We start from the raw sequence: 52,002 nt of genomic DNA, 5'->3' as shown, positions 1-52,002 counted from the left end.
CCCCTGTAGGAGCCAGCTTGCTGGCGATCTTTTCGGCACCGCAAAGGCGTGGATCGCCAGCAAGCTAGCTCCTACAACAGCGTGATCCGTGGCTTGTCCATGTTGAAAGGATTCGGGCAGTTCGCTACAGGTATGGTGAAGGTCTGCCATCGATCGCCAGATGTCTTCTCGGCCCGACAGCGATCGACCGCAGGATTCCGCACCTCGCAGCGCCTTCAATGCCCTCGCTGGCGTTGTCCCCTGTAGGAGCCAGCTTGCTGGCGATCTTTTCGGCACCGTAGAGGCGTGGATCGCCGGCAAGCTGGCTCCTACAACAGCGTGATCGGCGGCTTGCCCATGTCCTACGGGTTCGGGCAATTCGCTTATAGGGACGATGCAGGTCTGCCATCGATCGCCAGATGCCTGCTCGGCCTAACAGCGACCGACCGCAGGATTCCGCACCTCGCAGCGCCTTCAATGCCCTCGCTGGCGTTATCCCCTGTAGGAGCCAGCTTGCTGGCGATCTTTTCGGCACCGCGCAGGCGTGGATCGCCAGCAAGCTGGCTCCTACAACAGCGTGATCCGCGGCTTGTCCATGTCGCGCGGGTTCGCGCAATTCGCTACAGCGACGATGCAGGTCTTCCACCGGTCGCCAGATGCTTTTCAAGCCTGACAGCGACCTACAGCAGGCGTAGAATCCGCGCCGCTCCAGCTGTCCCGCTTCGCACCTCCAACGCTTACGCTGCCACCCGCGTGCATTACCTGCGCCGCGGGCGATCTGCGTTGTGGTGGGTGTGGGAACAGCCATTCCTTACACCTTCTTCGTCACACTGCACTGTGCCGTCCTGGCGCGTTGCGGTTGCCGAGTGAACAGCAGTTTTCAGATCGCCTACATGACCGAATCGCAAAGCTCCCACGGCGGGAGTTGGCTCAGCGTTATCGCGCTGGCCCTGGCCGCTTTCATTTTCAACACTACCGAGTTCGTCCCGGTCGCCTTACTAAGCGACATCGGCCGTTCGTTCGACATGCCGCCGTCTCAGGTCGGCTTGATGCTGACCATCTACGCCTGGGTGGTGGCCCTCATGTCGCTGCCGATGATGCTGATGACGCGCAACATCGAGCGTCGCACCTTGCTGATGTTCGTCTTCGTCGTGTTCGTCGGCAGCCATCTGGTGTCCAGCGTGGCGTCAAGCTTTGGCATGCTGATGATCAGCCGCATCGGCATCGCGCTGTCCCATGCGGTGTTCTGGTCGATTACCGCCTCGCTGGCTGTGCGCGTGGCACCGGCTGGCAAGCAGGCGCAGGCGCTGGGACTGCTGGCTACCGGCAGCGCACTGGCCATGGTGCTGGGTATTCCGCTGGGTCGCGTAGTGGGAGAGGCGCTGGGCTGGCGCACGACCTTCCTGTCGATTGCCGGGATCGCGGCGCTGGTGGTGCTGGTGCTCGCCCGGACACTGCCACTGCTGCCAAGCCAGAATTCCGGCTCGCTGCGCAGCCTGCCGGTGCTGTTCAAGCGACCGGCGTTGGTCGCGACCTATGTGCTCACTGCGCTGGTGATCACCGCGCAGTTCACGGCGTACACCTACATCGAGCCTTTCGCGCAGACCATTGCGCACCTGAGCGGGGACATGACGACCGTGTTGCTGCTGCTGTTCGGCGGGGCGGGCATCCTCGGCTCCTTCCTGTTCAGCCGCTACAGCGGGCGTTATCCGAAGGGCTTCATGATCGCGGCGATCTCGGCCATGGCGACCTGCCTGCTGCTGTTGCTTCCGGCAGCACGCGACAGTTCGCTGCTGGGCGCGCTGGTGGTGGTCTGGGGTATTGCCGGGATGTGCTTCGGCCTGGCGCTGCAAACCAAGGTGCTGAATCTGGCCTCCGACGCGACCGACGTCGCCATGGCAATGTTCTCGGGCATCTACAACATCGGCATCGGTGGCGGAGCGCTACTGGGTAGCCTGGTAACTCAGCAGTTAGGCCTGAGCAATGTGGGCATTGTCGGGGGATTGCTGGCTGTCGGTGGCGTGCTGTTGTGCTGTTTCGCCACGTACCGGTTTGCCCGGCCGATGGACAGCGCGGCAGCGTGATAGCGGCGGAGCGAATCGCTCCGCCGTGGTGAACCACCCGCGTTACTTGAGTTCGTTGGCGAAGCGGCCGACGGCGCTGACGACCTGCTTGGCGCCGTCCTGAATCTCGACGATCACCTCACCTGCCTGATTGGCCAGTGCCAGGCCCTGCGAGGCTTGCTCACGGCTGTTGGCCATCTCCCTTACTGCTTCGTCAACCAGTGTCTGATTTTTCTGCACGACCGCGACGATTTCTTCAGTGGCGGCGCTGGTGCGACCGGCCAGTTGCCGGACCTCATCGGCCACGACGGCAAAACCTCGACCCTGCTCACCCGCGCGCGCTGCTTCGATAGCTGCGTTCAGCGCAAGCAGATTGGTCTGCGCAGCGATGCCGCCGATGGTCTGCACGATGGAGCTGATCAGGTGCGATTGCTGGCCGAGCGCTTCGATACCCTGGGTGGCCGATTCAACTTCAGCGGCGATGCGCTGCATGGTCGCAACGGTGTCCTTGACGACACTGGCGCCGCGCATGGCTGCGGTGTCGGTATGTCGCGAAATGTCATAGGCAATGCTGGCGGCCTCGCGGACTTCCTCCTCTCGTGCGACCTGATCGGTGACGACGCTGGCGAACTTGACCACCTTGCAAAGCTTGCCTTCAGGATCGTAAACCGGGTTGTAGGTCGCCTCCAGCCACAGGTCGCGGCCGTGGCTGTCCACGCGTTTGAAGCGGTCCGCAACGAACTCGCCACGGTTGAGGGTTTGCCAGAATTGCTGGTATTGCGAGGAAGCGGCGTCAGCTGGTGTGCAGAAGATGCTGTGGTGTTTACCCACGATCTGATTCAGCGAATACCCCGTCGCCTGCAGGAATTGCTCGTTGGCGGTCACGATCTTGCCATCGAGGTTGAACTGGATCACCGCCGTAGAGCGGAGCAGGGCGGTGATGAAGGCTTCGTTCTCCTTCGACAACTGCAGGTCTTTGGTAATCTCGCGGCCGAACCCTCGGATCTCGGCCAGCTCGCCACGGTCATTGATGACCGGATACCAGTCCACGTGAACCCACTTCAGGCTGCCGTCGACATGCAGAAAACGGTAGTCATCATTAACCGGCTTGCGCTGAGAAACCGCCGCGCGGAAATTGTGGAAGCACGGGAGGTTCTTGACGTAGGCCGGAACGATCTCTGCCATCGGGCGGTTCTGCAACTGTTCGACCCGGTAGCCAAGCGTCTGGGCGAACTTCTCGTTTAGCGAGACCATTCGGAATTCCGGGTCCAGCGTGAGAGCCAGCATGGTGGCCGCCATGTGATCGTGCAGTTGGCGTAGCGGAGACAGTTCCGCGCTTTGCTCTTGGAGTTGTTCTTTGAGACGGCCGTTGAACATGATTGCACCGAAGCGAGTTGGATGACGTCCCTTGCTATCGGCGCCAGTCCCCCAGGCTTGAGCGATCAGGGTCTGAAAACAAACAATCGCGGCGATAGCTTTCGTCTATACGCGTTGGGCAACAGGCCGCTCATTCAGTCATGAAAAAGTGGTCAGCAGGGCAAGGCCCCCAATGCACTTACCGATCGCTCTCGGCTTTACCTATCAAGAAACCGCTACCGGCTTTGCGGCACGATCAGGTCGGATAGCAAAAAAGCTATTCGACCCGCTCCAGTCGAACGCGGATGACGCCCGAACGGGTGCTGCCAATGCTCTGAAATGCGGCTTTCGACAGATCGATGATCCGTCCGCGGACGAACGGGCCGCGGTCGTTGATACGCACCACCACGCTTTTACCGGTACGGGTGTTGGTCACCCGGACTTTGCTACCGAACGGTAGGGTGCGGTGCGCCGCTGTCAGTGAGTTCTGGTCGAAGCGCTCGCCGTTAGCGGTCAGCTTGTTGTGATGCTGGCTGCCGTAGTACGAGGCCTTTCCCGAGCCCAGCAGTTCGCTGGTTGGGGCGGGCGTCTTCTCCGGCTGCGATGAAGTGGGCGTTCTGGGTGGCTGGCTCGTACACCCGGCGAGGACAGCCATCAACAGCAAGGCGGCTGACCAACTGGCAGGCTTCTGGAGCATGTTCGATCCTTGTCTCATGGCGGAACTCGTAGTCCTGTACTCAATGCGGTGGGCACGGTGCCAGTAAGAGTGTCGTATCGCCATTAAGTTTTCTCAACAAGCGAAACGGATAGGAGTCAGCGATCCTGGCTTGCGTGTACTGCGGGCACCCACTCTCGCTGACGACTCATTGCGCCTCGCGCGCCAAAGCAGAGATCGATTCTGCGAGCGGCTGGGCAGCCGCTCGCAGGACGAGATGTCTACCTGCCTGAACCGATGCCGTCAGGAGCCAGGCTTGGCCAGCCAGGTGTCGGCGATACGCTGATATTCTCCGGTTGCCTTGGTGAGATGCAGCCACTGATCCACATACGCCTTAAACGCGACATCGTCCCGGGGGAGGAGAAAGGCCTTCTCGCTGTACTGCAGAGGCTTGTCGGGGTTGACCGCGCACAGGGTCGGGTAGTTGCGCTGCTGATACATCGCCTCGGATGCATCCGTGATCATCACATCGGCCTTGTTCTCGGCAACGGATTTGAAGATCACGGTGTTGTCGTGGAAGAGCTCCAGCTGCGCCTTCGGCAACTCACGGTGTACGAAGGCTTCGTTGGTGCCTCCCGGTGGCTCGATCAGGCGAACCGAGGGCTGGTTGAGCTGCTCGATGGTTTCGTATTTCTCGACTTCGTCGCAGCGGACAAAGGGAATCTTGCCGTCAACGGTGATCGGGTCGCTGAAGAAGGCCTTTTTTTGCCGCTCGAGGGAAATCGAGATCCCGCCTACGCCCATGTCGCAGTTGCCCGCCAAGAAGTCCGGCATCAGCGTCTTCCAGGTCGTCGGCACCCATTCGACCTTTACGCCAAGCGTCTTGGCCAGCGATTCAGCCAGCGCGATGTCGATGCCTTCGTAGGCCTTGTCGTCGCGCAGGAAGGTGTAGGGCTTGTAGTCGCCGGTGGTGCAGACCTTCAGCGTCCCCCGCTGCTGGACGTCATCGAGCAGCGAAGAGGAGGGCGCGGCGAACGTCGCGCCGCTGGCCAGCAGGATGCCAGCCGCAATCAGAGATCTCATGGGTATTTCCTTGCAAGGGCGCGGCTGAGAAGGCCGCGGTTATTGTTCTGGCCCGGCAGATGCGGGTACCGAGAAGCTACCGGATGGGAGCATGGGCTCACAAGAAATTTGCGTACTCACCGCGCCGTCCCGCCACGCGACCTTGGCCGAACAAGTTCGGCCCTACAAGACATCGTTAGGCCCACTCATTCGGCCGGTTCAAACGCGGTCACTAATGAAATCCGTAGGGTCGAATTTATTCGACCGCTCTATCCGCATCACCCAGTAAGAGGCTACCAAGGAATCAGGCGTGCGGCTTGCTGCGGATGGTCTTCATCAGATCGGCCGGGGTGATGTGTCCGACCACGCTGCTGGCGCTACCCGGCTGGGGCAGGTTGAGGATGTTGCCCTTGCAGAGTCGCGCCGCTGCGCAACCGCTGCCGAACAAGTTCAGCCCTACAAGACATCGTAAGGCCCACTCATTCGGCCGGTTCTAACGCGGTGGCTAATGAAAGCGTAGGGTCGAATTTATTCGACCGCTCTATCCACCATCACCCAGTAAGAGGCTGCCAAGGAATCAGGCGTGCGGCTTGCTGCGGATGGTCTTCATCAGATCGGCCGGGGTGATGTGGCCGACCACGCTGCTGGCGCTACCCGGCTGCGGCAAGTTGAGGATGTTGCCCTTGATCTTGCCGATCACATGCATCTCGCAGGGTTTGCAGTCGAACTTCAGGGTCAGCACCTCGTCACCGTGCACCAGCTGCATCGGCGCGACGTTGGTGCGGACGCCGGTGACGCCCTTGGCCTGTTTTGGGCACAAATTGAACGAGAAGCGCAGGCAGTGCTTGGTGATCATTACCGGTACTTCGCCGGTTTCCTCGTGAGCCTCGTAGGCCGCATCGATCAGTTGCACGCCGTAACGGTGGTAGAAGGCGCGTGCTTTCTCGTTGTAGACGTTGGCGAGGAAGGAGAGGTGCGATTCGGGATAGACCGGCGGCGGTACGCTGACCGCTTTACGGCTGCCCAGCGGCCGAATCGCTTCGCGGGCTTCGGTCAGCGCCTCGATAGCTTCACGGCGCAAGGCTTTGAGTTGCGAGTTGGGGATGAAGAAGGCCTGCGGCGCATCCACGTCCACTTCTTCGGCGTGGTAGATCGTGGTGCCCAGCTGGCTCAGCAGATTGGCGATCTGACCGGGCACCTGCTCCGGCTTTTTCGCTTCGCCAAAAGGACCGGCCAGCGAGACGGTAGCGTAGGCGCCTTCTTCGCTGGTGACGTGCAGTTCCAGCTCGTCGGCGCGCAGTTTGGCCAGCCAGCGCACACCGATGCGGCGCTCGGCGGATGTCTTGAGCAGCGCGTTCTGCCAGTTGTGGTCCAGGTTGCGATTGAGCGGATGGTTTGGCCGCACCTGATGCATCGCCGCGGGCATTTCGTTGGGTTCGACGCGGTATTGCCAGAACGATTGACCGTCCTCTTCGAACTGCCTCAGCGGCTCGACCACGCTGGCGCGGAAACCCACCACCTCGCGCTTGATCAGCACGTTCAAGCCATCGCCGTTGGACAGCGGCTCGCGGGTCTGCACAGTGAGGTCGTGCTTGCTGACCTTTAGTACTTCGCCGACGGCCAGGCCGGTGAAGGTCGGTGAGTCGAAGGCGCCGATGTCGATCTTGCGGTCAGTGACGAAGTAGTCGGTGCTACCGCGGTGAAAGGTCTTGTCCGGGTCCGGCACGAAGAAGTGATCAATGCGGCCACTGGACGCGCGCGCCAGGTCAGGGCGGTCTTCGAGGATTTCATCGAGTCGCTGACGGTAGTAAGCGGTGATGTTCTTCACGTAGCTCACATCCTTGTAGCGCCCCTCGATCTTGAACGAGCGCACGCCGGCATCGACCAGCGCGCGCAGGTTGGCGCTCTGGTTGTTGTCCTTCATCGACAGCAGATGCTTGTCAAAAGCGACCACGCGTCCCTGGTCGTCCTTGAGCGTGTAGGGCAGGCGGCACGCCTGCGAGCAGTCGCCACGGTTGGCGCTGCGCCCGTTTTGCGCATGGGAAATATTGCACTGGCCAGAAAACGCCACGCACAGAGCGCCGTGGATGAAGAACTCGATGGCCGCATCGGTCGCATCACTGATCGCGCGGATTTCCTGCAGGTTCAGCTCGCGAGCCAGTACCAGCTGAGAGAAACCGGCCTTGTCGAGGAACTTGGCGCGCTCCAGCGTGCGGATGTCGGTCTGGGTGCTGGCGTGCAGTTCGATCGGCGGGATGTCCATTTCCATCACGCCCATGTCCTGCACGATCAGCGCATCGACACCGATCTCGTACAGCTGCCAGATCAGCGCCCGCGCGGCTTCCAGCTCGTCGTCATGCAGGATGGTGTTGATGGTGACGAACACGCGCGCATGGAACAGGTGGGCGAATTTCACCAGCTCCGCTATGTCCGCCACGCTGTTTTCGGCGTTGTGCCGCGCCCCGAAACTCGGCCCGCCGATGTACACCGCATCGGCGCCATGCAGGATGGCCTCACGTGCGATGGACGTGTCCCGAGCAGGGGAAAGCAGTTCGAGGTGGTGCTGAGGCAGGGACATGGGCGCGGACCGGGTGTAGATCGAAGCCGGGCATTGTAAAGGCTTGCGGGCGTTTTGGGATTGGCCGCCGGGCGAGTTATGCAACTGATGCTGACAGCCTTGGGCAGAACTGGGGTGGTACCCAGGTGGAGCGCCGGGTGTGGATCCCGGGCTTGAGCTCCTCGAGGGGAAAGCCAGCTGAGAATATTTTCTATTCAGTTGCAGAAATGATTACTTATCTCATTAGCGTTTGATTATCATCCGGTGCCCGCGAATCTATGTGACCTGTTGTAACAAGAAATCATGAGGCGCGCGGTTGCCACCACCCAAACACAGAGGACCTCGAGTATGACTGGTAGTAAAGCCCGGCTTGATAAGGCCCAGACACCTTGGCGCCGCACCACAACCGCCTTTCTGTGCTGTGCCCCATTGGTAGCTGCTCCCTTGAGCGCAAGCGCGCAGGAATCGAGCAATGCTGATGGCAAGGAGCCGTTCCGCCTCGCTCCCATCATCGTTAACGCCAACGCATCTGCCGGCGACGACGCCAGCACGGTTGTTGCTCAGGAGCTTTGGGTGGGCGGCAAGGTCCCTACCAGCATCCTCAACACGCCCGCTTCGGTTTCCGTTGTCACCCAGAAGGAAATCGAGCAGCGCAGTGCCAGTACCACTGAAGAGGTTCTGCAGTACACGCCGGGCGTCATCGCGGACTATTACGGCTCCGATGACCGCAACGACTATTTCAAGATTCGTGGATTTCAGGCCACGACCTACCGTGATGGCTTGACCCTCAGTTCGATGCGTGGCGTTCGTGAGGACCCGTTCGCGTATGAGCGCGTCGAGATTCTGCGTGGTGCCAACTCGACCCTGTTTGGTCCCGCTGATCCTGGTGGTTCGGTTAACTTCGTGAGCAAACAGCCGCGCTTCGACTCGTTTGGCCAAGGCTATGTCACCTACGGTTCGTTCGATCACAAGGAAGTCGGCATCGATGTGGGTGATGCGCTCAATGAAAGCAAAACGCTGGCTGGCCGTTTCACTGCCAAAAAGCAAGACAGCGAACGTGAGTACGATCATTCGCAGGACGACAACCAGCTAGTGATGGGCGGCTTGACCTGGGCACCGACCGATTTCACGTCGGCTACAATTGTTCTGGATCACCTGAAGACTGAAAGTTCACCCAACAGCGGCGGCTATCCGCTGGACAGGGAATACGACCGCGACGAATTTTTTGGCGAGCCCGGTTACAACTTTCACGATGTAGAACGCACTAGTATCAGCGGCAATATCACACATGACTTCGATAACGGTTTTGTAGTGCGCGCCAATTTGCGTTACAGCGAACTGACCGACGACTTTGGCTATGTGTACCTGAGCGATTCCGCCGGTCGGTTGGGCACAACTGTCCCTCGTGTTCAGTTTGCTACGGACAGTGAAGCCGACCAGCTGAACGGAAACGTGATGCTGCAATATGATCACCGTTTCGAGAATGTCGACAGCAGCACTATGGTGGGCATTGAGTATCTAGACTCATCTACCAAAGATAGCTCCATATATACAGCCGCATCCTCGATTGATATCGCTAATCCTGTTTTCACCGGTGTCGCTCGCGGAGCTGCGCCCTATACTGTTCGTGATGAAGACGCCGAGACTACTGCCGTTTTCCTTCAGCAAAACCTGTCTTTATATGAGCGCTTCATTATCACGGCTGGTGCGCGCAGGGACTTCATGGATCTGTCCAGCAAGGGCTTTAATACCTTCTCAAGCCCCGTGGTATTTGATGATAACGACAGCTTTGCCGAGACCTCTTACCGCGGTGCGCTGACCTATATCGTCTCCGACGAAGTTTCCACCTATGTCAGCATGGTCGAGTCGGTGGCTCCACCCGAAATCGGCGTCACACCTAAGCGTGGTAAGCAATATGAGCTTGGCGTGAAATACGCGCCCCTGGGTATGAATGCATTGTTCTCGGCTGCTATCTATGACCTCACCCAAGACAACGTTACGTTTGCCGTTGTGCTGGATGATGGCCGTATCGAGCAACAAACAATTGGTGAAACCCGAACGCGTGGTCTGGATTTGGAAGCCAAAGCTGAAATCACCGAAAACCTAAGCTTGGTCGGTGGTTATTCCTATATGGAGTCGGAAGTCGTTCGTGACATCAATCCCGCTCGAGAAGGGAATGAGTTCGATGTTGCGCCGAAGCATTCTGGCTCGCTGTGGAGCTATTACAACTTCCCTGGCACGAAGATGAGCGCTGGTCTGGGCGCGCGTTATGTAGGCGCCTATTACTTCAACCTTGCTAATACCAGCAAGAGCGACGCAACTACGCTTTTCGACGCTGCCTTCAACTACAACATCGCCAAAGACACCGACCTGGCCATCAACGTCAGCAATCTGCTCGACGAGCAGCACGTAGTCGGCTCTGGCACTGCGGACTACTACAACCCAGGCCGCGAGATCACGGCGAAGGTCAGCTATAACTGGTAAGCGAAAAAATCCTGTCTGGCGTCGTCTACGTCGGCCGGCCAGGATTTACGTAGACCTTGCTGCCTACGTCTCTGACGTGAGCAGCAGGGCGTTACAAAGTGCAAATCGTTTGCCGGATCGCTAGATTCGAGCCGATCCCTTCCAAGCCTGATTGAAACCTTCCTGGTTGAGCCAGCTTGCAGGTAACGAGAAGCTGCACGTTGCCAATGAAGCGCAACCTGACCAGCCGTCCCGCTCCGCCACGCCCCCACCCAATGCTCCATGCTCGGCCCCAAATCCCTTGGGCCTGGTCGAACCTGCCCTATGGTCCTCACGCTTGTGAGGTGAGAACCACTGGGAGCGGTTGAGTCAGAGGCATTCTTCCGTTCTAGAGCGTCAACACCACCTGATGCTGCCCCCCATCCAGCGCTAGACGCACCGAACCATTAGCGCACTCAAGCGTGCTTTCATCCAGCTGCGCGTGCCTGATGCCTCGATTGCCCTTCGCAGGGTTTTCCACGCGGATGGCGTAGCGGGTTTCGCCCAGGGTGATCGTGGCTTCAAATCCGGGCCACTCACTGCTAATGCAAGGGTCGACTATCAGCCATTCGCCCTCACGGCGGATACCGAGGATGCCCTCGACGCCGGCGCGATGCATCCAGCCTGCAGCGCCGGTGTACCAAGTCCAGCCGCCGCGGCCGTTGTGCGGAGCGACGCCGTAGACGTCCGCCGCGACCACATAGGGTTCGACCTTGTAGCGTCGGCTCTCTTCAGGTGTCAGCGCGTGATTGATCGGGTTGAGTAGCCTGAACATGCGGCACGCTGCATCACCGTCGCCGAGTTTGGCAAAGGCGAGCATGGCCCACATCGCGGCATGGCTGTATTGCCCGCCGTTCTCACGCAGCCCTGCTGGATAGCCCTTGATGTAACCCGGCTCCTTCTCGGTCTTGTCGAATGGCGGCGTGAAGAGCAGCGCTAGCCCGTCATGTTCGCGGATCAGGTGATGCTGAACCGAAGCCATGGCCTGCTTCGCGCGGGCGGGGTCGGCCGCGCCTGACAACACCGCCCAGGACTGGGCAATGGAGTCGATGCGGCACTCGTCGCTGTCTTTGGAACCCAGCCAGGTGCCGTCATCGAAGGTCGCGCGGCGATACCACTCGCCATCCCAGGCCTTTTCTTCCAGCGAATCGGTGAGCGCCACGGCGTGTTCACGCCAGCGCTCGGCACGTTGGGCGTCAGCCACGGTGCCGCGCCCCTCAGCCAGCGGCGCAAAGAGCTCGATGGTGCGCAGCAGCAACCAGCCAAGCCAGACGCTTTCGCCTTTGCCGTGTTCGCCGACGCGGTTCATACCGTCGTTCCAGTCGCCACCGCCAATCAGCGGAAGGCCGAGTTCGCCGTGCAGCTCCAGGCACTGATCCAGGCCGCGCGCGCAATGCTCGAACAGCGGCGCGGCATCGCCGGCCATCATCGGCTGGAAGAAGGCATCGTGCTCGCCGGGCTTGAGCAGCGGCCCTTCGAGAAAGGTCACTGGCTCATCAAGGATCGCCGCGTCGCCGGAAACTTGAATATAGGTTGCCGTGGCAAACGACAACCAGACACGGTCATCGGAGATGCGCGTACGCACGCCCTGACCGGAGTGCGGCAGCCACCAGTGCTGTACGTCGCCCTCGGGGAACTGGCGACTGGCAGCGCGCAGGATGTGGCTGCGGGTAGCCTCGGGCCGCGAGAAGGTCAGCGCCATGCCGTCCTGCAGCTGGTCGCGGAAGCCGTAGGCGCCGCTGGCCTGATAGAACGCCGAGCGCGCCCAGATGCGGCAGGCGAGGGTCTGATACAGCAGCCAGCCGTTGAGCATGATATCCATCGTGCGGTCCGGCGTTTTCACCTGTATCGCACCCAGTGCGGTGCGCCAGTGCTCGGTGACTTCCAGAAGCACCGCGTCCAGATCTGCCTGGCGATAACGCTCGACCAGTGCTCGGGCCGCCTCTGCTGAGGGGCATTGGCCGATAAAGGCGACGATTTCGATGCTTTCGCCGGCAGCCAGTTCGATGCTTGTCTGCAAGGCCGAGCAAGGGTCCATGCCTGCGCCAGTGATTCCCGACAGGGGGGCTCCCGCGAGAAGTGCCGCAGGCGTAGCGGGGCCGCTGTTGCGACCGAGGAATTCGCGGCGATTGGCGGTCCAGCCGGTTTGCCTACCGCCAAGGTCGGCAAAAGCCACGCGGCCGGGGAAGGCGCTGCTCCAGGGGTTGCGCGCCAGCAGCATGCCGAGGCTTTCATAGCGTTCGGTGATGATGTAAGGCGCGTTGGCACCACGCGCGGTGCCGAGCACCCATTCGCTGTAGCGGGTAACCGACAGCCTGCGCGGCACGGCCGATAGGTTGCGCAGGGTCAGGCGGGAGATCTTGATGGGATCGGCCAGCGGCACGTATTCAAGCAGGTCCATGGCGATGCCGTCGGCCTGGTGTTCGAAGCGGCTGTAGCCGTGTCCGTGCCGCGCAATGTAGAGCCCGCCATCTCGGATCGGCTGAGCGGTGGGGCTGAATAGCGCGCCGCTGTCCTCGTCGTGGATGTAGAAGGCTTCGCCGCAGGGGTCGGTAACCGGGTCGTTGGACCAGGGCGTCAGTTGGTTCTCCCGGCTGTTTTCAGCCCAGGTGTAACCACTGCCTTGCGCCGAGACCTGGAAGCCGAACTGCGGATTGGCGATCACGTTGATCCAGGGCGCGGGTGTGTTGGCGTCCGCTTCCAGTAGGGTCACGTACTCACGGCCATCCTTGTCGAAACCGCCCAGCCCGTTGAAGCACTCAAGGTGCTGGGAAATCTCGGCGGCCGAGGGACGTGCGGCAGCTGACGTCGCCATTCCATTGGATCGGCGATCGGCAAGACGTGGCGGCATGGCCGGTGCCTGAGATGCGACCAATTGGTTGGCCAGCTGATTGGCGATCGGACCGCGGCGAGCGATCAGCGATAGACGAGCCACGCTGCGCAGCAGCGCACGCGCCTCGGTGCTCAGCAGGTCGGCGCGCAGCATGTACACCGTGCCTTGAGCAAGTTCGGCACCAAAACGCGGGCGCGACTGGCTGCTGCGCACGGCGGTTTCGATAGCGATCTGCAAGTCCTGCAGGTAGGAGCTGGCGTGCTCGTTGAGAATCACCAGATCCACCGCCAGGCGCTTCATGCGCCAGTATTCGTGGGCGCGCAGTAGCTGGCGCACCTGGGCGATGTCCTGAACGTCGTCGATGCGCAGCAGTACGATGGGCAGGTCGCCGGAGATCGAATGCGGCCAGAGACCCGACTGTGCGCCAGCGCCCTCGATGATCGCCGCCGACGGTGCGCGGAACTGCGGGTCGGCATAAAGGATGGGCGCGGCGAGGCGCTGAAAGTCAGCGGCTTCGGCCGGTTTGATGTCCAGGTGACGCAGCTGCACTTGCGCCTGGGTCCAGGCCAGGGTCTTGGCGCGGTCGTAGGCGCTGCGGTCGTGGTGTTTCTCGATCAGGTTGAGCAGCTCGTCCCTCGAGCCGGCGATCATGGTCCAGAACGCCACACGGGCGACCTTGCCCGGTGCGACCTTGACCCGGTACTTGAGCGCGAAGATCGGGTCGAGCACCGTCCCCACCGTGTTCGATAGCGCCAATCCTTCAGCGATGACGGCCGCAGCAGCAACGCTCGGTCGCTGGCCAATGAAACGGGCGCGATCGGTTTCGTACTGCGGATCGGCCACGACTTCGCCTTCGGCCACCGCGAAATGCGCCGCCCAGATCGGTCGCTCGCCCTCGCTGCGCAGGCGTCGAGTGGCGAGCAAAGCGCCGAACTCGGGCAAGTATTCCGTGACCACGAACAGCTTGGCAAAGGCCGGGTGCGCGTTGTCGGTAGACGGTGTGGTGAGCACCACTTCGCTGTAGGACGTGAGCTCGATTTCTCGGGCATCGGGACCGCTGTTGACGAGCGAGACGCGGCGTACTTCGCCGTCATCTTCGCCAGATACCAGCACATCAAGCGTGGTGGTGAGATCCTGATCATGGCGAATGAACTCGGCGCGGTCCTCGCCAAAGATCACTTCATGGCTCAGGGCATCGCTGTCGCTGGGCTGGCCGCCAGCCGGCCAGACGCGACCATCGGCCGTGTCGCGCAGGAAGATGAACGAGCCGTAATCATCACGGCTGGCATCTTCGCGCCAGCGGGTCACCGCTATGTCGCGCCAGCGGCTGTAGCCGGCACCGGCAGCGGTGAGCATCACGGCGTAACGCCCGTTGCTGAGCAAATGGGTGATCGGCGCAGCACCTGCGGCGCTGGCGCTGAGTCGACGCAGCGCTTGTGGATCGCCACTGCCCTCGACGGCGCGAATCTTCACTTCTTCAGCGCGTGGATGGGCGATGGCTACATCGCGTGGCATGCGCTCCTGCAGCAGCAGTTCACAGGCCTGGATCATCGGCTCGCGATGAAAACGAGCGCGCATTTGCCCGTCCTGCAGGGTATTGGCGATGGCGACGATGGTCATGCCCTGGTGGTGCGCCATGTAATTGCGCACGATGACGAAGGACTTGCCGTCCGGCAGTCGCGCCGGTGTGAAGTCCAGTGCCTCGTAGAAGCCGTAACGGCCAACCGCCCCCATCTCCGCCATGCGACGGAAATTCGCTTGCGCGCCAGGAGCGTCGACCATGGTGGCAAGGCCGGTGGCGTAGGGTGCAATGACCAGATTCTCCGCCAGCCCGCGCTTAAGGCCGAGGCCCGGCACGCCGAAGTTGGAATACTGGTAGGTGAATTCCATATCACGTGCATGGTAAGCCGACTCGGACACGCCCCATGGGACGTTGCGGTCGTTTCCATAGTCCTGTTGGCGCTGCACCACCAGGCTGTTGGTCTGCTCCAGCAGACTGCCTGCCGGCGCACGCATGACCAGCGAAGGCATCAGGTATTCGAACATCGAGCCCGACCAAGAGATCAGGGCCGAGCCGTTGCCCAGCGGGGTCGCGGTGCGGCCCAGGCGGAACCAGTGGCGCGTGGTCACGTCGCCCTTGGCGATGGCGAACAGGCTGGCCAGACGCGCTTCGGAAGCCAGCAGGTCGTAGCAACTCGGGTCGAGGCTGTTCTCGGCCAGCCCATAGCCAATCGACAGCAGCTTGCGCTCGGGGTCGAGCAGGAAGGCGAAGTCCATTTCCAGCGCCATCTGCCTGGTGGTGCGGGCCAGCTCACGCAGGCGCGCTTGTATGTCTATCAACGTCTCGCCTTGCAGCTGACGGTCACGGGCGTGCTCGGCCAGCGTCTGGCCCAGTGCGTCGATCCAGAAGCGTAGGTCAGCCGGCTCGTCGTCTTCGTTCGGCGGGCAGATTTCCAGGCTCAGGCGGGCGGCTTTTTCAGCCAGTTGGCGCAGCGTCGCGGAAAGAGTATCGAGCGCTTGCTCATCGCCCAATTGCGCGGCGATTTCATCGAGCAGTTCGGTAAGCGGGCGGCCCCGTTCGCCATGGGCGGTCGGTAGTGCGGCGATGGCCTGACGGATCAGCAGCAGGGTGTCGTGCAGGCCCGCACGAGCATCCGGCGCGGTCGGTGCGTCGAACCATTCCTCGCAGGCATTGGCGATGGCGATCAGGTGGCCGGCAAGGTTGCCGCTGTCCACCGCCGACACGTAGGCCGGCTCCAGCGCACGCATGTCTTCGGTGGCATACCAGTTGAAGAAGTGCCCGCGATGACGTTGCAGGCGCGCCATGCTGTCCAGCGTCGCCTCCAGGCGGTCGAGGGTCTGCAGGGTGCCGGCCCAACCGAAATCACGGGCCGCCACTGACGAGAGGAGGTAAAGGCCCATGTTCGTTGGCGAGGTGCGGCGTGCGACGACCGGCTTGGGGTCTTCCTGAAAATTGTCCGGCGGCAGCATGTTGTCAGCCGGCGTGACGAATGTTTCGAAGAAGCGCCAGGTGCGCCGGGCAATCAACCGCAGTTCTTCGGCGTCCGGCTCGGCAAGTTTCTGGCTACGGGCAATCCGCGGTGAACGGCTGGCCCACAAGGCAATTGCGGGTGCGCCCAGCCAAAGCAGGGCGAAGGGCAGCACGACAGGCCAGGAGCCGGGTGCGATCAGCAGTGCAACGATGACCGCTCCAGCACCCAAGGCCGCGCCGCCGGCCATGCCGCGATAGAAACCGCTCAGCTTCAAGCGTGGGCTGATGGCTGATTGAGCAGCGGTGGTCCATTCCAGCAAGTTCCGCTTGGCAGAGAGGCGCGAAATTGTCCGCACGATGGCATCGACCATGCGCCAGGCCTGATCCGGCAGAAACGCCAGATTGAGCCCGGTTTGCGAAGCGGCCAGGCGCAGGTCATTCAGTAGCCTTCGAAAGTGGCTTTGCGCACAGATGCCACTGCGAGCCGGCAGCAGCGCGAAGCAGATCGGCAGCAATGCCGGAATCGCCATTGTCGCGATAACGAGCGCGGTGCCAACCAAGGCGGCCCCGAGCGGTAGCATCCAGCACAGTGTCAGCGCGAGCAGTGTCAGCGGCGCGACCAGTGAGCGGCGCAGGTTGTCGAGCATCTTGAAACGGCCGATGTCGGGCAAGGCCTGCGGGCCATTACGGGCACCGAATATCCAGGGCAGCAGCTGCCAGTCGCCGCGGGTCCAGCGATGCTGGCGTTTGCCTGACACGTCGTAGCGCGATGGAAATTCCTCCACCACCTCGACATCCGTCGCCAGACCTGCGCGGGCGAAGACGCCCTCGAACAGGTCATGGCTGAGCATTGTGTTTTCCGGTACGCGGCCGGCGAGCGCCGCCTCGAACGCATCGATTTCATAGATGCCTTTGCCGGTGTAGGAGCCTTCGCCGAACAGGTCCTGATAGACGTCTGAGACGGCCGCTGCATAAGGGTCCATGCCGCCCGGACTGGAGAACACCCTTTGATAGAACGAGCCTTCACGGCCCACTGGCAGTGAAGGGGTCACGCGTGGCTGGAGAATTGCGTAGCCGTTGACCACGCGCTGCTCGGAGGCGCTGAACCGCGGGCGGTTGAGTGGGTGCGCCATCTTGCCGATCAGGCGCATGGCGGCATCGCGCGGCAGGCGGGTGTCGGCGTCCAGGGTTATCACGTAACGCACATCGGTGGGCAGCTGCTGCGAGCAGCCGGCCAGCGGCATGTAGCTGGTGTCCGTGGCGCCGCGCAGCAGTCGGTTCAGTTCATGCAGCTTGCCGCGCTTGCGCTCCCAACCCATCCAGCGACCTTCGCTCGGGTTGAACTGCCGGCGCCGGTGCAGGATCAGGAATCGACTGCCTCCGGGCGCCGGGCCATAGCGTTGGTTCAGGCTGGCAATGGCGTCAACCGCGACCGCGAGCAGATGCGCATCGCCAGGCAGGGTCTCAGCGTCCGCATCCAGCCCATCGGTCAACAACGCAAAGGTGAGGTCACCGCCCGCGCCAGCCAGATGATGCACCTCGATGCGTTCGATCTGTTCTAGCAGGTCCGCTTCATTGGTAAGCAGTGTCGGCACTGCGACCAGGGTGCGAAGCGATTGCGGCACGCCGGTGGTCAGGTCCAGACCGGGCAAGGTCATGGCGCCAAAGCGCCAGGTCACTAAGCGGTTAACCAGCGTGGTGGCAACATCGGTGATTGGCAGGAATGCGACGACTGCCAGCAGCGCTAGCCATGCTGCGCCAACGCCCGCGCTGGTCAGGGCCTGCAGCCCGATCGACAGCAGCAGGGCGGTGACCAGCAGAATCGAGCCGACATAGCCGACGATGCCGAGCTGCACATGGAATCGACTCAAGCGCAGCCCCAGCGACGGGCTGAAATCGATGCTGCGTTCGAGGGCGAGGCGGCCTTCGCCGATCAGGTGATAGCCCGGATCGCTGACGCGTTCATCCTGAACGGGATCATCCGTTGTCGCGGCAGCCGCTGCGCTGAGTGCAGCGCCGGCCACGTCCAGCTCGGTCGCGGTCGAGCCTCGCGCGAGCTGTTCGATGGCGCTGCGGTAGAGGTTGCGTGTGGGGAAATCCATGAGGGCGAAGGCGCTGCCGGCGCGCAGTCGCTCGTCCACCAGGCTGACGCTCTCGAACAACTCGGTCCAGTCGATATCCGAGATCAGCCGCATGCTGGTGATGACATTGCGCACGCTGACGTTGGACGCGCCCTGGCGTTGCTGCGAGTGCTGCACCACCTGGTCGATCGAAGTGTCCTGCTGCCCCAGTAGCTCTTCCAGCCAGCCCAGCGCGGGCGTTGTGTTCGGGTCCTGGTCGCGAAGGCGCTTGGCCAGTTCTGCCGCAAACACTTCGGACATCGGCGCGCTGCCACGCGTGGTGATTTCCTCCTCGAGGGCTCTTTTTGGCGAGACGGCAGACAACAGTCGACTGGCCATGGCATCGGCCGACGACCGGGTCGCGCGGCCATCGGTAATCTGGTCGCTCAGACGCCGCAGGTTCTCGATCAGCACGATGCGCAGGGTGATCGCCACGGCCCAGAGTTCGCCAATGCTCAGCGGCTGAACGTGCTGATAGGCGCTGATGAAGCGGCGCAGCGTTTCGGGATCGAAGTGGCTGTCGGTGTGCGCCACGAAGGCCCAGGCGATGCCGAACACGCGCGGATAGCCGGCTAAAGGGCCTTCGGCCAGTTTGGGCAGCTGACGGTAGAAGCCCGGTGGCAGGTCATCACGAATCTCGCGGATCTGCGCCTCGACCAGGTGGTAGTTATCCAGCAGCCATTCCGCCGCCGGGACCACGCTGCGGCCACTTTCCAGCTCTGTAGCGCTGGCACGGTAGGCAGCCAGCAGAACCGCTGCGTTGTCGTTCAGCCGCGCATGCAGCGACATCACCGCGGGTGGGTGGTCGGTAACCGGCTGCGCGGCGGCCAGGCTGCGGGCGTGGTGTTCCAGCCGTTCGGTGCCGAACAGCTCGTCGCGCACGGGCGCGAGATCGTTCCAGAGGGGCGAGCGCCGATGGCGTCCGAGAATGTGACGAAAAACTGAGGTCATGAGCGCCTGTCCGGCCAGCGGATGTGGGGGAGCAGGCGTAGAGGCGCCGGATCCTGTCGAGAGGAACCACGGCGGCAAGCTTTCGGAACAACGGGAAACCGATTGCCGGTTTCTGCCAAATCGCCGTACAGCCTCGTGCATGCGCCAAACCGCAAGGCGGTACGGCAGAGGCGTCAAGAATCGGCGAGCCATGAAAGCGGTGGGGCGTCTAGGCCGTACCGCTTGCAGGAAGGATGCTGTCGCAGCATTTGAATCACGATACAGCAACGAGGGTTTTATTGTCGGTGCTTGGTCGCCCGCGATTTCGCCGGGTCATCAGATCAGGGTGGCGACCGCCCAGATCAGCCCTCCAACCAGCGGCAGGTTCACCGCCAGTCGTGGTGCATAGGGCAGCAACATCAGTAACGCAAACCCAGCCAGTGAAATAAGGCCGAACCACCCGACCACTGCCATCCCTCCCGGCCAGACCTGAAAAGCCGCGTAGACGGCGAACCCGAGCAGTACACAGCCGGCTGGGGCACACAGTTGACGAAGCCCGGCCGGCACGCGTGGGCTGATCAGGTGCTTCCAGTGACGCTCCTTGCCCAGGCAAAAGCCGAGCATGCCGGCATAAGCCAGCAGGAGCGTGGCGAATAGCGCCGAACCGCTCATGACGAAGCTCCGGCAACGGGGCGATCAAGGCGAGCCGAGCGGGCCTTTCGCGCGGCAATCACAGTTGGAATTTTCCATACCGTCCAGCCCAGCAGTAGCCCCATAAAAGCGACGGTCGCCAGCAGTGACAAGCGCATGACGTCCAGCGAACCTTCAGAAGTCCATAGATCCAGCACCGGCAGCGTGAAAGCCAATAGCGCGGCAGTGGAAAGCTGTTCGCGCCAGGCATGTAGCGGGCTACGCAGCCAGCCGTGCATCCAGCTGAGCGCCCATACGCCGAAGAACAGCCGCAGCTCCCAGTCCTGACGCGCGGCCAGCTCCATTGGCAGCAAACGGTTGCCCCACAGAAGCGCGACGCAAGCCAGGGAAAGCCCGGCGACGACGGCCACGTTCAGGCTCTCCACCATCCGCAGGAAATGCGCATTGGCCTTGGCTTGCTTGCGCTGCTTGACTGCATAGAGCACCAGCCCCGTGCCGATCATGGCGCAGCTGACAAGACCGCAGATGAAGTACAGCCAGCGCATTGGATAACTGCCGAACTGGGCGAAGTGCAGGCCGGCCATTACGCGTTGCGTCAGTTGGCTGGTGCGCGACGGTTCCGGTGCGTGGATCAGCTCGCCGGTGACACCGTCGAACAGAATGCCTTCGCCCTTGGTCAGCTCCATGCGATTGCCCAGTACCGGCCGTGCCGTGACCTTGGCATTGGCGCGACCGGGGTTGATGACGGCCAGGCCGCCGATCATGCCTGCACCATAGTGGGCCTCGGCGCGGCTGACGATCTCGCTCAGCGGGAGCAGCGGTGCGGCAGCTGCCAATTCAGGCTTGCCACCACGGCCTTCGCCACGCAGCGCCTGCTGTTCCGCCCAGATCGGCTGTGCCTTGTTGAAATAGGCTTGGGTATCGCCGTCGTACAGGGCGTCCACCGCTGCAGGCATGTAGAGCAGATAGAAGATGGCAAGGCCTGTGTAGGTGATCATCAGATGGAATGGCAGCAGCAGAACGGCGCTGGCGTTGTGGCCATCAAGCCAGGAGCGCTGCCCTTTGGCCGGACGGAAGGTGAAGAATTCCTTGAAGATCTTTTTGTGAATGATGATGCCGCTGATCAACGCCACCAGCATCGCCATGGCTGCGAAGCCGACCACCCAAACCCCGAGCGTCCGGGGAAGGTGCAGGGTGTAATGGAAGTGGAAGAAGAAGTTGCCGCCGATGGTCTCCCGCGGCGCGATTGTCTCGCCGGTCAAAGAGTCGAGATGAGTGGCGCTGCCGCCACCACGGCGGCGCTCACCGACAGAGACGGCCAGATCAGGCGCACGCTCGGTGGGCAGGCTGATGTTCCAGTTCGTTTCGTCCGCATGGCGCTCTGTTAGCCAACGCTGCGCCGTGTCCGCAGCGGACGCAGCCGATTGCTGTTGATCGGTCAGTTCGGGCTGCATCCACCAGTTGATTTCCTTATCGAACACCGCGAGGGTTCCGGTGAGAAAGATGGCGAACAGCATCCAGCCGACCAACAGCCCGCACCAGGTGTGCAGCCAGGACATGGATTGCGTCAGGCTGCCTTTCATCGCACCACCTCCAGCAGCTGCGGCCAGAAACCGACGACGGCCAGCGGCAAGGCGAGGCTCAGCCCGATCAGCACCCGTCGCAGCGAGGCCGCAGCAAATGCCCACAGCACGAACACCAGATAGACGACGAATGACAGCAGCGACGCCGTGGCAATGGCGTCCACCGGCTCGAGCGGCAGCAACCGCGCAAGCGCGGCGGTGAAGGCATAGGTGAAGGCGTAGCCTCCCAGCAAGGCGAGCCCGATGCGGGCGGTAATTGCGGGCCAGGTACTTCGTGATTGAGTGGCGGAACAAGTCACGACGGGCTCTCGATGAGATGCGGCTGAGGTCATACCAAAAAGCCCGACGGTTGCTTTGCAGCCGGTCGGGCAGTTCATTCGAGGCGGAGATAGCGCGCCGGAAAAGGCTGCGCGACCTACCGCTTCGTGGTCGCTTAGAAGTCGACCGTCATGCCAACCACCACCCGCCGGCCATCAAGCACGACCTCGTAGTCCTCATTGGTGATTTCCTTGTTGGCGATGTTGTAGAGACCGGCCTTCACATCGACGTTGTTGGTTAGCTGATACACGACGCCGGCGTCGAAGAAGCCATAGCCAGGCGTGCCGTCAGACATGCTGGTGCGGCTCAGGTAGGTGCTGGTCTCGCTGCGATAGTTGCCCTGCAGCCAAGCGTTCAGGCGAGGCGTCGCTTGCCAGTCGAGCAGGGCGTTGGCCATGTGCTTGGGCTGCTTGTTCAGCGGGTCACCTTTGAACTCACCGGTCTTTTGCTCAGAGTCGGTGAAGGTGTAGCTGGTGCTCAGGTGCAGGTTTGGCAAGAAGTTATAGTCCAGAGTCCATTCGACGCCCTGCATGATGGCTTCGTCGACATTCATCCGCGTGCTGAGAAAGTAGAAGTTGTTGCCGCCGAAATTGCAGGACCAGGCGGCAACGTTGTTGCGGTTGGCGTTGGAGCCACCTGTATCGGTTTCGCAGATTCGATCCTCGGTGATCTTGTCCTTGTACTGGGTGTAGAACGCCATGACGCTGGTGCCGAAGCCCAACTCACGGTTGTCGTAATTGAAGCCCAGCTCGTAATTGGTACTGGTTTCCGGCTCCAGTTCTGTGTTGCCGATGATCAGTCCGCGGGGGTAGGGCGCAGGGGAACCACCGCCGCCGGTGCCGCGTCCGAAGCCCTCGGTGGCATCCGCAAGGCCAGGCTGCTTGTAGCCGGTAGACACGCCGCCTTTGAGCGTCAGGTTCGGGGTGGATTGGTACACCCCATAGAGGCGCGGCGATAGGTGGCCGCCGAATAGCTCGTCGTCGTTGTAGCGCAGGCCCGTTGTGATCGCCAGGTCGTCGGTCACGCCCCATTCCGCCTCGGCAAACACCGCTGCCAGCCAGCGGTCAACGCTCGCCACGGCCCCCGGTACGTTCGAAACCAGCAGCCCGTTAGACTTATCGGTGAAGTCTTCGTACTTGTACTGCCCACCCACGGTGAACACGTGCGAGCCCCAGAAGTAGCTCGCCTGCGTATTCAACGTGGTCACCTCTTCACGCTTGGTCAGGTCTTGAACGCGCTCTGATGTGTCGTGTTGCAGGTAGCTTGAGATCTGCCAGTCGGCATAGTGGCCGTCATGGGCGAGGGTGTAGATGTCCTTTTCGTAGTCCGTCGTGTTCTTCGTCGCGGTGATGTCGATGCTGCTGCCCGGATGATGGGTGTCGTTCAGGCGCGCGGCCTGGTAGCCGAGCGACAAGCGGTTGCGCTCGTCAGGCGTCAGGTAGAGTTCAATACCGCCTTGCTTGCGCTGGCTGTCCGGTGTGCTGGCAGCGCCATCGCCGCCACCGACATAGTCACTTTCGTCCGCCCGGGTGTAGCTGCCGTTCAGCCTCGCCCCAAGCAGGCCGGGTATCAACGCGCCGCCGAGGTAGAAGTTGGCGGTCGCCTCGTCTTCGTTGACGTCGTTCAGCGAGTGGCTGTATTCGGTGGAAACGGTGCCCGCCCAGGCGTCACCGCCCTTGCGGGTGATGATGTTGATGACGCCACCCATGGCTTCGGAGCCGTACAGCGAGGACATCGGGCCGCGGATCACTTCGATGCGCTCGATCATTGCTAGGGGTGGAAGGCCGATCTGCTTGCCGCCATCGCTGCCGTTGGTATTCACCGAGCGACCTGCGGAGATGGGACGTCCGTCGACGAGATAAAGGGTGTAGGCCGAGCTCATGCCGCGGACACTGATGTCCTGCATGTTGCCCCCACCGGTGACATAAACGCCGGGGATGTTTTTCATCGCATCGACGATATTGGTGTAGGACTGTTTCTCAAGCTGCTCACGGGTGATTACAGAAATGCTTGCGGGTGCCTTGGCGATGTTCTGCTCATAGCCTGCAGCGGTCACGACTGTAGTCGGCTGGAGTTCGAGCGGTTCTTCGGCAAACGCCGGTGCACTCATCCAGGTTGCCATGGCGACAGCGCCCGCCAGGCGGTTCCGATTGAAAATGACCATCCCGCTTTACTCCCTGAGCCTTTGCTTTTTTGATGCGGCTTTGCAGGCCGCAAAAATCGGCACGTCATTCGCGCCGACCGCAATGCTAGTTATTCTCATTTGAGAGTAAAGCGCATTTACAATCTATACACTTCGCAGCCGGATCGTCATACGCAGGCCTGCGTCGCCTTGTTCTGCCCAGATGCTGCCGCCTTGCATCAGCACCATGCCCCGGGCGATTGCCAGACCCAGCCCGAACCCATCGCCTCCAGGGCGCGCGGCGCTGAGTCGGGCGAAGGGTCGAAAAATCACCGGGAGCTGATCCTGCGGTACGCCTGGCCCCTGGTCCTCGATTCGCAACTGCCAGAAGTCGCCGTCACGTTCGGCCGACAAGCAGACCACTCCGTCCATCGGGGAATAGCGGATCGCATTGCGCAGGATGTTTTCCATCCCCTGAGCCAGCGCGTTGAGGTTGCCGAGCACCTGGCAGTCTTCGGGCAGCCTTGCCTTGATTCGCTCGCGCGGCCACCCGGCTTCGAAACAGGCGTTTTCGCAGAGCAGATCCCAGAGGGCCGCCACTTCAACCGGCTCGCACTCGAAGCGAGGCTGTTCCGAATCCAGCCAGGCGAATTCAAGAGTGCTGTCGACCAGCTGCTGCATGCTGGTGATTTCGCGGTCGGTGCGGCTGCGCATTTCATCCGCGCTCAGATCGCTTTCGCAGGCGACGCGCAATCGGCTCAGCGGGGTGCGCAGCTCGTGTGAAAGGTCGCGAAGCAATTGCTGCTGCTGGGCGATTGAATCGCGCAGGCGTTGGGTGAGGTACTCCAGTGAACGGCCCAGTTCACCGAGTTCGTCGCTGCGCCTTGCGATAGAGGGCGGCAGCAGCGAGTCGAGGCGGTTGCCGCGAAGCGCGTTGGCCTGTTGGCGCAGCCGGTCCAGCGGGGAAACCAGCAAGCGGTAGAGCAACCAGCAGAACAGCATCGACAACAGGACCAGCGGCAGGTAAACCCCGCCAGCGGTCAGCAGGGCATGGTTGCGCCAGGGGCGAAAGCGCTCCGGAAGCCGCATCATCAGCTTCGCGCCTGTGCCTTCCAGCGGCACGGAGACCAGCGGCAGCCCCTCGTAGCGTCGGCTCATGGGCCAATCGTAGTGCCGCACGAACGTGAGCATTTGCCGCTCTTCGTCGCTCAGGGATTGGCCGCCAAGGGGCTGCAGCTGGTCATCGACGACGACCAGCCAGCTCGATTCTCTTGTCTGCATGCCCGCAAGCCACTGCGTCAGCGCGGCCGGGCCGTTCTGTAGGGCGGAGCGTGCTTCGTTCGCGTACCCGGAAAGCGTAGTGCGCGCCTCTTCGGTAAGGTAGGAGCTGGACCGGTCGATCTGACGGCTCACATAGCCGCTAGCCCAGATCATCGAGAGGCAGAAACCGGCCACCAGCACCAAAAGACGCCAGAACAGCGAATGACGGTTGGGCATCAGCTGGCCTGCACATCCAGTACGTAGCCCTTGCCCCAGACCGACTCCAGACGCAACGCCACCGCCTGCTCGCGGGCGAGCTTGCGGCGGATGTTGCTGATATGCATGTCGAGGCTGCGATCATGCTGCGAATAACCGCGTCGCAGGGCCTGCTGATACAGGAACGGCTTGCTCAGCACTTCGCCTGCGGCATCGTGCAGGACCTTCATCAACCGGAACTCAGTGGCCGTCAAGCCGATCCAGCGGCCCTCGTAGCGAAGGTCGTTGCGTTGATCGTCGAAGCGCATCGACTCGTCGTTCGCGGCTGCCGGGACGTTCCGCTCGTAGGTCACGCGTCGCAGGATGGCGGCGATGCGCACCTGCAACTCCTCAATGCTGAATGGTTTGGGCAGGTAGTCATCCGCGCCGCTGTCGAACCCCTGGATGCGATGGGCTTCGTTGCCCAGCGCCGACATCATCAGCACTGGCGTACGGCGTCGTGCGCGCAGGCGGGTCAGCAGTTCCATGCCGCTGAGTTCCGGCAGCATCACGTCAAGCAGGATCAGGTCATAGGCCGAGTCGCTCGCCAGTGCCAGGCCGGTCGCGCCGTCACTGGCGAGCGTGACCTCGAAGCCACGGCTCTCCAGTGAGGTTTTCAGATGGGTGCCGAGAATGGGATCGTCCTCGATTGCGAGGATCTGTTGGGTGGCCGAAGCAGACATACGCAAGTCCGGTGCAAATAAGAACGATTATAGATTGCGTGGCGGGCGGCACGGCAAGCGAGACAACAATCGGCAGGCGCGTTGCGCTGCTCAGGCTCGACGTGAAGGGCGATGAAGGTGCATCTTCAGCGGCTCGCCGATCCTGCTCACCGGAGACATCCATGCGCCTGCTCTTTTCTTTATCGCTCGTACTGGCATTGCTTTGCGGGAGTCATGTCGTTAGCGCCGCGGAAGAGGAGGCGCAGTTGATCGAGTCGATCAATGCCTACCGCAGCGAAGTGCAGCGCTGCGACGACCGCGCGAGCGAGGAACTGACGCCCCTGCAGGCGGACACGCGGCTGGTGCTACCCGCCACGAGCGCTGGTGACTTACAAGGCGCGCTGGCCCGTGCGGGCTACCCGATGGTCAACGTGCAGGCGGTCAGCCTGTCCGGCCCGCGCGATGCCCAAGCGGCCATGCAGGCTCTGCGCGCGAGCTTCTGCCGTGTGGTTCTCGACCCGCAATATGTCGATATCGGTGTCAGTCGCGAAGGGCGTGATTGGCGCATCGTCGTTGCAAGGCCGCTGCTGGGCGGCCATCTGAAAGATAGCCAGACCGAAGGCCAAAGCCTGCTTGGGGAAATCAACCGTGTTCGCGGGACGGCTCGTCAGTGCGGCGGCAAGCCCTTTGCTGCAACCGAGCCGTTGAGCTGGAATACAACGCTTGCCGAACTTGCCGAGAGCCACACTCGCAGCATGGCCAACGGCAACTACTTCAGCCATCTCGATCCCGATGGCCGCACGCCGGGTGATCGGGCCGAGCTGGCCGGCTATCCCGGCTCACCGGTCGGGCAAAACATCGCCGCTGCGCTGGACCGGCCGCGGCAGGTTGTCGAAGGTTGGCTGTCGAGCCCAGGCCATTGCGCCAACTTGATGAATCCGCAATTCACTGACATGGGCGCTGCCTACGCCGTGGACCCGCGCAGTGACGCAGGCATCTATTGGGTCGGGATGTTTGGCGGGCAGTGATCGACTGTTGATCGAAGGTCAAGAAGTCTGCCATCCACCGAACGACCAGCCCTTCGGCGTGTTCAAAACGTGAGCGCTAGGCAGCGCTTCGATTGCCTTGAGAGGCTGACGCGTTCAATCGACGGAGAATCGCTGACATGACCAACTCGAAAGACCCGCTCAACGATGAGCTGACCCCATCCGATCACGATGAGCACGGCAACGCACGCGAGCCAGACGATGATACCGACGCGCAGGACAGGGGCGAACCGAAGAACGAGCCTAACCCGGGTGAGAGTCCGCTCGGCTAGTGGCGCGAACGTCCGCCTCGCTCCAATCGTGCGGCCTGCTGGACAATCTATGGCTCAAGCCCTAAAAAGACGCGCGTTGTGCCGGGCCGAGAGGCGCGTTCCGGCACCTAGCTCATCGAGAGGCAGTGAACCGTGAGAAAGAAGAAACCTGTGGACCCTGTGCGGCAGGCTGAAAAGAACCGGGCGCACCGCATAGGCTGGGTGATCGCTCTGGCCGGAATCGTGGTTGGCTTCGCGCTGGTGATGATGAAACAGGGCTGAGCGACCATCCGTGTTCAGCGCATGATCGATCGTTGATAGAGGCCGAGTGCAGTGTGGGTGATTCTGCAATCACTCTCAGACTTTCTGGTCGGGGTCGTCCAAGCAGGCTGTACCGGCGTCGCAGGCATCAGCTGTGTCTTTCGCGTCTGCCGGCGTCGCGCCGAGAATGGGCCGGACTACTCAGCGAGCCCTTTATGCACGTTGCCATTCTGACCTTCGAAGGTTTCAACGAGCTGGATTCGCTCATCGCTCTGGGCATCCTCAATCGGATCAAGCAGCCGGGATGGCAGGTGTCGCTTGCGTCACCCAGTGAAACCGTCACTTCCATGAACGGCGTTCTGCTGCATCGTCAGGTTCCGCTGGATGTGATCGAAACATGCGAGGCCGTGCTTGTCGGCAGTGGCATCAACACCCGCGAGATCGCAATGGATGCCGATGTGATGCAGATGCTGGCGCGGCTCGATCCCGCACGTCAGCTAGTCGGCGCGCAATGCTCAGGCACATTGCTGCTGGCCAAGCTGGGACTGCTCGATGGCGTGCCCAGCTGTACCGATCTCACCACCAAGCCCTGGGTGGAGGAAGCGGGAATAGAGGTGCTCGAACAGCCATTCTTCGCCAAAGTCAACATTGCAACCTCTGGCGGGTGCCTGGCTTCAATCTATCTCGCCGCCTGGACCATTGCCCGCCTGGCTGGGCGTGAAGCCGCCGCCGAGGCGCTGCACTATGTCGCGCCTGTCGGAGAGAAGGGCGCGTACGTCGAGCGAGCAATGGGCAATATCGAGCGCTATCTGTCGTAGCCTTCGCTCCGCCGCGTGTCCTTCGCATCGGTTGCGTTGTATGGTGCGAGCCGAGCCCGCCACTGATCGAAACGCCCGTCATGAGAACCGATAGCCGCCTGTCCCGCATGCTTCACGTCCTGCTCCACATGGCGCGTGACGAGCGCCCGGTCACTTCCGAACAGATTGCGCAGATGCTCGGGACCAATGCTGCAGTGGTGCGCCGGACCATGGCCGGTCTGCGCAAGGCTGGCTATGTTCGCACGGACAAAGGCTATAACGGCGGCTGGAGCCTCTCGGTCGATCTGAATCAGGTCACCTTGCTGGATATTCACAACGCGGTCGGCGGGCCGCGCATCTTCGCCATCGGTGCTGATCGCGACAACCCGGATTGCCTGGTCGAGCGCGTGGTCAACGCCGCGCTGGAAGATGCCATGCAGCAAGCCGAAGCCCTGCTCTTGCACCGCCTTGGCTCCCTGACCCTGGCTGATCTGTCCGGGCAATTCAATGCGCTGTGCAATACCTGCCAGCCTATGTCGGCCGTCCAAGAGCCACTCGACTCCTGACTGAAGAAACGCGCTCAACCGCTTTCCAGTCTTTCGGTTATTAGTGTAACTTCAAAAGATACCTAAATTAACGTAAGAGGAATCGAGCATGTTTCATGACGTGATCATCATCGGTGGAAGTTATGCGGGCCTCTCGGCCGGTTTGCCTCTGGCGCGCGCTCGCCGGCGGGTACTGGTGATCGATGCAGGCCAGCGACGCAACCGTTTCGCTGCGACGTCCCATGGGTTTCTGACGCAGGATGGCATTTCACCGGACGAGATCGCCGCAGATGGCCGTGCCCAGTTGATGAACTACGACACCGTCGACTGGCACCATGCAAATGTTGTCTCGGCCGAGCGTGACGGTGAGGGATTCTGCGTCACTGACGGATACGATAAGCAGCACCGCGCCAGCGTGCTGATTCTCGCCAGTGGCGTTGTAGACGAATTGCCAGCCATTCCAGGCCTGGCCGAGCGCTGGGGCACCCAGGTATTCCATTGTCCGTACTGTCACGGCTACGAGCTGCAACAGGGACGCATCGGCGTACTCGCCACGTCGCAACTCTCAATGCACCACGCGCTCATGCTGCCCGACTGGGGCACTACGACGCTGCTACTCAACGACGCCTTCACCCCATCGAGTGATGAGCTGGCTCAGCTGGTTAAACGCGGCACTTCGCTGGAGCGCACCGCTGTCGTGCGATTGGACGGCGGCGAGCCGCTTGACGTGCAACTGCAGGATGGCCGCAGCCTGGCGTTCGATGGGATATTCGTCGCCCCGCGGATGCACCTCTCGCCGCTGGTGACGCAGTTGGGATGCGAAGTGGAGGAGGGACCGCTTGGCTCATTCATCAAGACCGATCCAACCAAAGCCACGTCGGTCCCGGGCGTATTCGCCTGCGGTGATACGGCCCGTGCGGCTGGCTCTGTGCCGCTGGCGGTTGGCGATGGCGCCATGGCCGGCGTCGGCGCGCATCGGGCACTGATGTTCGGAGTCTGAAAGGATAGAGCAGCTGACTGCCTGAATATCCTGGCGTCGGCGATTGGCAGTTGCCGGCAAGGAGTGCTGTGTTCCAAAGCCCAACACCGCAGCGCCAGCTGCGGCGTACCCACCTCACGCATGGGACGCCGCAAGCGTTAGCGATCAGGCGAACACGAAGTACTTGCGCACGGTTTCGACGACTTCCCAAGTGCCGGTCATGCCCGGCTCTACCACGAAGATATCGCCGGCCTTGAGATGGATAGGCTCCATGCCGTCTGGCGTGATGATGCAGTAGCCTTCCTGGAAGTGGCAGTATTCCCATTTGACGTATTCCACTCGCCATTTACCGGGCGTGCAGATCCAAGTACCCATGATTTTGCTGCCGTCATCGGAGGTGTAGGCGTTGAGGTTGACGGTATGCGGCTCGCCTTCGATCCGCTCCCATTTGCACGCGTCGACAACGGGCATGGGCTGGGTATCGCGCAGTACGGTGATTGGTGCGTTGGCCATGGGTGCTCCTGGTCAGTGGGTGTAGGCCGCCCACCATAGAGCGGTGCCCAATTGGCCAGTTATCTGGGGTCGACCCCCTGATGCTCATCTGCGCTATGTGGGAGTGCTGTCGGCGGATCAGTGGCGAACCGGGTCGACCAGCTCCACGGCTCGAATGCTCGCGCGTAGCGCGTAGGAAAGGGCGAGCATTCAAAGCGCGTGCGCTCCGGTTGCTGAGGCTCAGACCTGATCAGGGGATCAATTTGCTCGCACGCAACCTGGCAAATACGTTGAAGAACGCGTCGTCACTTGCCTGATAATCCAGAAAGCCGAGCTTTCGGCTCTTCGACATGTCTGTCACCACCTCGATCGGGCGCCCCAGGTCGGCGTCGGTGTGCCATGGCGAGATGAGCTTGCCGAGGTCCGCTTCAGCCAAACCGAACTGCTTGGCCATCTTTGCCCAGACCTCGGCATCGTTTGCCATCTGTTGTTCCAGCGGAGCGGGCTGGCCATCGAAGGCTGCCGCCTCGATGCCGAACCACTCGGCAATTCGTGTCCACATCCACTTCCAGCGGAACACATCGCCGTTAACGATGTTGAAGGCCTGGTTGGCCGCGGCCGGTGTGGTCGAAGCCCAGTGCAGGTGCTTGGCGAGCTGCCCCGCGTCGGTCATGTCGGTCAGGCTGTTCCACTGGACGTCCGAGCCAGGGAAGCGGAATGGCCGACCGGTGAAGCGGCAGATCGCGGCGTAGACGGCCAGTGTCGTCGCCATGTTCATCGCATTACCCACTGCGATTCCGGTGACGGTGTGAGGCCGGTGAACGCTCCAGCTGAAACCGTCGCGTTCGGCCGCGGCAAACACTTCGTCTTCCTGTGCGTAATAAAAGTTCTCTACGTCTAGCCGGCCCTGTTCTTCACGAAACGGCGTCTGCGGCAGCGTACCCTTGCCATAGGCTTCGAACGGTCCGAGGTAATGCTTGAGGCCGGTGACCAACGCCACATGGCGGACTGAGTTGGAGGCCCTCACGGCTTCGAGCACATTGCGAATCATCAGCGCATTGACGCGGATATTCTCCGCCTCGTTGGCCTGACGCGCCCAAGTGGTGAGGAACACATGGGTCGGTGCGACGCTGCCAAGCTTGGACGCCAGCGAGGCGGGGTCCAGCAGATCCGCGCTGATCGGGGTGACACCCGATTCCTGACTCGGGCGACGGGCCAGGCCGGCGACTGCCCAGCCTTCCTCGGCCAACAGGCGAGACACCGCACTGCCAACGATTCCACTCGACCCGACCACCAGTGCTTGATTTGTCATCTTCAGAACCCCACAAAGCGAAACAGACCTGCACCTTACCCACTCGAAAATGCCGAACCAAGTCGGCACCAAATGGTAACCATCCCCCATGCAACCCGGCTCTGATGAAGAAAAATGGCGCGAAGACTGCGCGCCAAGACGCGTGCTCGAGATCTTCTCGACCAAGTGGACCAGCATGATTCTGCACACACTGCATGCGCGGCACGAAGGCGTCGCGCGCAGCGGTGCGTTGCATCGCAGCCTTCCGGGCATCTCCAAAAAGATGCTGGTGCAGACGCTGCGCGAGCTTGAAGCCAGCGGCCTGATCGAACGCCACACGCTCGACTCGGTACCGCCAGCGGTGAGCTACGCACTTTCGCCGCTCGGCAAACTCATGGTCCAGCCGATTGAAATGATCTATGACTGGGCGCGGCAGAACTCCAGCGCGCTGGATCAACTGCAGCCGCGAAGTACGTCGCGCAGGCGGGGTGCGTAAAACGGCTATCGGAAGGGCGGATGCGATGCGCCGCTCAACAGGTGCTCGCCCAACGGTGATGTGGATACGGCTGATCTTCGCGCCTCCAGGCGCTACTCCAGCACCTGGCTTTATGGTGCATCGCTTCACACTTCCAGCACGCAGCGTCGTCGCTTTCGGCCTCTGCAAGGTTCGAGAAAGGTTGGGCGAATCCAATGGCGGGCTGAGCGGCGCATCAACGCGATTGTTTGCGGCGGGCTCAGACGCTGGTCGCAGATGCGGCCTGCGCTCTTCTCAAGCCAGAAAGGATTTACCGTGTTGATCAAGAAATCTCTGCGCGCACTGCTGTTGGGTTGCAGTCTGCTGAGTGCGACGTGCTGGGCCGAAATGGCACCGTTGGAAGTCATGAACATGGCCGGCCTGCAGCGCAGCCTGGGCCAGATCGTGGCCAAGGATTACCTTATGATCGGTGCCGGCGTGAAGGTGGACGAGGCTACCGAGCAACGGGCCGCGAGCCTGGCGTTGTTCGAAGATCACCATGCCCAGCTCAAGGCGGCTGCCCCGAACGACGCCATCCGCGTTGCGTTGACGAAAGTCGAGAGCACCTGGGTCGACTACCGTGCCCTGGCAGCCAGTGAACCGGACAAGGCCCAGGCACCCGCCGTGCTGGCCAAGGCCGAAGAGCTGGTCCGCCAGACGCAGCAGGTCACCGACCTGTTCGAACAACACATTGGCGATGCCGCGTCGCATTCGATCAACCGCAGTGGCTGGAATCGTGTGCTGACCCAGCGTACTGCAATGTTCTACATGGCCCGTGCCTGGGGTGTGCAGGACCCGGAGCTAGAAAAGGAGTTTGCAGCCTCGGTGGAAGAGTTCGGCGTCATCATGGCCGAACTGCAGGCGGCTGAAGCGCCTAACGCGGAAATCGCCGAAGCCCTGCGCAAGACCGACGCCCGCTGGAAGTTCGCGAGCAAGGCCTTCACCTCCGAGCAATTCGTACCCACCATCGTTGCGGTGAATGCCGAGTCGATGTTCCGCCAGCTCAACGAAATGACCCGCCTCTACGCTGGCCTGCACGACAACCGTCTGTAAGCCCCTTCTCTCGGCGCGCTTGACGATCAGGCGCGCCGCGCTCCCAGTACCCCCCAAATCTGCCAGTCGCAACGAGCACTCTGACGGCCCGCCTGATCAGAGCTGATCGCCAACCGCGGCCTTGTCGATCACAGACCGGACATTCCTGATCTTTCTCTTGCCGAACTCGTAGAACACGTTTTCGGTAAATGTCACCCGCTTTCCGTTCACCGCAAAGCCGAACAGTTCGCCTATGGGTGTGCAATCGAAGAGCAGCTGCGCCGCCACATGAGGCGGTTCGGCGATCAACAGCCCGATAGTGAATTGCAGATCGGGAATCGCTCGAAAGTCCGCTTCGAGCATCTGGCGATAGCCCTCCAGTCCGACAAACCTGCCGTTGTAATGCACCTCGTCATGGACGAAGCGGCCCAGCTCGGGCCAATTCTGGCTGTTCAAGCAGGCAATGTAGCCTCGGTAGCAATCTGTGATCTCTTCACCAGTCATCTTCGTTCCCCAACCCAAGTCCGATAGTCAGGCTAGCGACTTGCCCGAGATACGCCAGCCGCGCAGGCCCGACTAAGGTCGGCCGGCTCGGCTAGCGCGGCTGTGAGACGTGGTCAGGCGAGGATCACGGCGTGGCCTTCCAGTGGATTGATGTTTCCCTTGATCAGGGATTCGGCCAGCGTTTGTGCCGCTTCAAGGCCGGCGTGCTCGTTCACCTGCATCCAGGGCTGCTGTGAGTCGCTCACGCGGGCGATGAAGGCCAGCTGCGCTTCGTTGAAGCGGCGGGTCACCTCGGCTGGCCCCCAGTCCGCGTTGCGTTTCTTGATCTGATAAGGCGCGAAATAGGGCTGTGGCTGCGGGCCGGCCAACGTCTGGTCGGGCTCAGCATAATCCTGACTCTGGGCTGAACCGGCGTAGCAGTCGTACACCAGAGCGTCCTTGAAATGGCCGTGAATCTGTTGGCGGAGGCTGGTGTTCCCTGAGAAATCGACATAGAGGGTGGGCACGCTCGGATCCAGCGAGGTGAGCTGATCGTATGCCAGCGTCTGGCGATAGCAGCCGAGGCGCTGGACGAAGTCGGTATTGCCGGCCGAAGTCAGGCCGATCATCTGCACGGCCGGATTGTCCTGCAGGCAGAACGCGGTGCCGTACGCCGTCTTGCTCGACGCGCTGGACACCAGAATCTGCCGCGCGCCGAAGAAGGCGTTATCGTCGAGAAAGTCGGCCAGCATGAACGAGGTGATGAACAGCGGACGCAGCAACATCTGGTAGTTCTCGCTCTCAGCGCGATACGCATCGTCGCTGCTGATGCGCTGATACTGGTTGTAGGCCGATGTCAGCGCGAGCCGATGCTCAGCGCCATCATAGAAACCGCGGTCGCTCACCCGCACCGGCTGCATGACCAAATGGCTGGCTATCGGCCAGAAACCATAGAAGCGTTCGCCCTTCGCCAGGCCGTCTACAGTGCTTTCCACGACCTCGGCGAATCCCCACGCCGGCATGTGGAACCAATCGGCCGCGCCAGTCGGGAAGAAATCCCAATAGCGCAGATGAGGGGTCTCGCCGAATGCGGCATAGGTGACATTATTGGTGGTCAGTGCCAGTCGGCTGATCCGAAGCAGGGCTTCGCCGGGCTTGAGTTCCGGCATCGGGCGGCTCTGAATGCGGGTCTGCTCCATGTCTTTCTTGTTGTTCTGCAACTGGCGAATGACGCTCATCGGTGGCACCTTGGCTGGGTAAATGGACGGCATTGACTGTAGCCCTTTCGATTCACCGCCGGGTTCGGATTTCATGAGCACACGATTGCCGAGCGCCAAGCCGCTCAAACGGCCCACTCAGCAGCGCGCCAAGGCCACTGTTCAGGCGATTTTCGACAGCTATGTTCGGATATGGCAGCGCGACGGCTGGCCGCGATTGACCACCCGTGCGGTCGCCCTGGAAGCCGGCGTGGCCATCGGCACCCTGTACGACTATTTCCCCAGTAAACATGCGCTGCACTCGGGCTACGTGCGCTATTGCGTCGAGCAGCTGCTGGATGCCATCGACGCTCAGGCCGTAACGCCCGCAACACTCGCCTGGCCAGAGCGCATTCGGCGGCTGGTGCGCACGCTGGCCGGGGTCGAGCCCCAACTACCGTGGTTTCATCCGGACATGCTTGAGCTGGAAACTCTGGTGGCCGAGCCCAAGCATCAGCGCCGCGTATACGAGGACCTGCTGGGCGCCTGGCAGCGGGTCATCGACGCGGCTACTGATCTGCCGGTTCGCCCGGAGGCTGCGACTCTGGAAGCCCTTCATCTTTCGGTCTGGGGCGGACGCCGCTACGCCATGCTGGTGCAGCTTGAAGCGGATCGGATGGGCGCATGGGCAAGCTGCATGGAGCAGCTGTGTCTGGACAGACTGGCAGGGCCGGGCGTGCCGGCGTGATCGTAGCGGGTCAGCAAAGGCGTTCGATTGGCTATGTCGTTTGCTGAGGCTCGCGTCCGAAGCCAGGGCCGGAACGGGTGTTGTTGCCTTTCGCCATGCGGTCATACAGGACCACATTCACCGTCGCTGCGAGGTTCATGCAGCCATTGGTAGGGATGTAGACCACGTCCTCGCACCAGTCCCGGATCTCCTTGCTCAACGAACCATCTTCGGCGCCGAAGATGTACATGGCGCGGTCCGGATGGGTGTACTGGGGAAGGGGGCGGGCTCCGTCGACCAGCTCCACCGCTACCGGTACGCACCCGAGCGGCAGGATCTTGCGCAGATCATCGATGTTGATCAGCGGGATGTCTTGATGGACCTTCTTGGTGTCGGTGATGAAGTCCCGGGCGCGGTCGTAGCGCGTGCCGGTGTAGAACACCGAAGCAACGCCATAACACCCCGCCGCACGCATGACTGCGCCCACGTTGGAAGGCGACTTCGGATTGCTCAAGCCGATGCAGGCATATCGTTTGTTGCTCAAGGGAAGGGCTCGCGGCAAAACCGGCAGTATAAGGGGCGCGTCATGCATTTGAAGGCTGAAAAGCCGCAAAGCAAGATCAGCGCAATTTCCAGGCGATTTCCATGTGGTCGGGATAATATGCGCGCCCACTGATTCCTCGCGTACATCAGGCCACCATGCCCGGCACCGCCATCTATACCGACCTGTCCGGTTACTACGACCTCATGTGCGCTGATATCGACTACAGCGCGCAAAGCGGCTGCGTCCATCGTCTGCAACAACTGCTCGGCAATGGAGGCAATAGGCATCTGGACCTGGCCTGTGGGACCGGCCCGCATGTGCGGCATTTTCTCGATGCGGGCTATCAAAGCAGAGGGCTCGACATCAATCAGCCCATGTTGGACCGGGCGGCCATGCGCTGCCCTGAAGCCCGGTTTTCTCTACAGGACATGTGCGCCTTCACGGTCGATCAACCGGTCGACCTGATCACCTGCTTTCTGTATTCCATCCATTACAGCGCGAGCCTTGAGCGGTTGCAGGCGTGCATCGCGCGGGCGCATGAGGCGTTGGCACCGGGTGGGCTGTTCTGCTTCAACGCCGTGGACAAGCACACCATCGACAATCGCTCCTTCGTCTCACACACCGCCAAGCACGCCGATGGCCTGTTCAGCTTCAGCTCGGGTTGGCACTACCCCGGCACCGGAGAGCAGCAACTTTTAAGGCTTCGCATCGAAAGAGTCGGTGGGGAAAGTCGGATATGGCAGGACGAACACGCCATGGTGGCGGTGAGTTTCAGTGAACTGTCCGAGCTGTTGCAGCCCTGCTTCGACGTCCAGGTGCTAGAGCATGATTACCAGAAGATCATTCCCTGGAACGGCGCGTCCGGGAACGCGATATTTGCCTGTGTGAAGCGCTGAACGGGCATTGAATGAAAACTCTGTGATGACAGATGAAAAAAGCCCCGCGATTGCGGGGCTATCTTTTTGCATTAGCGACATACCGTCCGTATTGGGTCAGCGCCCAACTACCGGGCGTAGCCGCCTGGAATGTCGCAGACGTTAACGAGCGAGTTCTGTGCCCGCCACTGCCTTCTGGCCTTCGCTTTCCGAGACTTCGGTCAGCCTGGCGCCACCGACGAACAGGCCCATCTTTATCGACTGACGTACATAGTGGTTCTTGCCAGGCTGCGCATTCAGCTCAATCAAGTTGTCGCTGAACTCCGACTCGGTGGCCAGTGTGTGCAGGCCTGGCGTGATCAGCCGGTAGAAATAGGTGTTGGCAGCGGTTTCGCCGATGACTTCACCATCGACCTTAACCGATTTCTTCAGGGCGGCCCCGAGCATCGAGTCGCGGAAGATGTACAGGCCGGCCTGATCCTGCGATGGAGCCGGGAAGGCTTTGAGCGCCTGGTCCTTTTCGGGGGATTCCATGGGTACCGACGCGCAGCCGGTTAGTACGGCGAAGCTCAGCGCCGCGGCGCTCATCATGAAGTGCTTGAACATGAGTACTCGTTCCTGAGTGTTGGGCAGACAGCTGGCTGCCATCAAAGTGCCAGCGCGCGCAGATTAACCTCAGAACATTTGTGGGCAAGGGCTGGTGCGTGGTTTGGTGGTATGGATCACGCTTTTCGCGCGACTCAGGACGGGCGGCGCTGCTGGTGATTGCTAGATCTACGGACTAGATGAGCGCACCTAAGGCAGCGGTCCATCCCATCGCCCCATCGCCCCATCGCCGCTGCGTGACACACTCAATGCAAGCGCTTCGCTGCCGAGTACGTCCCTGCCACGTGAAGCGCTTGCCGGGCCATGTCATCGAGCAGTTCATCTCGCGCTTTCTCCGCCTCGCTCATTGCCTCCGCTCCGTGCTGCTTCACCAGATAGCTGTGGATCTGCCGGACTTCCTGGGAATGAAAGATGGGCTCCAGATCCTGCACCGCCACCACGCCGTTCGAAGCCTGGCTGCGGGTATTCATCACCACCTGCGGGCCGCGCGCGGCCAAGGGGTGAAAGCCCAGCGCCTGGAAGTACGGCACCTTGCTTGCCACGCAAGCCACCTCTGCATGGGGATAGCGCGCGACCATCTGTTCGATCATGGCGCGGCCGATGCCCTGACGGCGATGGATGGCCTGCACTGCCAGATAGACCAGCGAGCACGCATCAGGGTCGTCCACAAAAGGCAGGTACAGCGCGAAGCCGAGCAGGCGGGCCGGGTCGTCGGCATCCAGCGCTATCGTCAGCCTTGGTTTGCCGGCCTGCGCGCCATCCATGCTGTCCAGATAGCGATGCACCTCGAACCCGACCACGTACTGATACAGCTGATACAGCGGATTGCTAGGCGTGAGCGAGACCGGGCTGATATCGCTCAGATAGTCCACCACCATCTGCAGCACCTGGCTTTTCATGGATTCTGGCGGCGGGGTGTCCAGGTGGGAGAGGGTGAACATGGCTGGGCTCCGGCATGACAGATAAGGCGGGCATTGTACCGGCCAAGGGCATCGCGACGTGGGCCGCGCTGCAGGTGCAATAAGAGCAGCGCCTTTTTCAATGACGATGGGCCTGCGGGCGGCCCAAGAGGATCGCTTCTGCGCTATCGATCCTATAGCGAAATTCCATACTGGCGCCGTCCGCCATTCCCCACTAAGCGCCAGCCCCCGTGGCATCAGTGTTTGAAGCGAAAACAGGGTCTGCCGGGAGTGAGAAATGCCGGATTTATGGGTTTTGTTCAGTTCAGGAGTCGATGCTAACTTCACTGAAGCGACGCCTGAGCGCGTCATAGATAACCGTGAGGAGCAGAACATGAACGAAGAGACTGGCGAAAAAGCGGGCGGTGTATGCCCATTCGGCCATGGCGCCGGTGCGCCCCGCAAACGCCCGGGCAACCGGGACTGGTGGCCTGAAGCACTGAGCCTCACATCGCTCAACCAGCATTCGCCACGTTCCAATCCTTACGGTGGCGATTTCGACTATGCTGCTGCATTCAATTCACTCGATCTAGACGCGGTGATCGCCGACCTCCACCAGGTGATGACCGACTCTCAGGACTGGTGGCCGGCGGATTTCGGCCACTACGGAGGCCTTTTCATTCGTCTGGCCTGGCACAGCGCCGGGACCTATCGGATCACCGATGGCCGCGGCGGCGCCGGTGGCGGACAGCAGCGTTTCGCACCGCTCAACAGCTGGCCGGACAACGCCTCGCTGGACAAGGCCCGGCGTCTGCTTTGGCCGATCAAACAGAAGTATGGCCGTAATCTTTCCTGGGCGGACCTTTACGTGCTCACGGGCAACGTGGCGCTGGAATCCATGGGCTTCAAGACCTTTGGTTTTGCCGGCGGACGCGCGGATACCTGGGAGCCGGAAGAGCTGTTCTGGGGCCCCGAAGGCACCTGGCTGGGTGATGAACGCTACAGCGGCGAGCGGCAATTGCATCCGGGGCTGGGCGCTGTACAGATGGGTTTGATCTATGTGAACCCGGAAGGGCCCAACGGCAACCCCGACCCCAAAGCCTCTGCCATCGATATTCGCGAAACATTCAGCCGCATGGCGATGAACGACTATGAAACCGTGGCGCTGATCGCCGGCGGCCACACCTTCGGCAAGACCCATGGCGCGGGTGACCCCTCGCTCATGGGGCCAGACCCCGAAGGCGCCGTCATCGAAGATCAGGGCCTGGGTTGGCGCAGCAGGTTCCAGTCCGGTGTAGGTGCAGACGCCATCACCTCGGGCCTGGAAGTCATCTGGAGTCAGACCCCGACGCAGTGGTCCAACTACTTCTTCGAGAACCTGTTCAACTTCGAATGGGAGCTGACCAAGAGCCCGGCTGGTGCGCATCAGTGGGTCGCAAAGGACGTGGGGGAAATCATTCCCGACCCCTTCGACCCGAACAAGAAGCGCAAGCCAACCATGCTTACCTCGGACCTGGCGCTGCGTTTCGACCCGATCTACGAAAAGATCTCCCGTCACTTCCTCGAGAACCCGGACGAATTCGCCGATGCCTTCGCCAAGGCGTGGTTCAAGCTGACCCACCGCGACATGGGTCCCATCGGCCGCTACCTCGGGCCGCTGGTGCCGCAGGAGAAGCTGATCTGGCAGGACCCGATTCCCGAGCGCGATCACCCGGTAATCGACGAGGCGGACATCGCCTCTCTGAAGCAGAAGCTGCTGAACATGGGCTTCTCAGTTTCTGAACTGGTATCCGTTGCCTGGTCTTCTGCCGCTACCTATCGCGGCTCAGACAAGCGCGGAGGCGCCAACGGTGCTCGTATCCGCTTCGCGCCGCAGAAGGATTGGGAGATCAACAACCCGGCTCTGCTGGATCGCGTGCTGCAGAAAATCGACGAGATCCACAACGCGTTCAACGCCTCAGCCAGCGCCGGCAAAAAGGTCTCCATGGCGGACCTGATCGTGCTCGCCGGCTGCGCTGCCATCGAGAAAGCGGCACAGGACGGCGGCGTGGCCGTCACCGTGCCCTTCACGCCAGGGCGGATGGATGCGCTCGAAGAGTGGACCGATGGGCCCTCGTTCGAAGCGCTGCGGCCGGTCGCCGATGGCTTCCGCAACTACTACCACGAGTCCCACTTCATGGCGCCCGAGGAAGCACTGGTCGACAAGGCCCACCTGCTACGCCTGAGCGCGCCCGAAATGACCGTGCTGGTGGGTGGCATGCGTGTACTCGGCACCAATTCAGACGGCGGTCAGGAGGGCGTCTTCACCAAGCGTGTGGGCACGCTTTCGAACGACTTCTTCGTCAACCTGCTGAGCATGCAGAACGAATGGGTCGCGACTGAGCACAAGAACCGCTTCCAGGGCCTCGACCGAAAAACCCGCCAACCCACATGGACGGCCACCCGCGTGGACCTCATCTTCGGCGCGCAATCGGAGCTGCGTGCCCAGGCCGAGGTATACGGCATGGCCGACGGCAACGAGAAGTTCGTGCAGGACTTCGTCAAAGCCTGGGACAAGGTGATGAACGTGGACCGGCTCGATATCGGCAAGCCCGCCGATAATTTCAGCCAGAAGCTTTCGGCGTAAAGCAGTGCGGCGGCGCCTTCGGGCGCCGCCTGCGCTACTACTCCGTGCGGAAGCGCCCCACCAATTGCTTGAGTGCGCTGCTGAGTTCACGCTGCTCGTGTGAGTAACGCTCGACTTCGGTTGCCTGACCGGACACCTGACTGACCGCGTCATTGATCGCGACTACGTTTCGGTTGATCTCTTCCGTCACCAGATGCTGCTCTTCGGTGGCAGTAGCGATCTGCGTGGTCATATCGCGAATCATCTGCACGGCACCCTCGATATTCTCGAACGCGCCCATGACTTCACCGGCCCGCTCGATGGCTTTGGTCGACTCCGACAGACTGCGATCCATGCTTACCGTTACTTCGGTGATGCGGCTGACCAGCAGGTTGATGATCGTGTTGATCTCGCCGGTGGAGTCCTGGGTGCGCTTGGCTAGGTTGCGGACCTCATCAGCCACTACGGCGAACCCGCGTCCCTGTTCGCCCGCTCGCGCCGCTTCGATCGCGGCATTGAGCGCCAGGAGGTTCGTCTGTTCGGCGATCTGCTGAATGGTCGACAGGATATTGTTGATGCTCACCGTCTCGCGTTCGAGTTCTCGGATCACCTTGCTTGAAGCTTGCAGCGTCGCGCCCAGCTCGTTCACGCCTGCGGTACTTCGAGCAATGACTTGTTTGCCGTTGTGTGTTGCGCTCAGACCCTGCTCGGAAATTTCAGCCGTTCTCACACAGGTATGGGCCACCTCGTTGGCGGCGGACGCCATTTCGGTCACGGCGGTGACAATCTGCTCCACCGCGCTCGACTGACGGTGCAAGCTTTCCGACATGGCGGTGGTGCGCTCGTTGGTCTGGCTGGAGACGCCGTGCATGCTGACGGCGTTTTCCTTGATCACGGTGATCATCGACTGCGTGGACTCGATGAACTGATTGAACCACTTGGCCAGTTCGCCGGTTTCGTCCCGGGCCAGCACGGGGAGTCGATGAGTCAGGTCTCCTTCGCCCTGGGCGATGGTGCGCAGCCCTTCCTTGACGAGATTGATGGGGGTGACGATGCGATTGGCGAAAATGACCCCAGCGACACCAAACAGCGCCACCAGGACGGCGCAGGCAACCAGCGTCAGCCAGGCCAGCCTGTTTGCGCCGGCCAGGATCTCGTCGACCTGCATGAAGCCAATGAACTTCCAGCCCAGAGTCGGTGAGGTGAAGACGTTGGCCAGATAGTCGACGCCATCGATGGTCACTTCGATCACACCGTTATCTGTCTGCCCGATGGTCGTGACGTGATCACCCGTCAGCTCGCTGAGCTTCTTGAAGTTGTTGGCCGGCTGGAGACCGTCGACCAGCAAGGTTCCGCTGCCCTCTACCAGCATGAAGAAACCGGTTTGGCCAAAACGGATTTTCTCGATCATGTCGGTCAGAGCCTTGAGCGACACATCCACGGCCACGACGCCTGCGAAGTCGCCGGACTGGTCCTTCAAGCCTTTGAGCACCGACACGTAGACCGCGTCGTCTGGTTCCCAGTAGTAGCCGTCGAGGCGCGCCAGCTGGAAATTGGCATCCTTGCCCAGGCCGTACCAGGGACGCTTGCGCGGATCCCAGTCGCCGTAATCGCCGGTGCCCGGCCACTCTACGTAGCCGCCCTTGGTATCGCTCATGTAGACGTAGCCAAGGGTCGGGTTGTTATTACCGATACCTGAGAAGTAATCAAAGATCTGCTTCTCGCGACCACCGCTGGCCGTGGCGGTCGCGCCGGGCTTGCGAGGCGGCCCGAAGTAGGTGGTCAGCTCGCCGCCTTCGGTGTCCCGGACAGCGGTGTAGTCGGCCATTGCCGCAACGGTCTGGCCAACCGAGTCGAAGAAGGTCACAAAAGTGTTGTTCACCAGATTTACGTTCAGGCTGCTGGTTTCCTGGAACTGGAGCTTGGCCTCCTCGGTTACATTGCGGATGGTAAACAGGGCCACGACAAGTACGGGAACGAGCGTCGCGACCAGAAAGCTCAGCAGCAACTTGTGCTTTATTTTCATTGGAGTAGATGCCTCTAGCCGGTTTCTAGACGCCCGCGCTGACCTGCGCTTCGTCTTTCGAGAGCTCGTTACGCTGATCCAGTGCGATGAGCAGCCCCGCCATTGCAGCGCGTCCAGTCGACGCGTTGGTAAGCGATAGCGGGCAATAAGCTATCGGCGTGTAGTGGTGACGGCTTGAGCCTGACTCCCCGATTCGGACGAGCGGTAGGGTGGTCGAATCAAGTGCGGGGCGAACCTAATGCCAAAGAGTGTTCGTGCCAGGTATGGGGCCGTTAAAGGCGCTTAATTCGAGATTGCCGCCAAGGGTGCAGGGCAGTAATGTGCCGACCGGCCGCTATGGCGGCCTGATCCATGCCCGGCATTCGATCGCCTACATTCGAAAGGACGACGAATGCCCTTCACACAAGGACTTGTTAATGAAATCTCTTTTCCTAGCTTCCCTCAAAACATCGATGTTGGTTGTGCTGGCGGCGAGCATGGTGGGATGCGTCACCAGCCGCTCCGTTGTCGATGTCTCCGTTCCGGTGCTAACGGGCACGACAGGGCAGAAGGTCGTGATTACGACGTTCGACGAGCGGACTTTTGAGGCCAAGCCGCGTAGCGCCGATATCCCTTCGTTGAAAGGCGGCGAGATCAACGACACATCGATCACCGAGCGCGCGTTTGCTCGCAAGCGCAATGGATACGGCAAGGCACTAGGGGACGTGGTGTTGCCCTCAGGCCGCTCGGTCAGCCAGTTGGTTGGCACCGCTGTCGCCAATGCCTACTCACAGTCTGGCTATCAGGTTGTTGAAAGACCGAGTGCGGATGCCCGCCAGGTGACGGTGCGCATCAAGGAATTCTGGACCTGGTTCTCGCCAGGTTTTGCTTCTGTGACCGTCAACAACAAGGCGAACCTGATCGTCGAGACAGACGGCCAGTCGCCTATGACAATCGCCACTGAAGTGAACGACGGCATGCAATTCGTCACGGACGGCGACTGGGCCAAAGTGACCAGCAAGGGCCTGCTGGAAGTGACTTCTGCGCTCGGGAAGAAGCTCGAAGCGAGCCGCACGCAATAGTTCGGCACTGATGTTTCCTTGCGCCGGCTTGGCCCGGCGCGAGGAAACTGGACCATCAAGGCTGCATTCGCATCCAGCGCTAGACGGCTTCAGCCTGCCGTTGGGAGGACTGGCTCATAGACGGCGCGTCAAGCGTCCCCTGAAGCTCAGCCACCAACACATCAACCTGACGCAGCGCCTGCTCTACCGAGGCGGCCAACACTTCGCCACCCGTTTCCTGCCCTTCGATGGCGATCTGGTGGATGCGGGTAATGCCGATGAAATCGAGAGCTGTCGCCAGATTTGGCTCCAGGTGATTCAGCTGCGCCATCTCCCCACCGGGACCAAAACCGATGCCGCCCCTGGCGGTGAGGATGACCGCGTGCCGTGGCCGGTCCGCCAGTAAGGGTACATAAGGCTCAGGGAGTTTGGTTTCGTCGAGTCCAACGGTTCGGTGCAGGCGCACGATCTGGTCCACCCACGCCTTGAGCGGGGCCGGCATCCCGAAGTTGTAGAACGGCGTGCCTATGACCAGCACATCGGCAGCGATCAGCTCATCCACAAGCTGATCGCTTTCTGCCAGCGCGTCCTTCATCCAGGGTTCGTGGCGCTCTGGCGGCGTAAAGGCCGAGGCGATCCAGTCATGGTTAAGGAAAGAGGGCGGGTTCTGCCCGATGTCCCGGTAGGTGATGCTGTCCTGCGCGCGTTGGGCCCGCCACTGACTGACGAAGCGGTGGCTGAGATGGCGGCTGTGAGAACCGTGCTCGTCTTTTCCGGCAAGGCCGGGGCGGGCGCTGGCGTCGAGGTGCAGAAGGTGCGTCATGGTGGGTCTCCTGTGACTGAATTCATCTGTCATTCGCGGTAAACCCAGACTAGATTTAGGCTCTGCAGGCGACAAACGACCATTTCTTTCAGCTACAGATGAGGAAAACTCAGCCATGGCGCATCGCTGGTTACCTTCGCTTTCCGCCCTGCGGGCCTTCGAAGCGGCCGCTCGCCATGAAAGCGCCAAGCATGCTGCCGACGAGTTGAACGTCACCGCCACGGCTATCAGCCACCAGATTCGCTCGTTGGAAGAATCGCTCGGCGTGGCGCTGTTTCTTCGCAAACCGCGCAAGTTGGAGTTGACTGCCCAGGGGCGTGAGCTGCAGCAGACGCTGGAGGCTGCGTTCGACAGTATCAGCGGAGCGGTCGAACGCCTCAGCGCGAAGCCCTGTCGGCAGGCGATCACCCTGACCACGACACCCGCCATCGCGGTTCGCTGGCTGGTGCCCTGGGTGTGCATGCTGCGCGACACCCATCCCGACATTGACCTGCGCTTCCACACCTCCCACGAGCCGGTCGCCCTGGATGGCGTCACGGCGGATGTCGCTATCCGCTACGGCGATGGTCGCTGGCCGGGGCTGGTGGCGGAAAAGCTGTTCGACAACACCTTCGTCCCCGTCTGTAGCCCGCACCTCGGTTTGCGTGATGCAGCCGAGCTACCCAGGCACTCGCTGATTCACTTTCATGCCCAAGCCGCAGCGTCCGCCCCGATTCATTGGGCGTCATGGCAGAAGCTCGCCAACGTACCGGGGCTGGACGTTAGCGCGGGGCTGGTGTTCTCCGACGAGACGCACGCCATCTCAGCCGCCATCGGCGCCCAAGGCGTGGCCCTGATGAGCCGCCAGCTGATCGAGGATGAACTGAAGGAAGGGCGGCTGGTGCAGCCGTTTGGGCCAGAGATGCCGGGCAAGCCGTTTCACCTCGTGTATCCGGAGAGCCGTCGGGATGACCCGACCATTCAGGCGGTGCGGGAATGGGTGATGGCGGTGCCGGGTGGGTTGTGTGAGGTGGCGGGCTGATGCCGACAGCGCCGGGCCGCGCTATGCGAAGTCCGGGCCGTAGGGTGGAAAACGGCGAAGCCTTTTCCACGCGTATCTTCCAGGCTACTTGCTAGCTGTCCACCTCCCACCTCGCCAACGGGCAACGAGGCGGAGGAAGACGCGGCGCGGCGTTATCGCGCCTTTGCGATCGTTCGGTGCGGCCCCTTGAGTTCGCTTTTCAGGCCGATAACGATGCTGACGCACATCAGCAGCAGGACAAAGGTGAAAGGGAAGCCGGTCGTCACCACCATGGACTGCAATGCTTTGAGCCCACCACCCAAGAGCAGGGCGATGGCAACGAGGCCTTCGAAAATGCACCAGAACACCCGCTGAGGAACGGGGCCGTCGTCCTTGCCGCCGGACGTGATGGTGTCGATGACCAGCGAGCCGCTGTCCGATGAGGTGATGAAGAAGATGGCGACCAGAACGATACCCAGCAGGGACAGCGCCTGAGTGAACGGCAAGACGTCGAACATGGCGAAGAGTTTGACCTCCAGTGCCGCATCCGCCACGGCGCGATAGCCGTCATGGATGTACTGGTCGAAGGCGACGCCGGAAAAGATCGACATCCAGAGGATGCAGACGGCAGAGGGGACGATAAGCACGCAGATCATGAATTCGCGCACCGTGCGGCCGCGGCTGACCCGAGCGATGAACATCCCTACGAAGGGCGACCACGAAACCCACCAGGCCCAGTAGAACGACGACCAGCCCTGTGCGTAATTTGCGTCCTCGCGACCGAAGGGATTAGACAGTGCGGGCAGATAGGCGAAATAGCCGACCACCGAGTCCGCGACTCGCTCCAGGATGGCGCCCGTTGGGCCAAGCACGAACACGGCGACCAGCAGCACGAACGCCAGGATCATGTTGATTTGCGAGGCACGCTTGACGCCGCCTTCGAGCCCCCGCAGGACGGAATAGGTGGCGATACCGGTAATCACCGCAATCAACACGATCTTTGTCGTGTCCGTCACGGGAACGCCGTAAAGAAAGAACAGGCCGGCATTGATCTGTTCGGCGCCAAGCCCAAGTGAGGTCGCAAGACCGAAGAGCGTTGCCAATACGGCCAGAATGTCGATGGTATGGCCGGTCCAGCCCCACACACGCTCGCCGAAGATCGGATAGAAGGTCGAGCGTATCGCCAGCGGAAGGCCCTTGTTGAAGGCAAACAGCGCCAGAGCGAGCCCCACGACGGCATAGATCGCCCAAGCCTGAAGCCCCCAATGGTAGAGCGTGGCGGCAAGCCCGAGCCGGGCAGAGCCTTCGACATCACCAGGCAACCCACCCAGCGGCGCCCAACTGTCAGGGCTTCCCGCATCGTCCGCAACGGCGCTTACAAAGTGAGTCATCGGCTCACCGACGCTCCAGAACAGCAACCCTATACCCATGCCCGCCGCAAACAGCATGCAAAGCCATGCCGATAGCGAGAAATCCGGCGTCGCATTCACCCCACCAAGCCTGACCTTGCCATAGGGCGACAACGCAACCGCGATGGCAAATACCAGAAAGATGTTGGACGCAAGGATGAACAGCCAGTCGAAGCGACTCGTCACCCAACTCATCGCGGCGTTGAATATGCCAGTGGCGAAATCCGGAAACGCGAGGGTGAATATGACGAACACGATCGTCATCAAACCGGAGATCGCAAAAACAGGATTGTGGATGTCGACATCGAAGGGGCCGATGTTCGTGACCAGGTTGTCCTGGCCGATCTGGTAATCCGTGTCGATCAAATTCCCGCCTGCCGCAGGGGTTTCGTTGCTATCGGCCATGCTTACCCTCCAATTTTTATTTAGCTTATCCGTGCGTGTCCTGCCCCTCGGCTACTACCTTTGGTATCAAATGCGCGAGCCTGGTGAGCATCAAGGTCAACAAGCATAACCACGATTCCTACGCTCGTGGTCTAGCACGCGTCCTCAGGCATTCGGTCATGGTTACACAGGATCAAAATAAAAACGGGTCCCGCTGCGACAGCGACGACTACATCACCGTCAGCGACAGCCGCTATTTAGGCCTTTGGAGGAGGGGCTGCCGACCAGCCATTGCCTTGGATGTGTGACCTGCCGAGTCGGCGTGTCATGGACAATCAGCGGCTTACCACTCAATGCGTGGAGGTAATGGTCTGGCGGTGCAAGCCTTCCTCAAGGTTGTATCAGCCGGTTGCCCTCTGGCTTGCACGAGGGGTAACCGAGCCACCCAGGCGCCCATTGAGACAGGTACCCGGCTTCCCAGGGTTCGTTCAGGCCGGCACCGCAGTGCGTGGTCGCAAGGTCAGGCCGGCGTGTACCACCAGCGTTGCGATGACCAGCGCTCCGCCATAGAGCGTCGCGCTGGCGGGCGTCTCCTGCAGGAAATACCAGGCCCACAACGTGCCGAGGACGCTTTCCAGCAGATAGAACAGCGCTACTTCGGCCGAGGGCAGATAGCGGGTCGCGTTGTTGATCATCAGCGTGGCTAATGGCATCTGCACCAGGCCCATCACCGCCAACGCCCAGTAGCTCGTAGCGCCCAGGCCGAACGGCTGGGCGTTCGGCAACGCAATCAGCGCGGCCGCCAGCCCGCCCAACGCAATGAGCGGCATCCGATCAATACTCGGGTGGCGGCGCAACAACGTGAGGTTGGCGCCCACCGCGGCTGAGGACAAGAGCGCATATCCATTGCCGGCGAGATCCGTCGGAGTAAAGGCGCCGGCGAATACCACCATGATTCCCAGCGCCGCCACGCCGATCGCAAGCCAGGTATGCAAGGCCACCTGCTCGCGCAGGAAGAACCGGGTGAAGAGGGCGGCGAACAGGGGCGCTGTACTGAGCACCACCACCACATTGGCAATCGTGGTGTGGAGGACCGCCAGCACGAAGAAGATCGAAGTAAACGCGAGCAGCAGGGCCGAGCCCGCGCTGATCAGCGGACGCTTCATGATGCTCGCCCGGCTTCTAGCGGACAGCGAAAAAACGCCCAATGCCACGAACATCAACAAACCCCGCCAGAACACAATGCTCCAGCCGTCCGCCTGCGCCAGCCGCACCAACAGGCCATCGAAGCTGAGTACGAAGATGCCGCTCGTTACAAGTAGCAAGCCGCGGGCTGAATCTCTCATCGGTTGGTCCTTGGTTTGCCGTTGAGGGCGCCGTGGGCTTGCCTGGGCGAACTGTTGAGTAGGGCGCGTTCAGACGTCACGACGATGATGGCCTCGGTTGTCTTCGCGAGCCTGTCCAGAAGCGGCCTGGGGGCGATGGATCGCGACCGTAACGTCTGCGGCTCGCTCACTAGTGAGTCGAAAGGACGTCAATAACGATTCCCTAGGTCACGTACCAGAACACGTCCAATAGCGGGTTTGAGCTTGCGTCGGCTTAGAACCAATCGTTTGGGCCATACTAATTTTTTGGCGTATGACCAAGGATCTGAGCTCCCCATCTACCGGATTCATAACAATGTTCTCACGCTCAATTCTCGCTGCCGCAATATCTCTGACATTGATGGCCCAGGCTCACGCTGCTGGCACCGCCACTTCTGAGCAGATGGGTAATTCCAACCTCACAGAGATTACACAGCAGGCAAATCAGAACGTTTTGGCTGCTACGTTGCAGGAAGGTGTTTCCAACCAGGCGATCATTGACCAGAAAGGCGCAGAACTCACCATTCAGACAAGTCAGCGTGGCGCCGGAAATCTGTTGGATATCCGGCAGGACGGATGGGAGTCAACTGCCGAGGTAAACCAGAACGGTCAGGCAAATATTGCGACTGTTTACCAGCTGCCTTTCGACAATGCTCAGCTGACGGCCCTTATCGACCAGACCGGTCAGGGGAACGAAGCAATTATCGAGCAGCTTGACGCTAATGTGACCTACGCCAGAACTACGCAAGACGGTATCAACAACTTCGTTGAAGTCGAGCAAAAATGGCAAATGAGCAACATCAGCGTTACGCAGATTGGCGAGTCGAACGACGTATCGGCTAAGCAAACGGGGAGCGGGGCTGATGTTCTCCAAACCGGCAATAACAACAATGTCGAGCTAGACCAATATTCCGATTCGTATGCCAGCACCAATATCGAGCAAAACGGCAGTTTCAACGATGCCAAAGTCAGTCAATCTTCCGGTGGGCGCTATCCAGGCGGCACTGTAGACCTTTACCAGCGAGGCGAGGGTAACCAGGCGCAAGTTAGCTCAGGCGGAGCTTGGGCCGATGTCAACTTCGATCAGATAGGTGCTGGTAACGGATTGACGATTAGTCAGTCCGGCATAAATGTCAGCGTTACTGGTTATTCCAACGGCCAGAACAATTCTGTCGACGTTATTCAGAGTGGAGACGATAGTTCGCTTGATATCGCTCAGAATGGAGCGGACAACATCATTGAGGCGTCACAGTCTGGCGGTGTTTTCTATAACGGAACTAATGATTCCGGAGTCATCTCTCAGACCGGTACCGCCAACTTCGCATCGCTCACTCAAGTCAGCCCTAGCGGCGACCTGAGCGCTAACTCGGCGAGCATCATGCAAAACGGCATCGCTAATAGTGCGACCATCACTCAGCGCTGATCATTGCACTCACCAAGGCGGCGGGGCGTGGTTACCCTGCCGTCTGTCTCTGTCTAAGCGCCCCGCATCAGTTGCTGGGATAACCGCCGGTCCTGACGGATGATGAAAGCGGAGTAGGGGTAGTCTGATACGCGGGTCACTACTCATGCTTCCGCAAGAAGGGCGGAAAACGGCGAAGCGTTTTCCACGCGTCCTTTCTAGGCTACTTCGCTAAGCCGAACGTCCCGCATTATGGTTTCGGCCGTGATGTAAGGCTCTTTGTCTTGGCCGCAAGAACAGCAGCCTGAATCACGCTCAGCGTTTTCTTGCCAGCCGGGTATTCAAATACTTTGCTCTCAGCCAGGGTGTAAACGCGCTCGCCGTTGTTCAGCGTGACCTCCAGAAATGCCAGGTGATCTGTCCATGAGCGATAACGGCGCACCATGAACAGGCTGTGTTTGGAGGTAACCGAGCGAATGCGGGCTAAGGGTATTTGCCGGTGACTCGCGTCTCGGGTAATCACAAACTCATCGTTATGGATAAACGCAGGGCCGCATTTCTTGAGCCGGACACATTCAACACCAAAGCGGCCCCCCAGGATAAAGAGCACCGGTACAACCAGCCATATCTCGGCGCGTTTCATGTCGGGCAATGCGAACAACAACAGAATGCAGCTCGTCACGAAAATGGCGAGCGTAATAAATCGATAAAAATAGACGTTTTGGAATTCCATGAGGGTCAGAAAGCGGGTGTCCATGCGCGTGTTATCCCTCGAAGTTTTTTAAGAGCACTGACGGGCTATAGGACATTTGCCCTGCGCTAGCCAATCTCACCCAGTTTCTTGTGGTTGCTTCGCTACAGGCATTTGGCTGCAGCTCTGAGTCACTTATATGAAGGCGTTGCGCCGCATCGGCCACCTCACTTCCGTTGCTACCGGAGCGCAGGCTGCCCCAAGGAAAAAGTTAGCAAGGCTCGTCTGGGCTAGTTGTTACGCTCGCTCTCTAATGCTCGCGCTACATAGCCCATCACGATACCGGCGACGATACCGATGGCTCCACAGGTTAACCCCATGTGCCTGTTTGTTATGAAGCCGACGTTTTTCACATGGATTGGCAAGCCAAGCAGCCCGGTAAAAAACAGCATCGCAGCCGACATGGCAGTGAGAAATATGCCGCCCGCTCGCCACGACTGGTTGGGAATGCCCTTGCTTCGGCAATAGGCATACGTGATGCCCAACGGCAGCGCGAACTGGGTAGCGAGGAAAAGGATCAGGTTGCTGCTGTCGTTCATCGTTGTCTGGCTGCTGTTGAGTCCGAGCACGGTATTGCATCTGCCTGACATGCCGGGTGATCTATCACGCAAAACGGTAGAGAGAGGGTAGGTCGTTTAACAGCACGTGCGGTACCGGCCGGAAAGCGCAGCGGCATGCAAGCAGGATTGAGATAGTGTGGAACACGGCGGAGCCTTTCCACGCATTGCTGCGGGCTACGTTGCCAGCCAATGCGTTATTC

The 52,002-nt window shown here is 61.1% G+C and carries 41 protein-coding genes; 16 read left to right on the top strand and 25 right to left on the bottom strand.

What is annotated here, in order from left to right; translation table 11 throughout:
- Positions 1–872 precede the first annotated feature (872 nt).
- A complete protein-coding gene (locus NA619_RS22390; protein WP_255963993.1) occupies positions 873–2,063 on the top strand; it encodes a sugar transporter in 1,191 nt (396 codons plus the stop codon).
- Between the two features lie 42 nt (positions 2,064–2,105).
- On the opposite strand, the gene NA619_RS22385 is transcribed toward NA619_RS22390, so the two are convergent.
- The 5 genes from NA619_RS22385 to NA619_RS22365 form a co-directional block, all read right to left on the bottom strand.
- The gene (locus NA619_RS22385; RefSeq protein ID WP_255963992.1) at positions 2,106–3,419 is read right to left on the bottom strand and encodes a methyl-accepting chemotaxis protein; all 1,314 of its coding nucleotides are present in this window, start codon (positions 3,417–3,419) and stop codon (positions 2,106–2,108) included.
- Between the two features lie 256 nt (positions 3,420–3,675).
- The gene (locus tag NA619_RS22380) at positions 3,676–4,095 is read right to left on the bottom strand and encodes a septal ring lytic transglycosylase RlpA family protein (RefSeq protein ID WP_255963991.1); all 420 of its coding nucleotides are present in this window, start codon (positions 4,093–4,095) and stop codon (positions 3,676–3,678) included.
- Positions 4,096–4,356: 261 nt separating this feature from the next.
- On the bottom strand, positions 4,357–5,136 hold the full coding sequence (locus NA619_RS22375) for a transporter substrate-binding domain-containing protein (RefSeq protein WP_255963990.1): 780 nt from the start codon (positions 5,134–5,136) through the stop codon (positions 4,357–4,359).
- A 283-nt stretch (positions 5,137–5,419) separates the two neighbouring features.
- On the bottom strand, positions 5,420–5,563 hold the full coding sequence (locus NA619_RS22370) for a hypothetical protein (RefSeq protein WP_255963989.1): 144 nt from the start codon (positions 5,561–5,563) through the stop codon (positions 5,420–5,422).
- 129 nt (positions 5,564–5,692) lie between these two features.
- On the bottom strand, positions 5,693–7,693 hold the full coding sequence (locus NA619_RS22365; protein WP_255963987.1) for a peptidase U32 family protein: 2,001 nt from the start codon (positions 7,691–7,693) through the stop codon (positions 5,693–5,695).
- 327 nt (positions 7,694–8,020) lie between these two features.
- Here NA619_RS22365 and NA619_RS22360 point away from each other — a divergent pair, with 327 nt between their 5' ends.
- On the top strand, positions 8,021–10,156 hold the full coding sequence (locus NA619_RS22360; protein WP_255963986.1) for a TonB-dependent siderophore receptor: 2,136 nt from the start codon (positions 8,021–8,023) through the stop codon (positions 10,154–10,156).
- 367 nt (positions 10,157–10,523) lie between these two features.
- On the opposite strand, the gene NA619_RS22355 is transcribed toward NA619_RS22360, so the two are convergent.
- The 7 genes from NA619_RS22355 to NA619_RS22325 form a co-directional block, all read right to left on the bottom strand.
- Complete coding sequence (locus NA619_RS22355) at positions 10,524–19,070, bottom strand: GH36-type glycosyl hydrolase domain-containing protein (protein ID WP_255963985.1); 8,547 nt, start codon at positions 19,068–19,070, stop codon at positions 10,524–10,526.
- Positions 19,071–19,385: 315 nt separating this feature from the next.
- On the bottom strand, positions 19,386–19,721 hold the full coding sequence (locus tag NA619_RS22350; protein ID WP_255963984.1) for a DUF3325 domain-containing protein: 336 nt from the start codon (positions 19,719–19,721) through the stop codon (positions 19,386–19,388).
- The gene (locus NA619_RS22345) at positions 19,718–21,283 is read right to left on the bottom strand and encodes a PepSY-associated TM helix domain-containing protein (RefSeq protein ID WP_255963983.1); all 1,566 of its coding nucleotides are present in this window, start codon (positions 21,281–21,283) and stop codon (positions 19,718–19,720) included. The genes NA619_RS22350 and NA619_RS22345 overlap by 4 nt, the downstream gene beginning before the upstream one ends.
- Positions 21,280–21,582 carry an iron transporter gene (locus tag NA619_RS22340; protein WP_255963982.1) on the bottom strand — a complete coding sequence of 101 codons (303 nt, stop codon included), beginning with the start codon at positions 21,580–21,582 and terminating at the stop codon, positions 21,280–21,282. The genes NA619_RS22345 and NA619_RS22340 overlap by 4 nt, the downstream gene beginning before the upstream one ends.
- Before the next feature lie 134 nt (positions 21,583–21,716).
- Positions 21,717–23,765, bottom strand: a complete 2,049-nt coding sequence (locus NA619_RS22335) for a TonB-dependent receptor domain-containing protein (RefSeq protein ID WP_255963981.1) — start codon at positions 23,763–23,765, stop codon at positions 21,717–21,719.
- Between the two features lie 123 nt (positions 23,766–23,888).
- Positions 23,889–25,220 (bottom strand): HAMP domain-containing sensor histidine kinase, encoded by a 1,332-nt coding sequence (locus NA619_RS22330; protein ID WP_255963980.1) that lies wholly within the window; start codon positions 25,218–25,220, stop codon positions 23,889–23,891.
- Positions 25,220–25,921, bottom strand: a complete 702-nt coding sequence (locus tag NA619_RS22325) for a response regulator transcription factor (RefSeq protein WP_255963979.1) — start codon at positions 25,919–25,921, stop codon at positions 25,220–25,222. Before NA619_RS22325 ends, NA619_RS22330 begins: the two co-directional genes overlap by 1 nt.
- A gap of 161 nt (positions 25,922–26,082) precedes the next feature.
- Between NA619_RS22325 and NA619_RS22320 the strand changes: the two genes are divergently transcribed.
- The 6 genes from NA619_RS22320 to NA619_RS22295 all read left to right on the top strand — a co-directional run bounded on the left by NA619_RS22320 (position 26,083) and on the right by NA619_RS22295 (position 29,800).
- Complete coding sequence (locus NA619_RS22320; RefSeq protein ID WP_255963978.1) at positions 26,083–26,928, top strand: CAP domain-containing protein; 846 nt, start codon at positions 26,083–26,085, stop codon at positions 26,926–26,928.
- Between the two features lie 137 nt (positions 26,929–27,065).
- Positions 27,066–27,218, top strand: coding sequence for a hypothetical protein (locus NA619_RS22315; protein ID WP_255963977.1), 153 nt, complete (start codon positions 27,066–27,068; stop codon positions 27,216–27,218).
- Between the two features lie 132 nt (positions 27,219–27,350).
- On the top strand, positions 27,351–27,479 hold the full coding sequence (locus NA619_RS22310) for a hypothetical protein (protein ID WP_255963976.1): 129 nt from the start codon (positions 27,351–27,353) through the stop codon (positions 27,477–27,479).
- A gap of 194 nt (positions 27,480–27,673) precedes the next feature.
- On the top strand, positions 27,674–28,276 hold the full coding sequence (locus NA619_RS22305) for a DJ-1/PfpI family protein (protein WP_255963975.1): 603 nt from the start codon (positions 27,674–27,676) through the stop codon (positions 28,274–28,276).
- An 80-nt stretch (positions 28,277–28,356) separates the two neighbouring features.
- The gene (locus tag NA619_RS22300) at positions 28,357–28,821 is read left to right on the top strand and encodes an Rrf2 family transcriptional regulator (RefSeq protein ID WP_255963974.1); all 465 of its coding nucleotides are present in this window, start codon (positions 28,357–28,359) and stop codon (positions 28,819–28,821) included.
- Between the two features lie 88 nt (positions 28,822–28,909).
- Positions 28,910–29,800, top strand: coding sequence for an NAD(P)/FAD-dependent oxidoreductase (locus NA619_RS22295; RefSeq protein WP_255963973.1), 891 nt, complete (start codon positions 28,910–28,912; stop codon positions 29,798–29,800).
- A gap of 144 nt (positions 29,801–29,944) precedes the next feature.
- Here NA619_RS22295 and NA619_RS22290 read toward each other — a convergent pair whose 3' ends face one another.
- Together NA619_RS22290 and NA619_RS22285 are read right to left on the bottom strand one after the other, a co-directional pair.
- The gene (locus NA619_RS22290; RefSeq protein WP_255963972.1) at positions 29,945–30,292 is read right to left on the bottom strand and encodes a cupin domain-containing protein; all 348 of its coding nucleotides are present in this window, start codon (positions 30,290–30,292) and stop codon (positions 29,945–29,947) included.
- Between the two features lie 229 nt (positions 30,293–30,521).
- Positions 30,522–31,583, bottom strand: a complete 1,062-nt coding sequence (locus NA619_RS22285) for an SDR family oxidoreductase (protein WP_255963971.1) — start codon at positions 31,581–31,583, stop codon at positions 30,522–30,524.
- An 88-nt stretch (positions 31,584–31,671) separates the two neighbouring features.
- Here NA619_RS22285 and NA619_RS22280 point away from each other — a divergent pair, with 88 nt between their 5' ends.
- Together NA619_RS22280 and NA619_RS22275 are read left to right on the top strand one after the other, a co-directional pair.
- Positions 31,672–32,058: a winged helix-turn-helix transcriptional regulator gene (locus tag NA619_RS22280; RefSeq protein WP_255963970.1), complete on the top strand. Its 387-nt coding sequence runs from the start codon at positions 31,672–31,674 to the stop codon at positions 32,056–32,058.
- A gap of 294 nt (positions 32,059–32,352) precedes the next feature.
- Positions 32,353–33,129 (top strand): type IV pili methyl-accepting chemotaxis transducer N-terminal domain-containing protein, encoded by a 777-nt coding sequence (locus NA619_RS22275; protein ID WP_255963969.1) that lies wholly within the window; start codon positions 32,353–32,355, stop codon positions 33,127–33,129.
- 96 nt (positions 33,130–33,225) lie between these two features.
- On the opposite strand, the gene NA619_RS22270 is transcribed toward NA619_RS22275, so the two are convergent.
- Complete coding sequence (locus tag NA619_RS22270; protein WP_255963968.1) at positions 33,226–33,612, bottom strand: ester cyclase; 387 nt, start codon at positions 33,610–33,612, stop codon at positions 33,226–33,228.
- A gap of 113 nt (positions 33,613–33,725) precedes the next feature.
- Complete coding sequence (locus tag NA619_RS22265) at positions 33,726–34,829, bottom strand: DUF2855 family protein (RefSeq protein WP_255963967.1); 1,104 nt, start codon at positions 34,827–34,829, stop codon at positions 33,726–33,728.
- A gap of 73 nt (positions 34,830–34,902) precedes the next feature.
- On the opposite strand from NA619_RS22265, the gene NA619_RS22260 reads away from it, so the two are divergent.
- Positions 34,903–35,535 (top strand): TetR/AcrR family transcriptional regulator, encoded by a 633-nt coding sequence (locus NA619_RS22260; protein ID WP_255963966.1) that lies wholly within the window; start codon positions 34,903–34,905, stop codon positions 35,533–35,535.
- Between the two features lie 31 nt (positions 35,536–35,566).
- Here NA619_RS22260 and NA619_RS22255 read toward each other — a convergent pair whose 3' ends face one another.
- The gene (locus tag NA619_RS22255; RefSeq protein WP_255963965.1) at positions 35,567–36,058 is read right to left on the bottom strand and encodes an RNA methyltransferase; all 492 of its coding nucleotides are present in this window, start codon (positions 36,056–36,058) and stop codon (positions 35,567–35,569) included.
- A 155-nt stretch (positions 36,059–36,213) separates the two neighbouring features.
- Between NA619_RS22255 and NA619_RS22250 the strand changes: the two genes are divergently transcribed.
- The gene (locus NA619_RS22250) at positions 36,214–36,954 is read left to right on the top strand and encodes a class I SAM-dependent DNA methyltransferase (protein ID WP_255963964.1); all 741 of its coding nucleotides are present in this window, start codon (positions 36,214–36,216) and stop codon (positions 36,952–36,954) included.
- 141 nt (positions 36,955–37,095) lie between these two features.
- On the opposite strand, the gene NA619_RS22245 is transcribed toward NA619_RS22250, so the two are convergent.
- Positions 37,096–37,539, bottom strand: coding sequence for a DUF2846 domain-containing protein (locus NA619_RS22245; protein WP_255963963.1), 444 nt, complete (start codon positions 37,537–37,539; stop codon positions 37,096–37,098).
- A gap of 245 nt (positions 37,540–37,784) precedes the next feature.
- Positions 37,785–38,480, bottom strand: coding sequence for a GNAT family N-acetyltransferase (locus NA619_RS22240; protein WP_255963962.1), 696 nt, complete (start codon positions 38,478–38,480; stop codon positions 37,785–37,787).
- 352 nt (positions 38,481–38,832) lie between these two features.
- On the opposite strand from NA619_RS22240, the gene katG reads away from it, so the two are divergent.
- Positions 38,833–41,064 carry a catalase/peroxidase HPI gene (gene katG, locus NA619_RS22235; protein WP_255963961.1) on the top strand — a complete coding sequence of 744 codons (2,232 nt, stop codon included), beginning with the start codon at positions 38,833–38,835 and terminating at the stop codon, positions 41,062–41,064.
- A 37-nt stretch (positions 41,065–41,101) separates the two neighbouring features.
- On the opposite strand, the gene NA619_RS22230 is transcribed toward katG, so the two are convergent.
- Positions 41,102–43,069, bottom strand: coding sequence for a methyl-accepting chemotaxis protein (locus NA619_RS22230; protein ID WP_255963960.1), 1,968 nt, complete (start codon positions 43,067–43,069; stop codon positions 41,102–41,104).
- A 263-nt stretch (positions 43,070–43,332) separates the two neighbouring features.
- Here NA619_RS22230 and NA619_RS22225 point away from each other — a divergent pair, with 263 nt between their 5' ends.
- The gene (locus NA619_RS22225; protein ID WP_336605476.1) at positions 43,333–44,130 is read left to right on the top strand and encodes a flagellar biosynthesis protein; all 798 of its coding nucleotides are present in this window, start codon (positions 43,333–43,335) and stop codon (positions 44,128–44,130) included.
- A 79-nt stretch (positions 44,131–44,209) separates the two neighbouring features.
- Here NA619_RS22225 and NA619_RS22220 read toward each other — a convergent pair whose 3' ends face one another.
- Positions 44,210–44,932 carry an FMN-dependent NADH-azoreductase gene (locus tag NA619_RS22220; RefSeq protein WP_255963959.1) on the bottom strand — a complete coding sequence of 241 codons (723 nt, stop codon included), beginning with the start codon at positions 44,930–44,932 and terminating at the stop codon, positions 44,210–44,212.
- Positions 44,933–45,047: 115 nt separating this feature from the next.
- On the opposite strand from NA619_RS22220, the gene gcvA reads away from it, so the two are divergent.
- The gene (gcvA, locus tag NA619_RS22215; protein ID WP_255963958.1) at positions 45,048–45,953 is read left to right on the top strand and encodes a transcriptional regulator GcvA; all 906 of its coding nucleotides are present in this window, start codon (positions 45,048–45,050) and stop codon (positions 45,951–45,953) included.
- A 152-nt stretch (positions 45,954–46,105) separates the two neighbouring features.
- Here gcvA and NA619_RS22210 read toward each other — a convergent pair whose 3' ends face one another.
- Both NA619_RS22210 and NA619_RS22205 read right to left on the bottom strand, forming a co-directional pair.
- Entirely contained in the window at positions 46,106–47,746 is a 1,641-nt protein-coding gene (locus NA619_RS22210; RefSeq protein ID WP_255963957.1) for a BCCT family transporter, read from the bottom strand.
- A gap of 467 nt (positions 47,747–48,213) precedes the next feature.
- Positions 48,214–49,071, bottom strand: a complete 858-nt coding sequence (locus NA619_RS22205; RefSeq protein WP_255963956.1) for a DMT family transporter — start codon at positions 49,069–49,071, stop codon at positions 48,214–48,216.
- Between the two features lie 334 nt (positions 49,072–49,405).
- Here NA619_RS22205 and NA619_RS22200 point away from each other — a divergent pair, with 334 nt between their 5' ends.
- Entirely contained in the window at positions 49,406–50,512 is a 1,107-nt protein-coding gene (locus tag NA619_RS22200) for a hypothetical protein (protein ID WP_255963955.1), read from the top strand.
- Between the two features lie 229 nt (positions 50,513–50,741).
- Here the strand turns inward: NA619_RS22200 and NA619_RS22195 are convergent, their stop codons facing one another.
- Together NA619_RS22195 and NA619_RS22190 are read right to left on the bottom strand one after the other, a co-directional pair.
- Positions 50,742–51,248 carry a hypothetical protein gene (locus NA619_RS22195; protein ID WP_255963954.1) on the bottom strand — a complete coding sequence of 169 codons (507 nt, stop codon included), beginning with the start codon at positions 51,246–51,248 and terminating at the stop codon, positions 50,742–50,744.
- Positions 51,249–51,472: 224 nt separating this feature from the next.
- Complete coding sequence (locus NA619_RS22190) at positions 51,473–51,781, bottom strand: hypothetical protein (RefSeq protein WP_255963953.1); 309 nt, start codon at positions 51,779–51,781, stop codon at positions 51,473–51,475.
- Positions 51,782–52,002 lie beyond the last annotated feature (221 nt).

The sequence above is a fragment of the Stutzerimonas stutzeri genome, from assembly GCF_024448895.1.
In the GTDB taxonomy this organism is placed as follows: Bacteria; Pseudomonadota; Gammaproteobacteria; order Pseudomonadales; family Pseudomonadaceae; genus Stutzerimonas; species Stutzerimonas stutzeri_Q.
Note: the sequence above shows the minus strand (reverse complement) of the source record. Positions and strands in the feature narration are given on the sequence as shown.

Bases quoted from the DNA above. Each gene is read 5' to 3' on its own strand.
- NA619_RS22325 (WP_255963979.1), bottom strand. From the start codon at position 25,921: ATGTCTGCTTCGGCCACCCAACAGATCCTCGCAATCGAGGACGATCCC.
- gcvA (WP_255963958.1), top strand. From the start codon at position 45,048: ATGGCGCATCGCTGGTTACCTTCGCTTTCCGCCCTGCGGGCCTTCGAA.
- NA619_RS22285 (WP_255963971.1), bottom strand. From the start codon at position 31,583: ATGACAAATCAAGCACTGGTGGTCGGGTCGAGTGGAATCGTTGGCAGT.
- NA619_RS22360 (WP_255963986.1), top strand. From the start codon at position 8,021: ATGACTGGTAGTAAAGCCCGGCTTGATAAGGCCCAGACACCTTGGCGC.
- NA619_RS22315 (WP_255963977.1), top strand. From the start codon at position 27,066: ATGACCAACTCGAAAGACCCGCTCAACGATGAGCTGACCCCATCCGAT.
- NA619_RS22240 (WP_255963962.1), bottom strand. From the start codon at position 38,480: ATGTTCACCCTCTCCCACCTGGACACCCCGCCGCCAGAATCCATGAAA.
- NA619_RS22245 (WP_255963963.1), bottom strand. From the start codon at position 37,539: ATGTTCAAGCACTTCATGATGAGCGCCGCGGCGCTGAGCTTCGCCGTA.
- NA619_RS22220 (WP_255963959.1), bottom strand. From the start codon at position 44,932: ATGACGCACCTTCTGCACCTCGACGCCAGCGCCCGCCCCGGCCTTGCC.
- NA619_RS22345 (WP_255963983.1), bottom strand. From the start codon at position 21,283: ATGAAAGGCAGCCTGACGCAATCCATGTCCTGGCTGCACACCTGGTGC.
- NA619_RS22320 (WP_255963978.1), top strand. From the start codon at position 26,083: ATGCGCCTGCTCTTTTCTTTATCGCTCGTACTGGCATTGCTTTGCGGG.
- NA619_RS22335 (WP_255963981.1), bottom strand. From the start codon at position 23,765: ATGGTCATTTTCAATCGGAACCGCCTGGCGGGCGCTGTCGCCATGGCA.
- katG (WP_255963961.1), top strand. From the start codon at position 38,833: ATGAACGAAGAGACTGGCGAAAAAGCGGGCGGTGTATGCCCATTCGGC.
- NA619_RS22205 (WP_255963956.1), bottom strand. From the start codon at position 49,071: ATGAGAGATTCAGCCCGCGGCTTGCTACTTGTAACGAGCGGCATCTTC.
- NA619_RS22305 (WP_255963975.1), top strand. From the start codon at position 27,674: ATGCACGTTGCCATTCTGACCTTCGAAGGTTTCAACGAGCTGGATTCG.
- NA619_RS22300 (WP_255963974.1), top strand. From the start codon at position 28,357: ATGAGAACCGATAGCCGCCTGTCCCGCATGCTTCACGTCCTGCTCCAC.
- NA619_RS22270 (WP_255963968.1), bottom strand. From the start codon at position 33,612: ATGACTGGTGAAGAGATCACAGATTGCTACCGAGGCTACATTGCCTGC.
- NA619_RS22350 (WP_255963984.1), bottom strand. From the start codon at position 19,721: ATGAGCGGTTCGGCGCTATTCGCCACGCTCCTGCTGGCTTATGCCGGC.
- NA619_RS22390 (WP_255963993.1), top strand. From the start codon at position 873: ATGACCGAATCGCAAAGCTCCCACGGCGGGAGTTGGCTCAGCGTTATC.
- NA619_RS22190 (WP_255963953.1), bottom strand. From the start codon at position 51,781: ATGAACGACAGCAGCAACCTGATCCTTTTCCTCGCTACCCAGTTCGCG.
- NA619_RS22385 (WP_255963992.1), bottom strand. From the start codon at position 3,419: ATGTTCAACGGCCGTCTCAAAGAACAACTCCAAGAGCAAAGCGCGGAA.
- NA619_RS22250 (WP_255963964.1), top strand. From the start codon at position 36,214: ATGCCCGGCACCGCCATCTATACCGACCTGTCCGGTTACTACGACCTC.
- NA619_RS22260 (WP_255963966.1), top strand. From the start codon at position 34,903: ATGAGCACACGATTGCCGAGCGCCAAGCCGCTCAAACGGCCCACTCAG.
- NA619_RS22225 (WP_336605476.1), top strand. From the start codon at position 43,333: ATGGGGCCGTTAAAGGCGCTTAATTCGAGATTGCCGCCAAGGGTGCAG.
- NA619_RS22210 (WP_255963957.1), bottom strand. From the start codon at position 47,746: ATGGCCGATAGCAACGAAACCCCTGCGGCAGGCGGGAATTTGATCGAC.
- NA619_RS22280 (WP_255963970.1), top strand. From the start codon at position 31,672: ATGCAACCCGGCTCTGATGAAGAAAAATGGCGCGAAGACTGCGCGCCA.
- NA619_RS22330 (WP_255963980.1), bottom strand. From the start codon at position 25,220: ATGCCCAACCGTCATTCGCTGTTCTGGCGTCTTTTGGTGCTGGTGGCC.
- NA619_RS22290 (WP_255963972.1), bottom strand. From the start codon at position 30,292: ATGGCCAACGCACCAATCACCGTACTGCGCGATACCCAGCCCATGCCC.
- NA619_RS22375 (WP_255963990.1), bottom strand. From the start codon at position 5,136: ATGAGATCTCTGATTGCGGCTGGCATCCTGCTGGCCAGCGGCGCGACG.
- NA619_RS22200 (WP_255963955.1), top strand. From the start codon at position 49,406: ATGTTCTCACGCTCAATTCTCGCTGCCGCAATATCTCTGACATTGATG.
- NA619_RS22295 (WP_255963973.1), top strand. From the start codon at position 28,910: ATGTTTCATGACGTGATCATCATCGGTGGAAGTTATGCGGGCCTCTCG.
- NA619_RS22230 (WP_255963960.1), bottom strand. From the start codon at position 43,069: ATGAAAATAAAGCACAAGTTGCTGCTGAGCTTTCTGGTCGCGACGCTC.
- NA619_RS22380 (WP_255963991.1), bottom strand. From the start codon at position 4,095: ATGCTCCAGAAGCCTGCCAGTTGGTCAGCCGCCTTGCTGTTGATGGCT.
- NA619_RS22195 (WP_255963954.1), bottom strand. From the start codon at position 51,248: ATGGACACCCGCTTTCTGACCCTCATGGAATTCCAAAACGTCTATTTT.
- NA619_RS22265 (WP_255963967.1), bottom strand. From the start codon at position 34,829: ATGAGCGTCATTCGCCAGTTGCAGAACAACAAGAAAGACATGGAGCAG.
- NA619_RS22355 (WP_255963985.1), bottom strand. From the start codon at position 19,070: ATGACCTCAGTTTTTCGTCACATTCTCGGACGCCATCGGCGCTCGCCC.
- NA619_RS22365 (WP_255963987.1), bottom strand. From the start codon at position 7,693: ATGTCCCTGCCTCAGCACCACCTCGAACTGCTTTCCCCTGCTCGGGAC.